Source organism: Teredinibacter turnerae T7901 (genome assembly GCF_000023025.1).
Classification (GTDB): domain Bacteria; phylum Pseudomonadota; class Gammaproteobacteria; order Pseudomonadales; family Cellvibrionaceae; genus Teredinibacter; species Teredinibacter turnerae_B.
In genome coordinates this window covers 3,690,229-3,747,899 of sequence record NC_012997.1, presented here as the reverse complement: position 1 = coordinate 3,747,899, position 57,671 = coordinate 3,690,229, and the positions used below count along the sequence as shown (strand labels likewise).

General features: G+C 50.9%; 33 protein-coding genes (2 of these 33 only partly in view). 24 read left to right on the top strand and 9 right to left on the bottom strand.

Going from position 1 to position 57,671, the window contains the following annotated elements; all coding sequences use genetic code 11:
* From TERTU_RS14965 to TERTU_RS14945, 5 genes are all read left to right on the top strand, one after another.
* Positions 1–168, top strand: the 3' end of a protein-coding gene (locus TERTU_RS14965; protein ID WP_015819426.1) for an ectoine synthase. It extends 231 nt beyond the left edge of the window; only the last 168 of its 399 coding nucleotides appear in the window; its start codon lies off the left edge, out of view; its stop codon occupies positions 166–168.
* A gap of 182 nt (positions 169–350) precedes the next feature.
* Positions 351–1,781 carry an aspartate kinase gene (locus TERTU_RS14960; RefSeq protein WP_015818832.1) on the top strand — a complete coding sequence of 477 codons (1,431 nt, stop codon included), beginning with the start codon at positions 351–353 and terminating at the stop codon, positions 1,779–1,781.
* Positions 1,766–2,641 carry a TPR end-of-group domain-containing protein gene (locus TERTU_RS14955; RefSeq protein ID WP_015817048.1) on the top strand — a complete coding sequence of 292 codons (876 nt, stop codon included), beginning with the start codon at positions 1,766–1,768 and terminating at the stop codon, positions 2,639–2,641. Before TERTU_RS14960 ends, TERTU_RS14955 begins: the two co-directional genes overlap by 16 nt.
* Before the next feature lie 50 nt (positions 2,642–2,691).
* On the top strand, positions 2,692–3,531 hold the full coding sequence (locus TERTU_RS14950; RefSeq protein ID WP_015817524.1) for a 23S rRNA (adenine(2030)-N(6))-methyltransferase RlmJ: 840 nt from the start codon (positions 2,692–2,694) through the stop codon (positions 3,529–3,531).
* A gap of 16 nt (positions 3,532–3,547) precedes the next feature.
* The gene (locus TERTU_RS14945; protein WP_015818457.1) at positions 3,548–4,747 is read left to right on the top strand and encodes a class I SAM-dependent rRNA methyltransferase; all 1,200 of its coding nucleotides are present in this window, start codon (positions 3,548–3,550) and stop codon (positions 4,745–4,747) included.
* Here the strand turns inward: TERTU_RS14945 and TERTU_RS14940 are convergent.
* Complete coding sequence (locus TERTU_RS14940; protein WP_015818010.1) at positions 4,744–5,253, bottom strand: cupin domain-containing protein; 510 nt, start codon at positions 5,251–5,253, stop codon at positions 4,744–4,746. The two genes, TERTU_RS14945 and TERTU_RS14940, sit on opposite strands and share 4 nt — an antisense overlap.
* 157 nt (positions 5,254–5,410) lie before the next feature.
* Between TERTU_RS14940 and TERTU_RS14935 the strand changes: the two genes are divergently transcribed.
* The 5 genes from TERTU_RS14935 to TERTU_RS14915 all read left to right on the top strand — a co-directional run bounded on the left by TERTU_RS14935 (position 5,411) and on the right by TERTU_RS14915 (position 12,562).
* Positions 5,411–5,818 (top strand): TM2 domain-containing protein, encoded by a 408-nt coding sequence (locus TERTU_RS14935; RefSeq protein WP_015819292.1) that lies wholly within the window; start codon positions 5,411–5,413, stop codon positions 5,816–5,818.
* 532 nt (positions 5,819–6,350) lie between these two features.
* Complete coding sequence (locus tag TERTU_RS14930; RefSeq protein ID WP_015819269.1) at positions 6,351–8,507, top strand: TonB-dependent receptor plug domain-containing protein; 2,157 nt, start codon at positions 6,351–6,353, stop codon at positions 8,505–8,507.
* Positions 8,508–9,121: 614 nt separating this feature from the next.
* Positions 9,122–10,954, top strand: coding sequence for a thiamine pyrophosphate-binding protein (locus tag TERTU_RS14925; RefSeq protein WP_015820176.1), 1,833 nt, complete (start codon positions 9,122–9,124; stop codon positions 10,952–10,954).
* Positions 10,951–11,751, top strand: a complete 801-nt coding sequence (locus TERTU_RS14920; protein ID WP_015820798.1) for a citrate synthase family protein — start codon at positions 10,951–10,953, stop codon at positions 11,749–11,751. The genes TERTU_RS14925 and TERTU_RS14920 overlap by 4 nt, the downstream gene beginning before the upstream one ends.
* Complete coding sequence (locus TERTU_RS14915) at positions 11,735–12,562, top strand: hypothetical protein (protein ID WP_015818053.1); 828 nt, start codon at positions 11,735–11,737, stop codon at positions 12,560–12,562. Before TERTU_RS14920 ends, TERTU_RS14915 begins: the two co-directional genes overlap by 17 nt.
* 10 nt (positions 12,563–12,572) lie before the next feature.
* Here TERTU_RS14915 and TERTU_RS14910 read toward each other — a convergent pair whose 3' ends face one another.
* The gene (locus TERTU_RS14910; RefSeq protein ID WP_015820875.1) at positions 12,573–14,216 is read right to left on the bottom strand and encodes a methyl-accepting chemotaxis protein; all 1,644 of its coding nucleotides are present in this window, start codon (positions 14,214–14,216) and stop codon (positions 12,573–12,575) included.
* Positions 14,217–15,471: 1,255 nt separating this feature from the next.
* On the opposite strand from TERTU_RS14910, the gene TERTU_RS14900 reads away from it, so the two are divergent.
* Both TERTU_RS14900 and TERTU_RS14895 read left to right on the top strand, forming a co-directional pair.
* On the top strand, positions 15,472–16,344 hold the full coding sequence (locus TERTU_RS14900; protein ID WP_015818552.1) for a hypothetical protein: 873 nt from the start codon (positions 15,472–15,474) through the stop codon (positions 16,342–16,344).
* 10 nt (positions 16,345–16,354) lie between these two features.
* Entirely contained in the window at positions 16,355–17,509 is a 1,155-nt protein-coding gene (locus TERTU_RS14895) for a DUF4785 domain-containing protein (RefSeq protein WP_015817887.1), read from the top strand.
* 140 nt (positions 17,510–17,649) lie between these two features.
* Here TERTU_RS14895 and TERTU_RS22255 read toward each other — a convergent pair whose 3' ends face one another.
* Positions 17,650–19,602 (bottom strand): cellulase family glycosylhydrolase, encoded by a 1,953-nt coding sequence (locus tag TERTU_RS22255; RefSeq protein WP_015818359.1) that lies wholly within the window; start codon positions 19,600–19,602, stop codon positions 17,650–17,652.
* Between the two features lie 418 nt (positions 19,603–20,020).
* Positions 20,021–21,178 carry a helix-turn-helix domain-containing protein gene (locus tag TERTU_RS14880; protein ID WP_015820921.1) on the bottom strand — a complete coding sequence of 386 codons (1,158 nt, stop codon included), beginning with the start codon at positions 21,176–21,178 and terminating at the stop codon, positions 20,021–20,023.
* Positions 21,179–21,607: 429 nt separating this feature from the next.
* On the opposite strand from TERTU_RS14880, the gene TERTU_RS14875 reads away from it, so the two are divergent.
* On the top strand, positions 21,608–23,446 hold the full coding sequence (locus tag TERTU_RS14875; protein ID WP_015819121.1) for a PhoX family protein: 1,839 nt from the start codon (positions 21,608–21,610) through the stop codon (positions 23,444–23,446).
* A gap of 102 nt (positions 23,447–23,548) precedes the next feature.
* On the top strand, positions 23,549–25,309 hold the full coding sequence (locus TERTU_RS14870) for a hypothetical protein (RefSeq protein ID WP_015817607.1): 1,761 nt from the start codon (positions 23,549–23,551) through the stop codon (positions 25,307–25,309).
* A gap of 114 nt (positions 25,310–25,423) precedes the next feature.
* On the opposite strand, the gene TERTU_RS14865 is transcribed toward TERTU_RS14870, so the two are convergent.
* The 3 genes from TERTU_RS14865 to TERTU_RS14855 all read right to left on the bottom strand — a co-directional run bounded on the left by TERTU_RS14865 (position 25,424) and on the right by TERTU_RS14855 (position 32,130).
* Positions 25,424–26,200 (bottom strand): LabA-like NYN domain-containing protein, encoded by a 777-nt coding sequence (locus TERTU_RS14865; protein WP_015818994.1) that lies wholly within the window; start codon positions 26,198–26,200, stop codon positions 25,424–25,426.
* Between the two features lie 242 nt (positions 26,201–26,442).
* Positions 26,443–29,154, bottom strand: coding sequence for a rhamnogalacturonan lyase family protein (locus TERTU_RS14860; RefSeq protein WP_015817285.1), 2,712 nt, complete (start codon positions 29,152–29,154; stop codon positions 26,443–26,445).
* Between the two features lie 585 nt (positions 29,155–29,739).
* On the bottom strand, positions 29,740–32,130 hold the full coding sequence (locus tag TERTU_RS14855; protein WP_015820249.1) for a CARDB domain-containing protein: 2,391 nt from the start codon (positions 32,128–32,130) through the stop codon (positions 29,740–29,742).
* Positions 32,131–32,955: 825 nt separating this feature from the next.
* Between TERTU_RS14855 and TERTU_RS14845 the strand changes: the two genes are divergently transcribed.
* Positions 32,956–35,502 carry a TonB-dependent receptor plug domain-containing protein gene (locus tag TERTU_RS14845; RefSeq protein WP_015819101.1) on the top strand — a complete coding sequence of 849 codons (2,547 nt, stop codon included), beginning with the start codon at positions 32,956–32,958 and terminating at the stop codon, positions 35,500–35,502.
* A 288-nt stretch (positions 35,503–35,790) separates the two neighbouring features.
* Here TERTU_RS14845 and TERTU_RS22395 read toward each other — a convergent pair whose 3' ends face one another.
* Positions 35,791–40,152, bottom strand: coding sequence for a PKD domain-containing protein (locus tag TERTU_RS22395; protein ID WP_041590266.1), 4,362 nt, complete (start codon positions 40,150–40,152; stop codon positions 35,791–35,793).
* 370 nt (positions 40,153–40,522) lie between these two features.
* Here TERTU_RS22395 and TERTU_RS14830 point away from each other — a divergent pair, with 370 nt between their 5' ends.
* Positions 40,523–41,758 carry an endo-1,4-beta-xylanase gene (locus TERTU_RS14830; protein WP_015819666.1) on the top strand — a complete coding sequence of 412 codons (1,236 nt, stop codon included), beginning with the start codon at positions 40,523–40,525 and terminating at the stop codon, positions 41,756–41,758.
* A 524-nt stretch (positions 41,759–42,282) separates the two neighbouring features.
* Positions 42,283–43,812, top strand: coding sequence for a carbon-nitrogen hydrolase family protein (locus tag TERTU_RS14825; RefSeq protein WP_015819872.1), 1,530 nt, complete (start codon positions 42,283–42,285; stop codon positions 43,810–43,812).
* 1,144 nt (positions 43,813–44,956) lie between these two features.
* Here the strand turns inward: TERTU_RS14825 and TERTU_RS14820 are convergent.
* Positions 44,957–48,088 (bottom strand): cellulose binding domain-containing protein, encoded by a 3,132-nt coding sequence (locus TERTU_RS14820; RefSeq protein ID WP_015820290.1) that lies wholly within the window; start codon positions 48,086–48,088, stop codon positions 44,957–44,959.
* Positions 48,089–48,770: 682 nt separating this feature from the next.
* On the opposite strand from TERTU_RS14820, the gene TERTU_RS14815 reads away from it, so the two are divergent.
* From TERTU_RS14815 to TERTU_RS14785, 7 genes are all read left to right on the top strand, one after another.
* On the top strand, positions 48,771–49,796 hold the full coding sequence (locus TERTU_RS14815; RefSeq protein WP_015817578.1) for a LacI family DNA-binding transcriptional regulator: 1,026 nt from the start codon (positions 48,771–48,773) through the stop codon (positions 49,794–49,796).
* Between the two features lie 218 nt (positions 49,797–50,014).
* A complete protein-coding gene (locus tag TERTU_RS14810) occupies positions 50,015–52,465 on the top strand; it encodes a TonB-dependent siderophore receptor (RefSeq protein WP_015818597.1) in 2,451 nt (816 codons plus the stop codon).
* Positions 52,466–52,516: 51 nt separating this feature from the next.
* Positions 52,517–53,407: an ROK family protein gene (locus TERTU_RS14805; RefSeq protein WP_015820092.1), complete on the top strand. Its 891-nt coding sequence runs from the start codon at positions 52,517–52,519 to the stop codon at positions 53,405–53,407.
* A 14-nt stretch (positions 53,408–53,421) separates the two neighbouring features.
* Positions 53,422–54,933 (top strand): sucrose phosphorylase, encoded by a 1,512-nt coding sequence (gene gtfA / locus TERTU_RS14800; RefSeq protein WP_015817509.1) that lies wholly within the window; start codon positions 53,422–53,424, stop codon positions 54,931–54,933.
* A 51-nt stretch (positions 54,934–54,984) separates the two neighbouring features.
* The gene (locus TERTU_RS14795; protein ID WP_015819358.1) at positions 54,985–56,202 is read left to right on the top strand and encodes an MFS transporter; all 1,218 of its coding nucleotides are present in this window, start codon (positions 54,985–54,987) and stop codon (positions 56,200–56,202) included.
* Positions 56,203–56,539: 337 nt separating this feature from the next.
* Positions 56,540–57,493 (top strand): tyrosine-type recombinase/integrase, encoded by a 954-nt coding sequence (locus tag TERTU_RS14790; RefSeq protein WP_015820511.1) that lies wholly within the window; start codon positions 56,540–56,542, stop codon positions 57,491–57,493.
* Between the two features lie 13 nt (positions 57,494–57,506).
* Positions 57,507–57,671, top strand: the 5' end (the start) of a protein-coding gene (locus tag TERTU_RS14785; RefSeq protein ID WP_041590265.1) for a methyltransferase domain-containing protein. Its footprint extends 561 nt past the window's final position; only the first 165 of its 726 coding nucleotides appear in the window; it begins with the start codon at positions 57,507–57,509; its stop codon lies off the right edge, out of view.

The window sequence follows — 57,671 nt, the reverse complement described above, 5'->3', positions numbered from 1 at the left end:
AAATACCCGATTGAGCCTGGCACGCTTTACATACTTGATAAGCACGACGAGCATATGCTGCGCGCGTTCGAGGAAATGGAAATGGCCTGTGTGTTTAACCCGCCCTTAAACGGCACCGAAGTGCATAACGCTGAGGGCGCGTACGAGTTGAATGCGGAGGCACTTTAAGTTGGCAAGGCCTGCAGAGCGCAAGTTCGCGCCGCGCTGGCCGAAGATACCGCTGGGTGCTTTCGTGTGAAGCGCTCAGCGCGTAGATTGATAATTGCACTGGGAGGCAATCCTGAGGTTTGGGTTGTCCGGCCTTCCCAATAAAAATATTCTGAGTCGATACTACTTCTTGGGGAAAGAATATGCATACGGTAGAAAAAATTGGTGGCACATCCATGAGTGACTACCAGGCGGTTAGGGACAACATTATCTTGAACAACGGCGGGTCACCCTACGGCCGTATGTTTGTTGTTTCAGCCTATGGCGGTGTAACCAACAGCTTGCTCGAGCACAAAAAGAGTGGCGAGCCCGGTATCTACACGCTATTTGCCAGTGCAATTGAAGACGACACATGGTTGAAGAAAACGGAAGAGTTGAAGTTAACACTACACGGCATTAACGCGCAGCTTTTCACCGAGGAGCATTCCCTCGCGCAAGCGAACGCATTCATTGATGAGCGTTTGACCAGTGCCAGAGCCTGCCTTCGCAATTTACAGCGGTTGTGCCAGCACGGCCATTTCTCTCTGGCTTCGCACCTGGATACGGTCCGTGAAATGCTCGCCAGCATCGGTGAAGCACACAGTGCATACAACATGACGCAACTGTTGCAGCGCGACGGTATTAACGCGCGTTTCGTCGATTTGACCGGTTGGCAGTCCGACGCACACATTTCGCTTGATGAGCGTATCAAGCTCGCCTTACAAGACATCGATGTAGAAAAGGAACTGCCTATCGTCACCGGATACGCACATTGCGACAGTGGTTTGATGTCGTCCTTTGATCGCGGCTACAGTGAAATGACTTTCAGTCGTCTCGCCGTACTAAGTGGCGCCAGCGAGGCGATTATCCACAAAGAGTTCCATCTGAGCAGTGCAGACCCGCGCCTGGTGGGAGAATCGAATGCTGTGCCGATTGGTCGGACCAACTACGACGTGGCCGACCAACTCGCGAACCTGGGTATGGAAGCGATTCACCCAAAAGCAGGGCGGGGATTGCGGGAACAGAAAATTCCTCTGCGGGTTAAAAATACGTTCGAGCCCGAGCATGCGGGTACGCTCATTACTACCGATTACGTGAGCGATCGCCCCTGTGTTGAAATCATTGCCGGTGCGAAGGGCGTGCACGCTGTTGAGGTGTTTGATCAGGATATGACCGGTAGTGTGCACAAGTACGATACCGAGATCCTAAGCGTGATTAAGCGCTTTAAAGCGCATATCGTATCCAAGGATATTAACGCCAATACTGTAACCCATTACCTGTCGACAAATTTGAAGACGGTTAAGCGAATTTGTGCTGTACTTGCAGAAAAGTTTCCGGAAGCGGAAATCAACCAGCAAAAGGTGGCTGTAGTGTCTGCAATTGGCAGCGATTTGAAAATTCCGGGCATGTTAGCTGAAACTGTGCGCGCCATTGCGGCCGAGAGTATCAGTGTGCTGGCGATCCATCAGACCATGCGTCAAGTGGATATGCAATTCGTCGTGGCCGAGGATGACTACGAAACAACGGTTAAAAGTTTGCACCAGGCGCTGGTGGAAGTTCATCAGCATGGTCGCGCAATATGTCTCGCCTCTTAACGTGTTTTATCTGTTTGATGGTAGCCCTGCCGGTGTGCCGGGCTGCCGATGTCCCCTCCGAAGAAAAGCGTGCAGAAGCGGTTGTTAGCGAACTGAACGCACCTCTCTATACACCATTTATTGAGCGTTACGTACTTGATGAATTGAAAAGCCTGCGCACGGAGCAGGCTGCAAATAAGCAGGAACTGTTGCAGAAGATCTTGGACCGGGAGCACAGTTCCGTTGATCGCGCAGTCAGGTACGCTACCGATACGGTCACTTACTTTTTTTATCTGATTGCCGGGGTGAGTTCTGTGCTGGTCTTGGCGGGGTGGACCTCGATTCGGGATATTAAAGACCGAGTTCACTCCCTCGCTGATGAAGAAATTTCGAAAGTGGTGGCGGAATACGAAAATCGGCTTGCGGCCATCGAAGCGCAGTTGCAGCAGAAAACACTGCACATCGAGGAAAACCGCGAGGAGATTGAGCTTACACAGCAGGTGCAGTCGCTTTGGTTGCGCGCGCAGCAGGATTCGTCTCCCGCAGGCAAAATTGCGGTGTACAACCAGATCCTCAAGATTAAGCCTGCCGACTGTGAAGCGCTGACCTACAAGGCGGACGCCGTATTGGAATTGGGCGAGCCACAGTGGGCGATAGATCTCTGCCATCGAGCGCTTGAGATTACACCTGACAACGGCTTTGCTCATTATCAGCTCGCCTGCTCCTATGCTCAGTTGGCAATGCCAGACGAAGCACTGGTGTCGTTGGCTCGGGCGATATCGATTCGGGGTATTTACGCCAAAGAAGCACGCGAAGACCCGGCTCTGCAGCCACTTAAAGATCTCGAGGAATTTATCGCGCTGGTGCAAGGGGCTGTTTAGGTTTGCCGTAATCCCCAGTACACTGCGCGTTTTACTTGGGTTAGATGTAAATGCTCAGTTACCGCCATGCCTTTCACGCCGGCAACCACGCCGATGTACTCAAGCACCTTTGCCTGTCGATGGTGCTTGAAAAGCTCATCGAAAAAGACAAACCGCTCACCTATCTTGAAACCCATGCGGCCGCCGGTGCCTACGACTTGAATACGGCGATGCCCCAGAAAAATCGTGAGTATATGAGCGGTATATCGCCGCTACTGGCGAGCGAGGTTAGTAGCGAAGCGATGAGTCGCTATAAAGCGTTGGTCGCACGTTACTTCGCCGACTATAAGTACCCTGGCTCGCCGGCAGTCGCGGCATCCGTGTTGCGCGAGCAGGATAAGCTTGTTCTGATGGAGTTGCACAATACCGAATTTGAGATTCTGCGAAACAATATGCGGCGCGACAAGCGGGTAACCTTGCATCACCGCGACGGCATAGAAGGCGTGCTGGCGCTGAGTCCACCGACGCCCAGGCGCGGCATTGTACTGATCGACCCGCCATACGAGCAGCCCCTGGAGTACGAGCGAATTGCAACGCTGATAGCGCAGCTTCATCGCAAGTGGCCCGTTGGTGTAATCGCACTTTGGTACCCGTTACTTGCGCAAGAACGCAATCGCGCACCGGCAATGCTCGACGTTATAGCGCGATCCCAGCCTGCAAGCCTTTTTACTGCGGAACTCTGGGTGGAGGCGCAGGCGTCAGACTATGGTATGTATGGCAGTGGCATGGCCTTTATTAATCTACCCTGGACTGTCGACGAAAAGATTGCCTTGGTATTGCCTGAAATACAGCAAATTCTCGCCCCCGATCAAGGTGGGTTTAGTCATCGTTGGGTGCTAAGCCCGAATTAAGTGAAAAAGGTTTTTCGTGAACGAACAAATTGCCGGCGTTATTCGCCTAAAAAAAAATGAGGATCGCCGCCTGAAGGCCGGTCATTTATGGATCTACAGCAACGAAGTGGATGTTGCCCAAACACCGCTAAAACATATTCTTCCCGGGTCCCAGCTTCGGGTGGAAAGTGCCAATGGGCAACTGCTTGGCACCGCCTATGTAAATCCGCATTCTCTCATTTGTGCGCGCCTGGTAACCCGTACTGATCAGCCTCTCGATCGTTCGTTACTGGTGCACCGCATAAAAATCGCGCTGAGCTTGCGCGAACGATTTTTTCCTGAGCCTTTTTATCGGCTGATTTATGGCGAGAGCGACCTGTTACCTGGGTTGGTCGTGGACCGCTTTGGCGAACATCTATGCGTGCAAATAACGACTGCCGGTATGGAGTTGATGACCGACGAGATTATTGCTGCATTGGACAAAGTCCTTCGTCCGAGTTCGATTTTGCTGCGTAACGACAGCAGTGCACGCGAATTCGAAAACCTGCCTGAGCAAGTGGTTGCTGCGCTGGGTGAGCCGCCGGCTGAAGTCGAGCTGATAGAAAACGGCGTTCGTTTTATTGCGCCGTTACACGATGGCCAGAAAACCGGCTGGTTCTACGATCAACGCCCGAATCGGGCCTGGTTAAAGGGGCTTGTTGAAGGTAAGCGTGTATTGGATGTATTTAGTTACGTGGGCGCCTTTGGCGTGCAGGCGCTGGCCTGGGGCGCGAAGGACGTATGGTGTGCGGACGCTTCCGCGAGAGCCTTGGATATTGCACAGAAAAACGCGCAACTGCAGGGTGGGGGAGATCGTTTTACTGCGCTGGAAGGGGATGCGTTTGCGTCCTTAAAAGCACTGAAAGAAAATGATGAGCGCTTTGATGTGGTGATCGTGGACCCGCCGGCATTTATCAAGCGCAAAAAAGATCTGGCCGCGGGTACTCAGGCCTACCGGCGCATTAATGAATTGGCGATGCGATTGCTCGATCGCGATGGATTATTATTGGCTGGTTCCTGCTCAATGCATTTACCTCGTGAGAGTCTGCACGATATTTTACGGGCCAGCGGTCGCCACTTGGATCGCCATGTTCAGGTATTGGCAGAGGGAATGCAGGGTGCGGATCATCCCGTCCACCCAAGCATTCAAGAGACCCGCTACCTGAAGGCGTTCCTCGCCCGCTCAGTCAGGGTTTAATCGACTGCGTTTTCGTATGTCAGCGCTCTGATAAGTGCTGCATGCTGCGGGAAGGCGGCGGTCAGAATCTCTCGCTTGCCCAGTTCAGAGTCCTGGTAATCGAAACCAGGACTCACCGCCTCCGATATCAGGCCAAAACCATTGACACCATCTGCCTGGAGTTGGCTGGCCTTCCACCATCCACCGGGAACGACCAATTGCAGCTTTTCTCCGCGGGCAAGGTTACTTCCCATCACCACTCGTTCGAGTTTGCCCTGTGGGTCGATGAGAAAATATTCGACCGGGTCGCCCAAGTGAAAATAGTGAATGATATCGGAGCGGTTGCGATGGAAGTGCCCGCGCGGGCGCTCAGAACTCAGCAGATAATAGATCGACGTAAGTGAAAGGCGTTCTCCGTGCGGTGTGAGCACCCGTGGTTGGTCGCCTGCCTCGTAAGTGCGGCGAAAAAAGCCACCCTCTCTGTGCGGCTCAAGTGATAGCCTGTCTATTAGTTCGGCGGCGTCCATGAACTCTCCTTGCTGGTGGCCATATAGACCTGTTATTAGCTGTTTTGACCACGCCCTATTTGGTCTGTGTTTATAAAATCATTATAAATCAACAGGTTACAAATTGGCATGTATTCTGTAATAGCGATTGCACTGTTCATTTACGACTGAGGATACAATGGAAAAGAACGACTCGCATTCGATACTTATGGGGTACCTGGCTTGGATATTTGGTTTTATTGGCGCCCACCGCTTTTACTATGGTAAGCCTGTTACCGGCACCATTTGGTTTTTTACATGCGGTCTGTTTTTCATTGGCTGGATCATCGATTTGTTTTTGATTCCTGCGATGGATCGCGAGGCAGATAACACGTTTATCATGGGTGATACCAACTACAGTGTTACCTGGGTTCTGCTGTTTTTCTTAGGCGTGTTTGGTGTACACCGCATGTACATGGGTAAATGGCTTACCGGGTTACTCTATCTGTGCACGTTTGGCCTGTTTGGGCTCGGTCTGCTGTTCGATTATCTGACCCTGAATAACCAAATCGACGAAATTAACGGTCGCCACTCCGCGTGGGCTTAAGACCGCGCTTTTTACCCTTACCTCGGGAAGGGGTTATAGGAACCTCTGATCAATCTAGTGATTCCTCTGGCTTACAGGAATTTAACATGAGTAGGCGCGTGAGCGAGGCGTGCTGGTTGCCTACATGGACGTAGGTAAGTAGCGTGAGCAGGAGCGGAAGCTTTGCACGGCGAACGAGCGCAACACCCTCAGGTTAAATTCCTGTAAGCCCCGTAGGGCACGGCCTGCGGCAATCATTTGTGGCGTTGCCTTTCTTATTAAGGACTAAGGCCATTAATTGCGAAAGGCGCCTAACAACTAATCGCCGCAGGTCGCGCAGAGAAATTACTAGATTGATCAGAGGTTCCTATACCTTTTTGTTAGCTTTATTTGCTCAGTTATGTAGAAATACGCGATAAACCTGCTATAACACTACATGGCGTAGTGCGGATATACCAAATGGTAGATTTGCGTGCGCTGGCACGTCGTAAAGCCTCCTGTGCTGCACAGGGGGTAGAAGTCGCTATCTCACAGGTTTTATCGGGGCGTTAACATGGTAACTGGCAGTACACGAGTGGCATTGATGCGCTCGTTATTTCTTGGCGTTCTTTCAGCATTTACCAACAACGTCGTTGCGGCTGCTGAGCAAGAGCCAAGCGACGCCATCTTCAATCTCTCACTCAAGGAATTGGGCGAACTCAAGGTTTCCATCGCGACCGGTACCCCTAACTCGGTGGCGAATGCTCCGGCGGTAACATCGGTAATCACCGCCAACGATATCGCTAACCTGGGCGCGCGCACTCTGGATGAGGTGCTGCAAACGGTTCCCGGGTTGTACGTTAGCTTGTCTCACGCCAACCGTCTGGATACGGTGTACTCCATGCGCGGGCTGCACTCCAGCAACAGCCCCCACGTATTGCTATTGCTCGACGGCAACCCTGTGCAGTGGGCGTTGACCGGCGGGCGACCATTTTTGTATCGCCTGCCGGCAAATATTGTTGAGCGCATTGAAGTCATCCGCGGGCCAGGCTCCGCACTTTACGGTTCAGATGCATTCTCCGGTGTGATTAATGTCATCACTAAAACAGCGACCAACGAGGACGCTGCTGAAATGGGCGTGCGGGCTGGATCATTCAATAGTCGTGACGTTATGCTGAACTATTCCGGTCAGCTTGGGGCCTGGCGGGTGTCGACCCTTTTTTCTTCGCTGGCAACAGATGGCGATGATCGCCGTGTTATTCAGGCAGACACGCAAACCTTTTTGGATTACGCCTACGGCACAAATGTGTCACAAGCGCCGGGTCCCCTACAAACTGGCTACCATGTGTACGACTTTCATTTGAAGGCCAGTAGCGAAACTGTGAGTGCCAAATTTTGGTATTGGACTTCCCGCGATACCGGCAATGGCAGCGGTGGAGCCCAGGCGCTCGACCCTTATACGAAAGAGCAGTTCAGTTCCTATTTTGTCGATCTCCAGCATGCGCCGGTGCAGCCTGTGTGGGGTTGGCAAAATCGTATCAAGGCAAGTTACTTCAACCATGAAGCAGATAGCAATTTCACACTGCTGCCCGCAGGGGCTCGAGTGCCTATAGGCGCGGACGGCAATATTGATTTCGCCAATCCCGCCGGGGTTACCCTGTTTAGTGAGGGGGTTATCGGTAAACCGAGTGGTGTTAGCGAAGATGTTTTTCTGGATTGGATAACAGAAAAATCCTTTTCCTCTGGGCACGCGCTGCGTTTATCTGGCGGTTATCGCAAGCAGTCGCTGGACAGTCGTGAATGGAAGAATTTTGGCCCTGGTATTTTGGATGGCACGCAAGAAAGCGTGGACGGAAGTCTGGTTGATGTATCAAATACCGAATACGTTTTTTTGCCCGATAGCGAACGTGAAATTTACCATCTTACATTTCAGGATGAGTGGCAACTCAGTCAAAATTTAACGTTTACCGGCGGGGTACGCTATGACAACTACTCGGATTTTGGCGGTACCACCAATCCCAGGCTCGCTCTAGTCTGGGATGCTAAGCAGGCGTTAACAGCGAAGTTACTCTACGGCAGCGCGTTTCGCGCACCTTCGTTCGGTGAACTGTTTTTTCAAAACAACCCGTCGAATATTGGTAATCCGGATCTAAAGCCAGAAAAAATAGATACGCTGGAATTGGCAATGAGCTATCAGGTAACGGAGCAACTGCAAACATCGCTAAACATTTATCGCTACACAGCGGAAAATTTGATCGAATATATAACGACCTTGCGTGGTGCGCAAGCAAGCAACGCACGTGATCAAGAGGGTGAAGGTATCGAATTTGAAGTGAGCTGGCACCCGGGCAGCCGCTTCAATGTAAGTTTAAATGGCGCGTGGCAAAAATCCTACGATACTGATACTGGCTACAAAATTGCCGATGCGCCAGCTCGGCAAGCGACATTGCTCGTAAACTGGGCCATCGCCAAGCAATGGTTACTGAATGTGAATACCCGTTGGATAGCGGGCCGCGGGCGCATAGCGACTGATACGCGCCCGGAAATAGACGACTATTCCCTGACAGACCTGCATTTGGTGCGTACTGACGTTGTCCATGGGCTCGACCTGGGGCTGCGAGTCACTAATGTCTTTGATAGTGATGCGCGAGATCCCAGCGTTGATCTTATGGCAGAAGACTTTCCGCTCGAGGGTGACGCTATTTGGCTCGAAGCATCCTACAGTTTGTAATTGAGGGTAAATTATAAATAAATTAATTTTTCCACCCTCAAAAAATATTGCGCACAATAAATACGCGAAAATAAATTTATGTTCGAGTGTGGTGCGCAGTGTGCGCTATTGCTTATTTTTATGGCTGAATTGTTGTACTTTTTATATCTGCGGGTGGGGCGCGCACTTTTTTTGATATTTTGTTCATAGGCTTTTCACATGCCCCGTGAAATCTTTCCCTCTCTTTTTTTCGATATATTCGCAGTTTTTTGCGAATAGAAGAAATTCCTTGATTGCCCAATCAGATAAAACCACAATGCTTAACTTGTGACGCTTGAATCTACGTGATTCGAGTAAATATAATTTGTTAACCCGCTAATAAATTAGCGGGAGGTAAAAATTATGCAGGGACGCGTCGCGAACTCTATCCGAGTCTGCGAAACCTGTGAAATTTGTGGCATGTAAACGGTTACAAGGTTTGGCGGGCGACCTTTTTATGATTCTTGAACATTTCATTATTCGGTCGGATGAACAGTTCACATCAATTATAAGGAGAACGTACACGAGGAAGTGGTAACAGCAGCCCGATGTTGAACTCACGGTTATTCCTGTTTTTTTAAGTGGAGCTTTTTTCTGTGAGCACTGAGTTACCCGCGGTATCCAACACTAAAACCCTGTCGCCGCCCGAATTTGAAGCGGCCGATCTCATTATTCATTATTTGGAAGCCATTGGTGTAGACCATGTTTTTGGTGTGCCTGGTGGTGCGATTGAACCAATCTACAATGCGCTCGCCCGGAGCGCCCGGCGAGGTTCTGTGGCAGCCGTAGGGGCATGTCACGAAGCGGCGGCCGCCTACATGGCCGATGGTTATTTTCGTGAATCCGGTAAACTAGGTGTCTGTATGGCGACATCCGGGCCGGGTGCAACCAACCTTATTACCGGCGTTGCCTGCGCCTACGATAATAATATCCCCATGCTGGTCATAAGTGGCCAGCCGACCATTACATCGTTTGGAAAAGGCGCGTTGCAGGAATCATCCTGTACTGGTGTAAATGTGATGGGCATGTTTCGACATTGCACTAAATACGATTCACTGGTTTCTCATATCAATCAATTAGAAACAAAATTGGTAACGGCAATTTTGCAGGCGCTACAGTCACCGCAAGGCCCCGTTCACCTTTCTGTCCCTGTCGATATTTTGCGCGCGCCAGTCGCTAAACCCATACGCGCACTTCAGTTGAAAAATCAAATCGAATATCAAAACCGAAGCTTTGATGAAAGCGCTGTAGACGCGTTGTTTGACGAGTTGATGGACGATCCAGAACCGCTGTTTTTTGTGGGTAATGGTGCAGCGGGCGCGGTTGACAAAATTATGGAATTGGTTGATATCTGTGGTGCGCGTTTTATTTCTGCACCCGATGCAAAAGGATTGGTAAATATACGGCATGCATCTTATCGCGGGGTATTTGGTCTTGGTGGCCATGCCAGTGCGGTACAGGCGATTCACGAGCATGCCAGCAGCATAGTCGCATTTGGTACCGGATTTGGTGAATTTACCAGTGGAGGCTGGGACGACGCATTGCTCAGCGACCGCTTGATACACGTGGACCAGAGCACCGCAAATTTGGTGCAGTCGCCAATGGCGAAGCTTCATGTTCAGGGGCATATTCCAACGCTGTGCCGCAAATTACTGGAAAGACTCGCCGCTGCGGGCAGGGTCGCTGATCCTAACCCGCGTTATTACGAAAAAACGAACCCAAATGTCACGGTACAGGACGCCAGCAAATATCACTCAGACGAGGTTCCGATTAAACCTCAGCGGTTGATGAAATGCCTGTCTGAGAGTTTTCCTGGTCATACCCGGTTTGTTGCCGATGCGGGTAACAGCATGATGTGGGCTCCCCATTACCTGCAACTTATTGATCCGCGTCAACGACTAAATCCCGCAGCAGCGAATCTGGCGAATTCCGGAAACGAGAGGCGCCGAAAACAAAGTAACTGGCTGCAACTGACACTGAATTTTGCACCCATGGGGTGGGCGATAGGTGCAGCGGTGGGCATGTCGCGTGCGAACCCCAGAGCGCCGGTGGTATGTATTACCGGAGATGGCTCCTATTTAATGAGCGGACAGGAAATCACCGTTGCAGCAAAGGAAAAATTACCGGTCACCTTTGTCATTCTCAATGACAGTGTCTATGGCATGGTTATGCACGGGCAGCGACTTGCTGGCGCTGAACCGATCGGATTTGAGTTGCCGACAATCGATTTCGCAAAACTTGCAGCATCGATGGGTATTCGCAACTACGTCATCCACTCCGCGCAAGATTTCGAAAAAATTGCCGGAGGTTTTAGAGCACTCGATCAGGGTCCGTTACTACTGGATGTGAGGATCGATAAAGAGGAGGTTCCGCCCATGATTAATCGCTTAAAAGTCTTAGGTACCGCAAAGGAGTCCAACGAAGTATGAGTAATTCTGCCGCGCGCGAAGTAAAGCGCAGAGACGATGTATTTGTCGAAAAAACACAAACGAAAATCTGGTTGGAAAAGCCAAGCGAAAGCAATCCCTACATCGCCGAGACATCCTATTGCCACGGCTATGAAATTTTCGACTTGATGAAAAACTGCAGCCTGGTAGAGGTTATTTATCTGCTGTTTAAGGGTGAGTTGCCGACAGATGATCAGAAAACACTGCTTGAGCAATTAATGATTGGCCTTATTAACCCGGGGCCCCGACACGCAGCAACACGGGCGGCGATGAACACGGGCGTTGGTAAAACCAATCCTGTGCACATTTTACCTATTGCAGCGATAGTGATGGGGGGCGAGCGCGACTGCGGAGGCGCCATCGAAGATACCATGCGATTTTTTCGTAAAAACTTTCGTCAGCCTCCTGAGGAGGTTGCCGAGCAAATGATGTCCGCTGAGAACGTGGAAGACTGGCCCGGTTTTGGCCAGACTTATGGCGGTCGTGATATTCAAACTACGCGTCTCGCCGAAACGTTACTGGCGCTGGAAGGAGCAGGGGAGATTTTGCAGTGGGCGGCGAATTATGTCGTGGCGTTGGCAAAGGCCAATGCGGGATGGTTGCCAGTTGGGTTGGCCGCCGCTGTTTTTGCTGACCTCGGGTTTCATCCAAAACTTGGCGGACCCGTGTATCAATTGATAACCGCACCGGGTTTGATCGCTCATGGATTCGAGCTCTACACGAAACCTCTAACGTCCATGCCTTACGTAAAAGATGAAGACTATGAAATCAAAAACTGAAGCTGAAATTATTGCGGAACTTGATGGCCGTCGAAATAAAATTGTTTCCCATAACGGTGGTTGGTTGCCCGGCAAAGGTGTATTTATTCATGGTCATCGCTTGCTGGAAGATCTGGTGGTCAATGAATCTTACATGCAAATAGTGGTGCTCAATGCCACTGGTAAAAAAGTGAGTACGGAATTGGGTCAGTGGATGGAAGCCATTTTTGGCTGCATGAGTTGGCCAGACCCACGAATTTGGTGCAATCAAATTGGCGCACTTGCTGGCGAAACCAAAGCGTCCGTATCGGCTGCAACGGTCGCGGGCACCCTTGCCGGGGACTCGCGCGCATACGCCCAGGGCGCATTGATAAAAGGCATGGATTTTATTCGAGGCGCGATGGCAAAAGTTGAGTCGGGTATGACTCCGCAGGAGGTCACTGATGCCGAGGTGAAAGCCAACCGAGGCAAGCCGAATATTATGGGGTTTGCACGGCCCTTGGCCCAGGGCGACGAGCGCGTGAGCGCACTGGAAAAACTCACAGTAAAGTTAGGCTTTGCAGTGGGCCCACACCTGCAGCTCGCTTACGACATTGAAGAGGCGCTGTTTGCTCGCTTCGGAGAAAGTATGAATATTGTAGGTTATATGTCGGGTTTCCTTGCTGATCATGGATTTACGGCGGAAGAAGTATACCGGGTATATGCGGTGTCGGTGATGAGCGGTGTAACCGGATGCTATGTGGAATATGCCGATCAGCCAGCGAATCAGTTTTTACCGCTGCGGTGTGACGACATTGATTACGTCGGCGTAGGTATACGCTCAGTGCGCTAGCTGGTTGTGTTCAGCGGATCGCTTTGTAACCGATTCTAAATCCGCCCCAGTGTTTTCCATTCACATAGATAGGGGCGGAGAGATCGTGAATAACTTCGCCGGTATCGCGCTTGTAGGTTTGTAGTAAAAAAGGTTTAGTATTACTTCCGCAGCGCGCACCGGTGCGATCGTTAAAAATTCGCTTGGTGCGGTTGTTAACAAGATCAGTCTCGAAATTACCGGTCAGGGGCTGTGCGTAGCGTTTGTTGTGGGTGGGGAAATAGCCATTGTTGTCCACTGCCCCGGCGAATAATACAAATTCCATCGCGGATAAGATCGGTTCTTGCACAGCAGGCAGTACTTTATCTGTGAACGCGTCAAAGCGGGTGTTGAATTTTTTAGGGTTGGTATTTTCGATAGGTTTGTAGTCGCGATCAAACAGATCTGACTGGGAAATTTTTCCCGCGCGAACCGCCTCTTCAAACATTGCGCCAATTTTTTTCGCGGTTTCAATTGCCGTTGTGCGTATCTGGTCGTGGCGTTTTCCCAGAGTAAATTGTCCCAAACTGCCGAGAATATCTTCCGCGAGCTCTGCGAGCTTGACGCCGTCGTCCGCCGCTCGAGTGACGTTTTTACGTGAGCTGTTAAGTTCGTGGCTAATGGAGTCGATTGCAGAAAAAACAGCATTGCTGGCATTGACCTGCTCGTGCACCGCATCAATGATGGCGGTAACCTGAGTTTTAGAGCTTTGCGCCCGCTGTGATATTTGCTGCAGTGTAGTGCCAGTACTCTGTACTTTTTCAACGATGCTTGCGGTCGAGCTATTGAGCGCTGTCATTATGCCCACCACCCGTTCTGCCTGACCCCGGTTTTTACCGAGCATATCTTCAATTTCGCTGGTCGCTTTGGTGGTTTGATTAGCTAAACCACGTACTTCATCGGCAACCACAGTAAAGCCGCGGCCATAGTCGCCGGCACGCGCAGCCTCAATTGCAGCATTTAGGGCCAGCAGGTTGGTTTGCTCGGCGATATTGTTAATGACCTGGGTGATACCCTGAATACTTTGCGATTGTTGTTGCAGTGATACGATTGCCTGGCTGACTTCGTCCACGGTACGGCCGATTGCGTTGATATCGTTCACCAATGCAGTTGCCGCATTCGCGCCGAGGTTACTTTGTTCCCAGGTTTCTTTCGCGGCATCACCCGCTTGTTCTGCGTTTTCTGCCACGGCTTTAACGCTGTCGGCCATTTGTCGGGCCACAGAGCTTATCTCCTCCGCGCGTTGGTATTGGGCGTCGATTGAGTTGCGCAAGGTATCAATGAAGCAGGAGATATCGGCGGTGCGAACTGCTTGCCGGTCGACCTTGCTGGCCAGTTCCTCAAAAATGCCCTTGCGGGAGATCTGGCACTCAACCAGGGACTTTACCAGTTGGTTGTCGGTGTGGGCGTGGGAATCCAGTTGGCTTATCTCGCTATGTGCAACTTGCTCAAACGCAAGGTAGGTCCGCTTGATGAAGGCCTGGTGAATCAGCCACAGGCCCATGGCGCCAGTGGCGAGACCAATGGTTCCTGTTGCGATGGCGGTGAGCTGCCAATCTGCCAGGAGCAGGATAGCGAGCCCCCCAATCAGAAATGTGGCTATCGAACCGACATGGCCGAGAATTCGGTTATTCATGGTTGTGCCCGAAAAATATTAGATATAACAAGTGTATCTTTCTATTAGCATTGGAAATAAATGTCTCAGCGTCGATTAAACACGAGCTTTCGGACGACATTGTTAGCGTATTGATCAGCGGTGTTGCCAGCACAATCATGACTAAAGGATAGACGACGGATACCTGATGTGTGCAACTCATCCAGAGGTGTACGCCGTATTTAATGCACGGGTGCAACCTGGCCTGGTAGCGTCGCGGGGTTTCCCGGCCAACCACATATGGTTGGATGCTCTCAGGCGCTTGCGCAAGAGTTGCCTGCTGTTGGCTAATGAATTCGGCCACCCTTACAAGCCTTGTGGGTAAGTCTGTCGGCGAACTAATTAATCCGTATTGGAATACATTTTCGTCCTGCATTTTTATGTATTTAAAAACGCATAATCTGTTAACTAAAAAATAATGTTTCTGCGTTTTCGATACTTGTCGCGTATTAGATGTTTGTTGGCGGTTGTAAAACTTGTTATTTTTTCTTTGTGAAATTAGTCAAAAAAAACTGCCATGAATATTTCGTATATTTTTAACGAGTGCTTAACGAAGTTATGGCAGGATCTAATTTATTGTTAGCCAATAGACTGTAGCTCTAGATCAGATTGTCGGGCTCTTCCTGTATCTCTTGTTAACGTTTGCGAAATAGCCCGATGCGAGACGTCGTTGGACTCTGCTGCCTAGAACGGGCGTTTCTGATTGGCTTAATGTAGAAAATTTTTATCGACAAGGAAATCGTAGTCGATAGTCATTTCCCCCGCATTATTCTCAGTAGCGGTATCGCGAGAATGAATTATTTACTCATCAATTGGACGACTACGCCGTAAATCAGCCCACTTCATAAAGGGGCAGGTGGCAAATGCGATAGTTGTCTGACGCGGAATTCCCTTTTTGAAATCAAATCAAGGCTGGAGATTGGAGAGAAGCCCTGTGAGGGGAGGGCGGATAAATTTTTTAACGGGTCGGTAATTTGCCATAGGCGCCGATCCCGCTTGGCACAGGGGAAGGTTGTAAATTAGTGTTTGAAGGCGCTAAAACCTGTCGCATGGATTTTTGGAATGGACGCCTTGCCGTATGCGTTATAAACGGCGAAACCCCGAGCGCTTGAATGAGTTTAAAAGTGCAGACGGTGGTAGAGCCCTGCCAGGGAAGAAGGGGGCGTCTGCTGAAAAAGAGAAGCAAGGTAAAACTCGCAACTAGTGGTATCAAAAATTAACCTTTGGAGACCGTACGATGAAAAATCGATTGGTAAGAGCATTTGGAGCCTTTGTGCTCACTATGCTTTTTGGTGGCGCCAGCAGTGCATTTGCTGCGACAGGCGTGGCGCTGGTACATGGCACGGGTAATCAAACTGACGCATACAACGATTATTGGCAATCTGGCATGGTGGAGTCTATCCGCCAGGGCCTGCCCAATAGTAACAATTTGTTGGTTGTGAACTGTCAGTTTGAGGAATACATGTGGACTTCAGGTGCCTCTGGCTGCCTGGCGACTCAGCTCTACAATTTTATTACCAGCAAAAATATCGATGACTTGGTGGTAATAACGCACTCTAACGGCGGCAATGTCATGCGTTGGATTTTGTCCAACCCAACTCAGGACAGCCGCTATCCAACGATCATTAACGCCATTCGTTGGGTGAATGTGATTGCGGCCAGCAGTGCGGGTACGCCACTGGCCGATGCTGTTATTTCTGGCAACCAGTTCGAGGCCGCCGTTGGCTGGCTGCTCGGTTATGAAAACGACGCAGTACGCATGCAGCAGACCAGCTGGATGGCCAGTTATAACCAGACCTCGCTGCTGGGTACTGCAGATCGCCCGGCCTTGCCTGTGCCGTTTTACAGCATTGTCGGCACTGACGTAGAAACTGCAATCTGGGATTCGGACAGCTATTGTGGTGGTTATACACAGAACCTTGGTTTGGAGGTAACCCAAGCCTGGCTGGACAGCTGCTCTGACGGTTTTATTAATTGCAGCTCCCAATCTGCAGCTGGAAGCGTTTGGTTCTACGATACCAGTCGCACCAAAGGTAAGGAGCCTCTGAGTCACAATCAGAGCCGACGCAAGTGTTTTAACCTCGACGTTATTTTGCGAAACGACATATAAGGTGGGTGAAATGATGAATATAAAAAATATGGTGGTCGTCGCCTCACTGTTGGTGGCGTCTATAGCAAACGCGCAATCGGAATCTCGCGAAACAGTTACTTTTGCTCAGGTGTTGGAGCCGGAGAATGCTATTTCCCTTTATGAGCAGGGGCAGAAACAAAGCAGCAAAGCATTTTTTCGCACTGTTTCTGGCGCGGATTTAAAAAAGGGCGTGTCGTTTATCACCGACGGCGAAAGCGCTGTTATTCAGTTGTCGCCGTTAGACTCCGTTATTAATGGCAAACGTCAGCAAAAGCTTTCAGTGCCACGTAACATGATGCTCTCGCACGCGGGAAAATCATTCGATGTGGAAAGCGATGAAATTGCATTACACCGCCGCTCGCAGGCGTTAAAAGAAACTTACCCGGAGTTGTACGGCCGCGCGCACGTGATGCAGATTCCAGCGAGTCTGGGTGCGGGTGAATTTGCGCTCACGGCGGATGCTAGTGCGAATGACAGTGATCGTTTTGTCCTCTACGTGCTCGACAGAAACAGTGATATCAGTCTGGAGGTGGCAACGGCTGCATCTGGTATTGCCACAGGCGAGGTTTTCCAGTTTGACGCTGCTATCGCGTCTGAGCAACGTGCCTCTCTGCAGGGCGCCCGCGCAGAGCTGGTTGCCCCGGATGGTTCAATTTATCCGCTGAAAGGCCAGCGCAATAAGGGCCGCTTCTCCAGCCAGTCGGCGTTGAACGTAAAAGCTGCCGGTCGTCCTGGTGAGTTGTGGACGTTGCGCGTAAACGCAAAAGTCCGCAATGCAGCCGGTGAGTTGGTGGAACGTGTTACTCGGGTCGCCGTTAACGTGCACGAGACAACCGCTTCTCTGGCGGCGGTTGATGCTGATGCTGCTGGGCTGTCGTTAGGTTTGAGCGTTGCACGGGAAGGGCGCTATGAAATCCGCGCGCTGGTATTCGGTCGCGACTACGACGGCGAACAAAAACCGGCAGTTTTGGCGTTTCAAGCGCAATGGCTGAAATCCGGTGATCAAACCCTGAAAATGGCTATCGATCAAGATAAGCTGAAAGCGTCGGGCCTCAATGCGCCTTATACAGTGAAACGTGTGAAGTTGATGGATCAAGGCCGTATGGCGGTGTTGGAAAGTCTCGTAGGCGAGTGGGCGATGTAAGCTTCAACCTGCATGCATCCATGCACCACCTATTAACGTCGCAATTTTCATTGCCAGTTTAATAGGTGAAAAAAGGGCAGCGTTGAGCTGCCCTTTTCTTTTGGCGTGTAATAACGAGTATTGAGAGGTTGCCGCAAATACTACTGCGCGGCGTCTACACCATCATTTAACGCGTTCATCGTTTGCGTGTCGAATACCGTGTTGCTATTGCGGTCGAATATGCCTGATGAGTGATTATTCAAGCCGCCGGCATCCCAGTAAAAAGGCATCAAGCCGTGCTCAATCGCCGACTGGGTGACGTATTTGTGCCAGTAAGCGCGAGATTGCAAATGCAATTGTAAGTTGTCGCCAGACAATTGGTCGGTGCGTCGCATTGCAGAAAACTCCCCGAGTACCACGGGAATCCCGTTATCCACGAACTGACTTTGCATCATTGCGAACAGATCATCGACAAACGACTCTTCGCCCCAGGTTGGGTTGTGCGCTGTGTCGGTCGCTGAATGATTGCCTGCCCCCCAGTAAAAGAACTGATTTCCCCAGCCCGCATCTTCACCCATGAGCGTGAACTGGTAGGGTGTATAGAAATGGACTTCTGCCATGAGGCGTCCGGCAACAGTGTCGGAAGGCATGCTCGACATCAACTCGTAAGTGCGTTCGATATCTGTGTTGGGGCCCTGGATAACCAGAACACGATAGGCGTTGCGGCCACCGGTCTCACGCACGGCGTCTACGAAAGTCTGGTGATAGCTCATGAGCACCGCCATCTGCTCGGCACTGTCCACATTGGGTTCATTCGCACTGGCGAACATCAGGCGGCCGTCAAAATCGCGCATTTCGGTGGCGATCTGCTGCCAGAAGGCGCGTTGCTTAGCGTTATTCGCCGCCTGCATTTCTGGCGTGATGTTATTTTCCAACCAACCGCCGTCCCAATGAATATTTAACACCACTGGCATGTCATTATCGATACACAGTTGCACAACGTCTTTAACGCGCGCCAGCCAGGCGTCGTCAATTTCCGCGGTGGTCTGATTTGCGTATTGATCCCAGGAGGCTGGAATGCGGATCGCGTCGAAGCCGCTTTGCTTAACGAGTTCAATAAGCTGGTTAGTAATCATCGGATTACCCCAGGCGGTTTCCCCGCCGATGGCTTCGAGCGTATTGCCAATATTCCAGCCCAGTGATATTCGGCTTGCCAGAGTTACGGCGTCAGCTTCCATCCCTGTCATGTCTGGCGCAATCGCGCTGGTGTTGTAGTCGGGATACAAGCCACCGGAACTGCTGGAGCTAGATGAACTCGAGCTGGATGAACTTGAGCTCGAACTTGAACTGGATGAACTTGACGAGGACGAACTGCCTGCACCACTCGAGCTGGAGGAACTACTGGAGCTTGAACTTGAGCTGGAACTGCTCGATGTTGTGCTGCCATTGCCACACTCGACACCGCCATCGCCCCATTGTGCATTGCAGGTTTCGGCACCGATACAGCTGGCGTTATTTTCCCATCCCCATCCGCTGTCTTGATTCGCGCAGACCGCGTAGGTCGTGCCGTACCAATTACAAACGCACGCTTGCGGGCTGCCTGACGAGGAGCTTGACGAGCTCGAGCTGCTGGATGAGCTGGAACTGGATGAACTGGAGTTCGAAGAGCTACTGGAGCTTGAGGAACTTGAAGAACTGCTCGAGCTTGAAGAGCTGCTCGAGCTCGATGAAGAGCCGGTCTGGCCGTCAGCCGTGCACGCGGTAATGGTTGCACTGGAGTCGTCGCCGTTACCTTGTAAACCAAAACTTACTGAGCCGCCTGCAGGAATCTGGCTATTCCAGCTCAATGGTGTTGCGGTGTACGGGTTGCTGCCGGATACCGTCGCTGACCAGCTGCTGCTAACGCTGGTACCGTTATTGTGTTCCCAGCTTACCGCCCAGCTGCTTACGGTAGACGGGCTGTCGTTGGTGACAGTTATACTTGCGGTAAAACCACCGCCCCAATCGTTACTGATATCGTATTCACAGGTAAGCGCCAAAGCGTGTTGCGCGCACAGCCAAGCTGCCACACAAGCGCCCAGGCGCAAAAGTGGGTTTCGCAGTCGAGTCAACATAGAGGTGTCCTCGTTGAAGAGTTAAGAGTCGTTATTCGTTGTTGTTAAGCCCGGCTGTGATTCGCACATTCAGGCTGTGCGCAAGGTACTGAATCGGAAGAAAAGGCTCGTAGCGGTTTTTCAAATTTCTCTGCTAAAGCGCGAAAAGTGAAAAAATTTTTGCCAAAAATGACAGTCAGTTTCTATACGTGCTATCTGAAACCAAAGCTGGATAGAACTCGCAGAAATATAATGTATACCCTGAAGTTGTTAATACTCATTCAGCAGAATGAATTGAATGAGTATTAGCAGGGCCCAGGTTTCTCGTGAAGCAATCTTTTTATATTAGGGGTGTGGCAGCTTACTTAAGAGAGAGCCGCTGGGCATAGCTCTCGGGCCAGCGTGGCCAGGGCCAATAGCAAGTGCGTGCGGCTTGGGCTCAACCGTCGTCGCTGTAGGATTGCTTAAACACCTTGGGTGTACAACCGTACTCGCTTTTAAAGAGTTTATTGAAATAGGGTACGTTTCTATACCCCACCGAGTAGGCTATTTCCGCCACGCTGATGTGTTTTTTCTCGGCTAACAGGCGCGCTGCTTCGGTAAGGCGAAGTTTGTTCAGGTAAGCGCTAAACGTATAACCCAGCTCAGCCTTCAGCACGTCGTTAATTTTGGTGCGACTCACCGCGAGCGAGGATATAGCCACGTCAAGATTTAGCTCCGGGTTTGCGTACTGGGTTGCCATGTAGCGCAGAATATTCTCTTTTTCCCTGTCTTTTTGCGGTTCGAGGGAGAGCTGTTTATAGGCGATCAACGGGCGGTCTTTTTGCATTTTCTCCTTGAGCGACTGTATCAAGGTTTTGGTATGCAGCCGCGCAACCCACACTCCGAACAAGATCCAACACAGAGCCAGCAACCCTATGTAGGTATAGAGATACCCCCAGTTGCGACCATGCAGGGTTAATTCCGCAATACGAACCTCACTGTTTACATCGAATGGGCTCTGGAACGAGTTACCGATGGTGAAGCGAGGTACTTGGGTTAAATCGTAGCCCTGCTGTGAAAGCTCCAGACTGTTGAGGCTAAACCACCACTGCGGTGTCTCGAGCCGGGTGAGATCAATACTGACAGTGGTCCATTGCTCATAACAGGAAAAAAACGTGGTGGGAAGGCGGTAGGTGGAAATATCGTTGGGGTCGGATACCTGCGGGTCAACCGTAAATAGCGCAAAGGTCAAGACGTTTTCCCGGGAGCACTGCACACTGAATGTCAGGTGGCTATAGGGGCTCAGGTTTAAATAGCGATCCAGTTCACCCGTAGGTGCAAACACCAGCGCGAATGCCGTGTAAGGAAACTCAGCCCCCTCTTTCAGGAGAAAATCAAACACCAGACTAAAGTGGGTTTCCTGGATGGCGATGTGGGAGTTGCCCCCTTGAAGCTCGTCAGAAACGGCTTCCACGCTCCAGGGAGTGAAACTGCGATTGTGGGGAAGCAGGGGAGCGTGCCTAAACGTGTAGCGCGCGCATAGTAGGCCGGTTAGTGCGCTGAACACCAACATTCCAACCAGTGCAATGGCAACTTTCTTATAAAAATTCAGCATTTTTTATTATGTTTTAAGTGAATTTGGCATGGGTAAGTTTCAGCTGCGGGGCACATGCAGCTCAGAGTGTTAACTTGCAGGTAATTCACACGTATAGCGTATGTATATAGTATCGCACACGTCTTGCGCCTGCCATCGTGCAAATATATCGACATCCTACCGCGCCTCCTGGTCGCCGAAACTCAATCCCAATAAGTAGCGGCGTGTACTTCCCCTAACATCCACCACGGTTCTCCACGTTTTGGCGCCACTTTAGCGCCTGCTGTCGTCAAACCTTAATGTTTTTGTCACAAATTTAGCATTTTTGAGAAATATTCCCCCTGCAAGATATGCGGTCACGAAAAACCCTAAAGCGTTGCTCAAACTGTGAACAAATGCATGGGTTTTTTATGAAACCTCCACAGACTCGTGACCTAACAGGTGAAATCGATGAAAAGAAAAGCACTATATCTGGCTATGATGGCCATTTGTTCAGCCACCCTGATCGCATGTAGCGGCGACGACGGTAAAGACGGCGTTAACGGTACCGACGGCACCAACGGTCAGCCTGGCCAGGACGGTAATGACGCATACACCAACGACATCACCTTCTATGAAGTTGCGCCTGCAGTTACAGACACCGAAAAGAACACCATTCGCACCTCCACTAAAGTCTCAGTGGGTGGCGAAATGCAAAATATCGATTACACCACATTGCTGTACACCGGTGATGAAGATAACGGTGAAGTCTATGGCCGTGTAAAAGACTACCAAGATAACGTCATCAAAAATGAAGATGAGTCAGACTATATGTGTAACGGGACCGAAGGCGGTCAAGGCTCCGGTTTGGATCACTTCAGTATTCTGCAGAAGAACGACAAACTCTACATGGTTTCTCAGTTTGAATGTTCTGTTGGTGCGATGTACATCAACGAACTAGAACAAGACGCGAATGGCGAACTGAGCGCGAAAGAAGGCACCCTGCAATTTGTAAGTCAGGCCGCTGAGTTTGGCGGTTTCACCCATTGTGCCGGTATGACTACACCTTGGGAATCGCACCTGGGTTCCGAAGAATACGAACCAGATGCACGTAACCCTGGCGGCAAGTACTACGATGAAGTCAGCAACTACTTTTGGGCGGGCGATGCCAGTAAAAACAGCCCTTACTACTACGGTTGGACGCCAGAAGTACAGGTTAACGACGCCGGTGAAGCGGTTTATATGAAGCACTACGCGATGGGGCGTTTTGCCCATGAGCTTGCTTACGTCATGCCGGACGAGAAAACAGTCTATTTGTCTGATGACGGCACCAACGTTGGTTTGTTTATGTTCGTTGCTGACACAGCGAAAGACCTTAGTGCCGGTACTTTATATGCTGCGAAATGGCACCAGACTTCCGAAAAGGGGCTTGGTGAAGCAGTGATCAGCTGGATTGATCTTGGTCACGCCTCGAACGAACAAGTTCGTGAAGTGGTTGCGGCTAAACCTTTATTCTCGGACGTGTTCGACACGGAAGCAGCCGTTGATGGTGGCTGTCCTACTGCGGGCTTCACCGCCGTTACCGTTAACGGTGACAAAGTCACTGAATGTTTGAAACTGAAAGACATTGATGGTTCTGGTTCTGTTGATGCGGCAGACGGCGTTTTAGCTTCGCGTCTGGAAACTCGCCGATACGCCGCAATGATGGGCGGAACTTCGGAATTCCGTAAGGAAGAAGGCATCACTTTTAACGCGCGCGATAGCAAACTCTATGTTGCAATGTCTGAAGTAGCAAAAGGTATGTCTGATGAAAAAGGCGATATTCAGGTAGAAGAAATTTCTTGCGGCGGTGTTTACTCGCTGAGTGTGGCGTTGGATGAGACCATCGGTTCAGCGTATGTGGCTTATAACATGAAGGGCCTGTTAGCTGGCCAATCTGCTGACTACACCGGCACCGCGTTAGAAGGTAATAGTTGTGATGTCGATGGACTTGCGAGCCCTGACAATGTCGCATTCCTAGAAGGTACCGACATTCTGGTTATCGGCGAAGACACTAGCTCCCACCCGAACGATATGGTTTGGGCTTACGACATCACTAAGAAGTCTTTGGCTCGCATCGCGACCACGCCTTATGGTTCAGAAACCACGTCTCCATACTGGTACAAAGATATTAATGGCTTCGGCTACCTGACTCTGACCACTCAGCACCCATTTGGCGAAGTTGATGATGATTACCAGCGTCCAGAAACCGTTGATATCCGTTCAACCGCAGGTTATGTAGGTCCTTTCGACTTTTCCAAACTCAAATAAGTTGTTTGGTTAGTTATCTCCACTTATTCGTGGAGCAGAAGCGGCGGGGTTTTCCTGCCGCTTTTTGTCTTTTTATTTCGACTTAGATTTTTAGGTAGCACCATGCACAAATTTCTTGTGATTAGCATATTCAGTGCGAGCTTGTTATTGCAGGCCTGTGGTAACGATGATGGCGATGCGGATAAAACGCAATCCAATCCTACGCCTGTCGCGCAAGCGACACCCAGCCCTGAGCCAAATGGAAGTGATGATCACAGTAAAGTGGTTACCGATACCTTGTTGCTAAACACATTGGTGAAGCATAACGAAGGCGCCTTTATTCCAGCGCAATGTTACACCAAAACCCGCGCGTCTAATGGGGAGGTTCACAACCCTTGTTATGCCTGTCACCAGCCCGAGCGAGAACCCAATTATCTCGACGACGGTGATTTGCAACTTGAGTACGGCTTTAGACCGGTAACGCAGGAAAACAAGTGGACAAACTTATTTAAAGATCGCAGTGCAGATGTTGCTGCAATCAGCGACGAAGAAATTACTCATTGGGTGCGAACATCCAATTACTTTGACAGTAACGGCAAGATTATTCTGGCCGAAAAAATGGCAGACGTGCCTGCCAATTGGGATTTTACTCGTGATAACACATGGAATGGTTTTACGCCAGACTGCTATTACAATTTTGACGATGAGGGTTTCGACCGCGCGCCCTCTGGCGAGCGAACCGGATGGAGGGCATTCGCGTACACTCCGTTTCTGGGAACCTTCTGGCCCACTAACGGTAGCACCGACGATGTTTTAATTCGACTCGCGCCTGCGCTTCGCCAAAATGGCGAGGGCATTGCAGATGACAATATTTACAAGCTCAATTTTGCGGTTGTCGAGGCGATGATCAAGCGGGCAAATATTGCCATTCCCGCCACGGAAGAAGCACTTTACGGCGTGGACTTAAACCGCAACGGTACCTTGGATGTTGCTGAGGAAGTGGTTTACGACTGGAAACCGCTTGAAGGGCGACGCATGGAATACGTGGGCAAAGCCCGTGATCTGTTGCAGGCAGGCGATCTGCACATCGCTGCGGGCTTATACCCCGAAGGGACAGAGTTTCTGCACACGGTGCGCTATATCGATGTAGACGATTCCGGCGAGATTAAACTTGCGCCGCGTATGAAAGAACTGCGTTACACCATAAAAGCGAGTTGGAATAATTATTCACAATTGCGCAACGCGGCGCTGTCAGAAGTAAAAGAAGCCGATACCTTTCCAGAGCGTTTGCGCAGCGTAAAAGGCAACCCGGAAATTGGGCTTGGCAATGGCGTGGGCTGGGTGTATCAGGGGTTTATTGAAGATAAGCATGGCGATTTACGCCCGCAGAGTTACGAAGAAACCGTCGCTTGTGTGGGCTGCCACTCAGGTATTGGCGCTACTGATGATAGCAGCTTTGCATTTCCCCGCCGTGTCGCCAGCAGCTATCCACAAGCGGGCTGGTCGCACTGGAGTCAGCGTGGTTTGGCGGGCATTATGGAGCCTCAGTGGGCGGATGGAACCTGGGAGTACACTGAGTATTTGAAGCAAAATAAATCTGCCAACGAATTCCGCACCAACAATGAAGTTATCGCGAAGTTTTTTGACGCTGAAGGCGAGTTAATTCCCGCTAAAATCACAGCGCTGCACGGCAATATAGGCGAGCTATTGCTGCCATCGCCAGAGCGGGCTTTGGAGCTCAATAAGGCGTATAAGGTGATTGTGGACGAGCAGAGTTTTATTTACGGTCGCGACGCGCACATCGCGCCTTTAGATAACGTCTGGCAAAATGTACCTGAAGGCGAACTTACCGGCGTAGAATCACTGGTGGTTAAGAAGTATTAGAACGTGGTGCAGAGCGTATAAATAAGCTACCCAGGCAAACAGGTGCAATAGTGCACCTGTTTCCTCGTTGATTAATTTGCGCGCTAATTGTTTTATTCACTTACACTCGCTCATTCACTTGTAGACAAGTGCATTTTCTGCCTGGAACCCGCCGCGTTCCGATTTTATCTTGTCAAATTCAATAACCGCATTGTTCGAGGCCAACGCAGAAAAACGGTCGTTGCTCACGCCCATTCCGTCTTCTGTTAGTTGAGAAATATGGCAAAAAATGCCGGACTCGATATCGGTCAACTGGTAGCCGGTTCTTATCGATAAGAAACCAAAACCTTTTTCTTCATTGACATAGTCCAGCACACCGCGATGGCGGATTTTTTTCGGATCATTTTTTATCGGCAGTAATCCGGGAATGGTCGCGCCATGAAAATAATAGTCGACCTCTCGCCGCAGTTCACCGCTGACATTGTGTATTGCAACGGCATCCACACGCTTACCTTTGCTTTGTAACGCGCGGACTAAGCGGAGGAAATCGCCGTCGCCCGTTCCTAACAGGATGTAGTCCAGGTTTTCAGCCTGGAGCATGGCATCAACGGCGAGGTCGAGATCAGCATTGGCTTTGATGTTCTGAGTCCCGTCGGCGTTGGTAAAGCGACGAATTTCTTTTTCAACAATATGGAATCCCGCGAGCCGCATTTTGTCCCGTCGAGCCTGCGCCTTTTCCCGGTACTCGAAATCGTATTTTTCCCGCGCATTATCTACCGCGATATAGACGTTGGCGCGGAGAACAGTTGTTCCCTGGGCTTCCACAAGCTTGCGAATCACGTCGAATCGCATCCCCCAGCCTCCATTCATATTGAGATTTTCCATATCCAGAAATATCCCTGCTTTCAGCATGCGATGAGTCTCCAAAAAGTCCTGGTTGCCTCGGCCTGTGGGTTATCGTCACATTGAAGGAGGCAAACGAAGTTGCTAGAAATGAAAAGCCCGGCTGCTGCGCCGGGCTATTGAAATTGAGAGGATGTTGTCGCTGGGCTCGTGTCAATCAGAGTTTAACAATTGAACCTTACCCGTTCGCACATGGCCATGTTTTAACCCGACAACATTGCACCTCCTGACTACTGCATTATAGTGCTTGCTCAGCGGTTCGCACAAAAACCAACGGACTCAATGCTCTGGCCGGGCTGGAGGACACTATTCCAACTAACGCCGGACAACAGAAGTTGAGTGCCCACCTGCTCCCATTCGGCGTTCCAGGCCGAGCTCACCGTTCCCTCAACATCAACGCCGACTTCCCAGGTCACAGGGCTGGACGCTGTATTTTCGAGGAGTACAGAGGCGCAGTAGCCGCCGCCCCAGTCGTTATTAATATTAACTGTTGCGGTGATATCGCTGCCAGTACCGCCTGAGCTGGAACTGCTGCTGGAACTCGACGAGCTGCTGGATGAACTGCTCGAGCTGGAAGACGATGAGCTGTTCGAGCTGGAAGAACTGCTGGTGGAGCTCGATGAACTACTGGAGCTAGAACTAGAACTGCTGGAAGACGAACTGCTGGTGCCTTGATTACAGTCTGCAGCTATGGCGGCTTCGCTGTCGATCGCAAAGTAATCAATATTTCCCAGGCCACTGGATGTAGTGGCTTCCAGACGGGCGCGATAGGTGCCCGCGCTCAGCCATACGCTGGTGCCGTCGGACGACCAACTGGTCCAGGAAGATGTCGGTGAGAATGCGATTTCTTCAATACTTGCGTTGTTAAGTAGTAGGCGCCCGCCTCGGGCAGTATCCCCACCGTTAGCGTAGCGCCAGCGCAATGGATAGTTGTCGGCGCTGGTCACGGTAAACTGCCATTCGATTGCACTGCCGAGAACATTATCGGTATTTGTGAAGCCAGCGCCACTGAATCCCCCGTTATTGGCATCGACGGTGCCATCGTATGCGCAGAACCCGGTACCAAACTCCTGAATAACGGTACCGGTAGGCTCGACCGGCGGCTCACCGCCAACAATTTCAATATTTGGCTGAGGCGGGAATGACATACCGTCGCCGAGGAAAAAGCCTGGGTGTGGAGGTTGGTTGTAACCGACATTCTGCCAGGCGATTGCGACACGGTATTGCGGATCGTGCATGAGCGTGCGCAGGCGGTAGTTGCTCTCGTAGGGTGTCGTAAATACCAGAAGTTCGGAATTGTTGCTGTTGCGCCAGATCACCTCTTCGCGCCAGTCTCCGAGAATATCTGCAGAAAGCCCAGGGGTCGATTTAGTGCCGTTATTCGAGCTGGCGCTATAGTTGCCGCCGCTCAATAAGCGGGTCGTGTTGTAACTGGTGTAGTTCCACTTGTTGATGTAATTGCTATCGAGAATTTCACGCAGCAAATCGCCATCCCACCAGATACCGAAGTTGATTTGCGAAGGGCGGCTGGAGGAAATAGTCTGGCCAGTTGCACTGAACAGGCCGCCGCGTGAGGCCCATGCCTCGTAACCTGGGTAACGCGGGTCGATATCCATCGCCAGGCCGCGCCCCACATCGTCGCCGTCGCCACTGTAGCTCCACAAAATCTGGCTGCTATCGGCGGAGTGCATTTCTACACCGCGATTGTTATAACACGAGGGGGATTCGTGCACCATGAACACTTCCAGCCCTGGATTATTGGGGTTCATATCGGACAGGTGGAGCGCGTCCCCATGACATAATCCGGTGTTGCTTAACACGGTACCGTTGTCGTCGATGGTCATAGCACCGAATACAATTTCTTGTCGGCCGTCGCTGTCCACGTCACCAATCGTCAAACTGTGAGCACCTTGCCCTCGTGTTGCGCTGCCTGCATTGTTGGAATCGAAAACCCAGCGCTGATGAAATTGGTTGTTGTACCAGTCCCAGGCGGCCACTACTGTACGCGTATAGTAGCCGCGCGACATGATCAGGCTTGGATTTTGGCCGTCCAGGTAAGCGACGCCACCGAGGAAGCGGTCGACGCGATTGCCGTAATTGTCTCCCCAGCTGGAAACGCTGCCGCGAGCGGGAACATAATCGATGGTTTGCATGGCGGCCCCGGTTTCACCATTGAACATGGTAAGGTATTCAGGGCCAGAGAGAATGTAGCCGCCGCTGTTGCGGTAGTCCGCATTGGGGTCGCCGATAGTATTGCCGAGCCCATCGCGAGTGCCGTCCGCGGTTTTCACGGCGAGTTCTGCGCGGCCGTCGCTATCAAAGTCGTACACCATAAATTGGGTGTAATGCGCACCTGCACGAATATTTCTGCCGAGGTCGATCCGCCATAAGAACGACCCATCGAGCTCGTAAGCATCTATATAAACGTTGCCAGTGTAGCCGCTTTGCGAGTTGTCTTTTGCGTTTGATGGATCCCATTTTACCAGGACCTCATACTGCCCATCCCCATCCAGGTCGCCCACGCTCAAATCGTTCGGGCTATAGCTGTAGCTGCCACTTTGGTTGCTGCCTCCCGCCGGACGTTGCAGTGGAATACGCTTCAACGTACTGTTCCATACGGTTACGGGCGACTTGTTTTGCGCTGCGCCGTTGATCACCGGCTCAAGCTCGTAGGTACTATTTGCAGAGCCATTGGCATCGACCCAATTGGTTTGACCTGTAATTGGGTTCACATTTAATTTCGTACCGTTGCGATACAAATTAAAGGCGGTATCGTCCGGGTCCTGCCCGAGCCAGCGCCAACTCACCAGTACACTGCCATCGTCCCTGACGGCGGCCAAAGCGCCGCGGTCGAGATTTTCCATTTTAAATTGGGCGTGTACCGGGGGCGCGATGGCCGTAACAACGGGTAGTGTCGCTGCGCAACAGAGTGCGCGCAGGAGCTGTTTGGTAGATAAAGGCATGGTGAGTGTCCTCGTTCTTATGCTCTAGTTAGAGGCGTTTTAAGGGGGTGATAGATTTGATTCGTCGAAACTTGGTCTGCAAACGATTGAGCGGCCTACGCTGTGAATTAGAGTGTGCTTGCTATTAAAGACAGCTTGTACAGACAGCTTCGACATGTGCATTTTACAAACTTTAGTATTAATAAAATGACAGCGAATACTGCGGGCCGCGCTATACGACCGCATCATAGTCGGAGTTTTTTAAGGTTTCTATTAACAGAGCGCCAAAATAGGTGTTAACAAGTGCCAGTAATCAAAATAATGTTATGGTTATTCGTTGCGGCAGAAATTTGATATGTAATATTTGATTTCTAGTTCAAATTGGAAATAAATATGCTGGTATAAATTTCGAAACGTGATGCATGTCATTTTTCGTGTTTTTATAACCGCAGCATCCAGCAAACTCTTGCGACGTATTTCTCAATGGAAATTAATGCTCTCCCGAGGAGTGAAAAAGATAAGTCCGTTTGACAAGCTCTATGTTTAACCTGTTAATCTCATGCGGGTTAGGCAGGCCCTTTTGCAAGAGCCTGCTCGGACGACATATTATTCTGCGATTGTGACTACAACCTCTGCCACATTGTCATCTTCCCCGAGTTCGTCCACCTCGTTTTCAGAGTCCACCTCAAAACTGATCGTGTGTTCGCCCGGTTGTGCTGTCCAGATAAACGTGTTTGGCCCTCCATAAATTGTTTCTCCAGGCCCAACGCCTGGGTGCGGGCCACCGGCACCAATATCTGTTCCATCAACCAGCCAACGCACATGGAAAGGTGGCGACCTGAAATTTTGCAAATTCTTAACGCCCGCGTTAAATGTTATCTGTTCGCCAGATACCGCAACTTGTGGAGAAAATTCAATATCGGTTGGGCGCAGTGCTGCGCGGCCGGAACCTACTGTTATCAGGCGAGTGAAGCTGTTATTACTGCGGTCAAAATCCAAGTCGGGTACAGTGTTTTCGATTGAAAAGGTAATATCGTAACTGCCGACTTGTGCCGGTGCGGTCCAAACGTATTCGGTTTTTGCATTGCGAATTGTCGCACCTCCAGGAATTGAAGCAAAGTTTGCTTCTGCTTGGGTGACGCCGCCGATTCTCCAGACGACGGTAGCGCCATTTGATTCGGTGGTGCCGTTATTCATAACCGAGGACCTAAGCCGTATTTGATCGCCCGGCATATGTGTCCTGTCTGGGGCTTGAATAGGGCTTACCGCCAAATCAATAGAGGCCTCCTGAACAGCAATGTTGAGCTCGCGGGTATTGTTCGTTTCATCAATTTCGTTCACTCGATCATCGGTGTCGACTGAGAAGCTGATTGTGTGAATACCACTCGTCGCCGTCCAGGTGAAATCGCTTTCGCCATCTGTGACTTCCGCACCGGGTGGTACGTCTGCGTGTATCGCGGAGGATACTTCGATGCCGTCTATCCTCCAGATTACACGGAAGTTATTGGATCGACCTGCGCCCGCATTTTTTACTCCAGAGTTAAACTGCACCTGATCGCCAGCAGTAACCAGCGCTTGACCGGAGATGATTTCAGTGGGTATCAGTTCGGCGCGGGCTGCAGTTGGTGCGCAATCGTAATCCTCGGGAATATAGCTGGAATACAGGCGGTTATTTCGCGCATTGCGCCAGAGCGGTATCCAATATTCTTCTTGGATCTGGTTGGCGGCGGCAATGCTGTCAATTAAGTAGCCATGTTCATATTCGCCGCTTGCTGTAGTGCCGCTACTCCAAAAGCTGGTTGGGGCGAGATCCTGAGAGCCCACGTAAAAGGTTCCTTCGTCCACCATGAAAAACTTGGCGTTGTTAGGCTCTGGGTTGTTATCGCCGTCGTGCCTTACGGTGAAATAGAGGCGGCAGTGGGCGCGGAGTTTTTCTGAGTCGTCCAGTTCCCAGCGGACTGCCTCTTCTTCGATGAAGCGGCCGAGTAACTCAAGTTGTTGTGCCGGGGAATTTTCTTCAATGTCGCTTGCTCCGATTACCGATTCAACCTCTACACCGCGCACAACTGCGCTGGCAATGGATTCGAATAGGTAGTCCGAGAGGCTGTTGCCCGCCAAGTAGCTCACCTGTGATAGAAAAATCGTGCTTTGGGCTTGGTCCAGTGCGGTTGTGAGTGCGATATCCGCCTGCAGGTCAAATCCGCCACGGGAGGCGAAATATCCGCGTGTCAGGGAAAATACCGGCATCGCGGATTCGGTAGCAACGGGCGCGAGGGCGGGTATCGGAGGCGTGGATTGACAGTTGGTGTCGGCGGTACGCCAGCTACAGGTGATTGCACTCGCCGCACTCGTGGTCATATCGAATTGTGTGTCGGCGAGTAGCCCAATCTCTCCGCTGAGTGCGATGCTCAGGTTATTGGTAGATTCTCGCCCCAGTTCAGGTGAACCACTGTAAGTGACTTGTTTATCGCGAACCAGCAGTCGCATGTCATTTGCGTTATTTTCCGGAAGTAATTGGTATACCGCGATGTTGATTGCCAGTGGACCGTCAATTTGACTGATTAAATCCTGATAGAGTCGAGTCGGATAAAGGACGGTAATAAACTTAAACAGTGGCTTTTCCCCGCCTTCACTCACTGCTCGAGCATTTCGCTCGGCGAGTGCCGGAGCCAGGAACTGAGTGACAAATGACTTGCTATAAGTGGGGGATGAGAGTGCGAAGGACGACTGAGTGTTTTCGATCTCACGACGAATCGACTCCGAAAATCTGCCATCGTTTTGGTCGTACAAATCGATAATGTCGTTGCAATAGGACAGTGGAATCTCATATTCATCGGTCAGCGCCGCGGCAACTTGTTGGCCAACTCTTGATAGGCTGCCGTTGCAGTGTAAATCGGCATAAACAGCAGTATTCGACAGTATAAGAATAACGACAACAATTGGCAGCGATGTTAGGCGAAACCAGTTTTCGAGCCGCTTTTTTAACAGAGTATTCATGGATTGCTCCTAATGTTTGAATCAAAAAATTCGGAGTCGGTAGAATCTTACCGAGTGCGTGGATGCTGTGTTTCCTCGTTTTACTGATCGCTTGCTGTTAATTATTGTGTTCAGCAACGGAGCTGATTATAAGGAGTGTGTAGATGTGGCGTAGGAATGCAGCGCCAATATTTTTTGCACTGCTTCAGACTGTTGTCGTGTGGACAATCTTTTTTGTCGTGTTGAGCGAAGAAAATGTCTAACAAAAAAACTGCTTATCATTTTTTGTAGTTAGTTTTGCGTTTAACACTTTGAACTGCCTAAACTGGTCGCGCGGTAATTCAACAAAAGGCGAAAACGCGCTGATGACTGTGGCCTGGACAAAGGTTATTTCGGGCATGCCGTTAAATTTGTTGGACTGTCCGTTGGTGCTTTCCAAGAGCGGGTAAACGGACTTGTCTAAGTTCGCAACTGGAGAGGTGCAAATCCAATTTCTGATCAGGAGTCCGTTTTCTCATGCGGAAATCTACTGGAGTGCATCCGATATTTATACAGCGATGTACTGATCTAAGTGCGGTTTAGTGGCGGCACGCCCCTAGCGGCGATGGTGTTAATTTCCCCTCTGGCGCGCGTTGGCATCTGTAACTCGGCCTGGGAATTGCTATTTAGCATTCGACGACAATGGTGCGATCCCAGCGTTCAATATGCTGCATATTTATACGCTTTTTTGCGTTTTACTCCTTGTTGGCATAATTGGGCGGTGCAATTCGAGTTACTGCGCACCATAAAAAAGCAAATAGTTCGTGGTCGTAAAATTTCAATCTGAATTCATACCGGGAGGTATAAGTGTACAAACTCAATAAATGGGTTCCCTATGTTGGTGCGCGAGTTTTGGTAGCGCTACCCTGTTTGATGATCGCGCAGGCAGTCAGCGCGCAAGAAGAAGTGGCGTACGACGAAGAGATGATCACCATTGGTACGCGATCAAGTGCAGGCCGCACAGCAATGGATTCTCCTGTGCCGGTGGACTTGATTAACGCTGACGATATGGCCGCAACAGGGGCAACGGAAGTTGGGCGAATGCTGCAATCACTGGCACCCTCCTTTAATTTCTCGAGTTCCAGTATCAGCGATGGTACGGATGCATTGCGACCCGCCACCTTGCGGGGCTTGGGGCCAGACCAGACGCTGGTGCTTGTGAATGGGCAGCGCCGACATAACAGCGCGTTGATTCACGTGAATACGTCGGTTGGGCGCGGTACTGCCGGCACAGATATGAACGCGATACCTGTCTCTGCCATTAAACGCATCGAAATTTTGCGCGACGGCGCGGCCGCACAATACGGTTCTGATGCCATTGCCGGGGTGATTAACATTGTTCTCAAAGATGATCCTGCTGCAGGGAGTGCGCACGCCTCCTATGGCGAATACAGTGAAGGTGATGGTGAGACCACAGTGTTAAGCACCAACAAAGGTTTTGCTGTGGGCAGCGATGGTTACGTTAATCTCTCGCTGGAATACCGTGACAGAGGTAATACTAATCGTGCGGGTTTAACCGGTGTCTGCCAATACAAGGATACCTGCGTTGAATTATCCGACGGCTCATACCAGACAAGCGATGAGCGCGAAATTAATTTTGATCGCAAAAATTTTCGTATTGGCGATGCAGATTCCGAACAAACATCGGCGGTGCTTACCTTTGGTAAACCCCTTGCTGAGGCACTCACGTTGGATGGCTCGTTAACCTATTCAACCCGTGACAATACTTCAGCCGGATTTTATCGACGGGCAAATCAATCTGCCAATAACCCCAGCGAGATGTATGATGGAACGCCGGTCAATGGCGGCGAAGCGTTTTATCCCGACGGGTTTCTGCCATTAATTAATACAACTATCGACGATTATTCAGCGGCTGCAGGTTTATCGGGTGACATCGGTTCCGCTTGGCAGTGGCACAGTGCTGTTGGTTTTGGTCAAAACGATTTCGCGTACAACATCAGCAATTCTGTTAATGCTTCGCTGGTTTCACTTACCGGCGATAGCCCGACCAGTGCATTTGCGGGCGAACTGAGTTTGAGCCTGTTCACCTTCGACAACGATTTTGTTAACGATACCGACTGGGGTTTACTGGCGCTGGGAGCAGGGTATCGACAGGACACCTACCAGATTAAACAGGGTGATGAAGTGTCCTATCGTGACTATGACACGACCGATGGGGTATCGCTCGGCGAGAATGATGCGGCAGGGGGGATTCAGGTATTTCCGGGGTTCCAGCCAGAAAATGCGGTAGATGAGTCACGTGATGCGTTTTACGCCTATGTGGATACCGAATTTGATATTACCGAAAGCTTTATGGTGAGTGCCGCAGCGCGTTTTGAAAACTTCAGCGACTTTGGCGATACCATAAATTTCAAAACCAGTTTCAGTTATGACGCGGCCGCGTTTTTGACGTTCCGCGGCGCGGTAAGTACCGGTTTTCGTGCGCCTTCAATGCACCAGCTCTACACCAGTAATGTGAGCACCCAATTTAACTCACAAGGTGTGGCAGAACAGGTAGGTACTTTCCGCAATGATAGTGCTATTGGCCGCGAACTGGGCCTGCCGGAACTAAAAGAAGAAACATCGCTTAACTCCAGCGTGGGCTTTATTCTTCACCCGGCAGATGGGTGGAGTTTAACCACCGATTTCTATCGAATTGAAATTGAAGATCGCATCGTTATTAGTGGGCGTATTTCTGAAACCGGCGGCGCAGTGCCGTCTGTCGATCAGGCATTTGCTGATGCTGGCGTAGGCACCGCGCAATTCTTCCTTAATGCTGCAGATACCACAACTCAGGGCGTGGATATTGTGCTGACCTACGATCACGATTTTAGCAATGGGGGCATGCTTGGTGTTTCACTCGCGGGCAACTATACCGAAACCGAAGTGGACAGTGTGCGTTCGCCGGACAGCCTTTCTGATGTGCCAGGCATCCAGGATCTGATTTTTACCGAGCAGGACCGATCAATTCTGGAAGAGTGGCAACCGGAAGACCGCGTAAATCTATCCTTTAATTATCGCTTGGGGCCTTTTGCGTCTAATCTGGCCTTTAACCGATATGGCTCCTACACGGTGCTTGATGGCGATAGCCAAACGTTCAGTGCGAAAACCCTGGTGGACTTAAAGCTGAGTTACGACTTTATGGATAACCTGACTTTCGCGTTGGGTGGTAACAACATCTTTGATGTAACGCCAGATGAGAACCATGTTGGTCAAAGCCGGGCTGGGCGCATAGTCGATGCATCCGGCAATGTGGTGGTAGACACAGAAGGTGTGTTCTTTTATTCGCGACGCTCCGCGCCCTTCGGTTTTAATGGAGCGTTTTTCTACACTAACTTGACGTATCACTTCTAGCCAAAGGTTGGCGAGCAAACGCGCTGCTATTTCTGCACTCGACTTTTGAGTTGCTTAAACGCGATTTGTTCGAACAGCCGATATCGTCACTACGGTACATCATTTTCTGCCGTAGTGACGTTTTTACTTTTACTTCATCTATCTACTACACGTTTAACCCGAAGTGACGAGTAATTCTGTGGTTAAATATTCTGTGGTTAAATATCCTGAGATTAAAGAGTCGATTTTGGCTATCTAATCGTGCTTTTCAATTGCCAAGCCATTACCACTAGAATTCTCACCTATACCTTAATATCGACGCTTGTCTTTCCTGGTTCGACTGAGCATTGTTATTGCCAGCAGAAACAAAAATCCGCCACCAAGACTTCCGCCACCACTTTTCGATTTTGGCGGTTGCGGTGGCAGCGGTACGACAACGCTGCGCGACGTTTGCTTGCCTTCGGGATAATCGGCATTGGTTACCGTCAGGGTTACGGTGTAGGTGCCTGCCGTGCGGTATTCGTGTGTGCCGGTGGGGTTTGCGGATTTTTTATTATCGCCGAAATCAATCTCCACTGTAGAGCCTGCTGGGTAACGACTACCGGTGATATTGTAAGTCATCAGGTTGTCTTGCATCGCAACATTTAATACCAGCTCCGTTGGCACGGGCTCGGGTTCGCTCGATATCGTCAGGCTGGTTTGCCATTCACCTAGCGGCGTGGTGTCGCTACCCTGGATTTTGAGATTTACGAGGTAGGTTCCGTCGGCACTGTAATTGTGAGTCGGGTTGCGTAGCGCGCTGGTTTCCCCGTCGCCGAAATCCCATAACCACAGGACGTCGTTGCGTGCTGTCGTGGTGTTGGTAAATACCACACGTTTCTTGTTGAGTGTGTGCGTAACAACCGGCGTAGCGGGCACGACCCATTTAACGCGGTAATCTTCAATTTCTCCCGTGTTGTAACCGTCCTCTGGGTAGTTTGCACAGGGCGATACGCTGGAACTATAAAAAGACTCATATTGCTGGAGAATACGCAGCTGCGAAAAGTAGGTGCCAGCGGCGGTCGCCAACTCTGGCAGATCGAAAAAGCCGCTAATAAACCCGCGACCTGAGGAACGATCGAGGTAGTCGAGTCGGTTTAAAACATATTCGTTTGACTCGGTATCTTGGGATTCTCCGCCAAACCAAAAATCCTGATTTATATCGAGCCACATATGGTAACGCGCCGGAGAGATTTCCCCTTCGTAACCTGCTTGAATGTAATAAGTATTGTTTTCAGGGTGCAACAAAATGGGTTCGTCCGGGTTGATCAAGCCTCCACGAGGATTTGTTGCGTAGTCAACGCCATTAATTGAGACATTTTCGATATGTTCGAAAGTTACATCGCCGGTCGCATTACAATAGGCATTGGGTTGATTTTCCAACAGGGACACGGGCAACTCAAAGTCCTTTTCATACCATTGCCAGTCGTTTTCGCCAGACCCGATGCGCTGTTTGTAACGGAAGGTCAGTTTCGCGGTAAAGGTTCCTGCCTGAGTGTAGTTGTGAATAATTGATGTACTTGTGTAGCTGGAGGAGTTGTTGCCTTCACTGCCATCGCCGAACTGCCAGACGTATTCCCAGTCTTCTGAATGTTTGTCTTGCGGGGTGTGATTCAATTTGAATTGAAATTTAACCGCGTGCATACCGTCGTAAATACGCATTGTTGTGGCGGTAAAACTGGTGTTTCCTGGTTGGTCACTACCGACGACCACGCTACCAGTGTCTGTTATACCCTGCGGCACGTCGGTGTTGGTAATTGTCAGTTTTATTGCATAGTTACCCGCTGCGGCGTAGGTATGTTCAGGCGATTCCTCGCTACTGGTGCTGCCGTCGCCAAAGTCCCACAGGAATGTTGAGCCCGCCGGGAAGCTGCTGTGATTGGAGAATCGTACCGTGAGGCCCTCCAGCATTTGGTAGAAAAAATAGGGGGTTGTCACCGTGCGGAATTCGACCTGCCGCTGCTGGTGGTAAAGGGCATTTCCCTGACCATTTTTAGCCATGAGTTCAACGCTGTAGCTTCCAGTTTGTGCAAAGGCGTGTGTCGGATTTTTTTCAGTGCTGGTGGTGCCATCACCGAAGTTCCATAAATAGGAGGTCACACGTTCGTCATTGGTGCTTACCGTAAACCGAGTCTCGTTCAGCGTTGTTTGATCCAGCCACACCAAAGACTTTGGTGGTGCTTCCGCCCATGTGACGGCGAGATCGACGGTGGCGCCGCCCTGGCTTGCGCCACATGAAGGGGTTTTTCGTGCGTCATCGCTTGCGGTCAGTCTTACCCGGTAGGTTTTACCTGTTTCACCAACAAAGTCAGAGACTTTGCTAATCGACCAATCGACGCTGTCGATACTTAGTCGTTCACTTAATGCAAATTGGCCATCGTTATTTTTGTCCAGCCAAACACCCAATACGCGCGACTGTTCTTCAGACTGAAACTCAGCACCGAGTTGTACGCTGTAACGTAGTGGCTTGCCGGCGGCTAAGCTTAGGGGCGTAGCAGTAGCGTCGGTGTAGCCAGCTAACGGAAGGTTGCGTACTTCCCCCGCGATGGCGACCTGTCGAATCCAATAGTCTTCTGTTGCTGGTTCGGTCGGCTGGCAATAGTCTTCTTCGATGGTCACGACGCGAGTTATTTCATCCTCTGCGCCGCTTGGTGAGGTGATGAGCAAAGCCACGGTGTAGGTGTTCGCAGCGATGTAAGTGTGGCTGGCGTTAAATCCGGAGACCAACGGCGTGCCATCCCCAAAATCCCAATGGTATTGCCAGCCGTTTTGGCTTTGTGCCTCGCTGAGTGGTTGCCCGTCATACTGAGACGTGTTGAGTGTGCTCAGTTGCAGAAAGGCACTGTGCGAATTGAAATTAGCTGCAATTCCACTGCTGGTTTGTAGTTCGATACCCACGGTCGTAAACGCTTTGCGAATCTGGTTGGCGAGCGTTTGTTCTGTCCATGCACTGCCGTCTGCGGCGGTAACGTTCTTCTTTTGTAGCGCCTGTGCGACAGCAGATGCTTGACGCATGACACAGTCGGCCGCATCAGTAAACTCGCTGTCGGCAACCCAGCAACTTTTATTCGCCAGCGCAAACGCGTAGAACGCCAGTTCAGTATCCCACGGCCCGTTTGGATCACGGGCATTGGTGGCCAGTGCGAAGAAGGCTTTATTGAATATTCCAGAACCAAAGTGACCGTCCATGCCATTGGTGTACTGGTCAATGTGATCGACGGATTTGTCATCCAGCGTCGGGTTATTCATATAGCGGACCGGATGCTCCTGCGGCCAGGTGTCTTCGCCCACCAGCCAATCGTTCGCTCCGGTCAGGTAGAATTCGGCAGCCTCGCCGGCGATATCCGAAAATGCCTCGTTGATTGATTGCGCCTGCCCCCGACGCATAAGTTTTTCTGCCCCATCCGACCCATATCCGGCGGTATAGCCATGGGCTATTTCGTGAGCGACCGTATTGAGTGATACCAGTGGGTAATACAGGTAACCACCGTCACCAAAGTAAACCGCGCCATCTTCGTAAAACGCGTTGTCGTAGGATTTCCCATAGTGCACATATTGCACAATATTCTGGTCAAAATACGGCTTGTGGCCCAGATAGTCTTCAAACATGCGCGATGTAACTTGCCCGCGATAGTGGGCATCGTTTAGCGGGGAAAGGGCGGTGTTGATGTTTTTATACGCATTGCGAGTAGATTGTGCGCAATCGTACTTATAGGGTTCGTCGCTCAGGCCGCCGGTATCGGACTCGTGTTCGGCACTTCGGGTTTCCACATTATCCGCTTTGAAATAGCACAGGGTGTGGATTCCTTCCTGTTGCCGTTCAACCATAAAGGTCTCGGGCGGCGTAAGGGTGCCGTCTTCGGCGCGATACTCGGGGGCAGATACTTTACCGTTGCCCGATGGACCTGCTCCACCCACTCTTTCGTGTTGTAACAGATTCTGTTCTTCCAATAGCTGCCCAGTCGCCGCATCCACCAGCCAGCGCAGCGATTGCGGGTCTTGACCGTCGCTATCAGAGAACACGCGCATAACTATCACATGGTGGGCTTTGTTGTCCGCGTCTATATAAATAGCCTGGGTAACCTCGCTATTGATAATGCGTCGCGGCTGCGGGGCTTTGGATTGGTATTCGCCAACTTGCTTCAGTAGGGCGTTTTGCAGCGCTTCCTTTGTTAATGGGGTTAGATCACCAAGGTCGGCATGCAAATCCGAAGGAATTGCGCCGTAGCCCTGCACGATATCGCCGTTACTGTCGGTGACCAGCACGGCGGATAAATCCAGCAGTTGTATACCCTGATAGCTCACAACAAATCGCTCAGAGGTGTAGTGACCACTCACTACACTCGCACTTCTCTCAATAGAAACTTCGTCGTCTACCCCGAGTAACGTTTTCAGTCGCGCTGCTGGAGCCGCGGTGGCGGGCTTCGATAGCATTACACCGCCGGGCTCACTCAGGTGAGAGTTATTAAATAGAGGGACGAGTTCTGCGGCTTGGAGGTGACCAGAAACAACTGTCGCAGCGCCGAGAGTTACTAGAGCGAGTAATTGGCGGGTAAAAGGCATATCGGATTCGGAATTGTAATTAGAGGATAACTGGGAAGTCGTGCAGATTAGCTCAAACAAGGGGGCCATTCTGTAAGCAGATGTTATGAGTTGAACTCTGTTTATGCCAGTAAATAATACCCTCCGCGGAGGGTGATGCTTGTGTACATGTATGGATGCAGTACGCAGAGAAAAAGGTGGTTTTGTGTTAGGAAAATTGAAATAAAACCGTGATGAAGTTATTTCTTTTAAGAATAGTTACACTTTTTTAAATAATGTATTCGTTGAACTATCCGCAGAACTTATAGTACTTTTTACAATATCCTGTATGTGCTGTCTAAATTTTACACGCATTGGCGCCCGGTTTTCTGTAATCTTCGCCACGTGTGAATGTTGGGCTAACACCAGGATGTGTTTTCCCTATTGTTGAATTGAGATTTATCTAAACAAAGGTACTAAAGTGATTTCGACCCGTAACTTGCTAGCATTAGTCGCTGTTGTCTCCCTCGCTGCATGCGGTGGTGGCGGCTCCAGCAGTGGTGGTTCTACCGGAACATCTTCCAGCAGTAGTTCAAGCTCCTCCAGCAGCTCTTCAAGTAGTTCGAGCTCCTCCAGTTCGAGCTCTTCAAGCAGCTCAAGTTCTTCTACCAGCAGCTCTGGCGGGAATGGCTTGTACACATACGCAGACTTCCCAATCGGCGCCGCTGTCAGCCGAATTTTCACTACTCCGGAAATGGAGAAAACCGTAAAAGCGGAATTCAGCCAGATCACGGCTGAGAACATCATGAAGATGACCTACATGCATCCGGCTGAAGATACTTACTCGTTTGGTCAAGCGGATCAGTTGGTCAACTGGGCGAAAGCGAATGGTATTGGCGTGCACGGCCACACTCTGGTTTGGCACTCCGAATACCAGGTACCCAATTGGATGAAAAATTACTCTGGTGATGCAACTGCATTCCAAACCATGCTCAACACCCATGTGAAAACTGTGGCTGAGCATTTTGCTGGCGAACTGGACAGCTGGGACGTTGTGAATGAAGTGCTGGAGCCGGGCTCCAATGGTTGCTGGCGTGAAAACTCTCTGTTCTACCAGAAGCTTGGCAAAGACTTTGTCGCGAACGCATTCCGTGCAGCTCGCGAGGGCGATCCCAATGCAGACTTGTATTACAACGATTACTCGACTGAAAATGGTGTAACTTCCGATGCGAAGTTCAGTTGTTTGTTGGAACTAGTCGATGAGCTTCTGGAAGCGGACGTGCCGATTACAGGTGTTGGTTTCCAAATGCACGTGCAGGCGACGTGGCCTAGCAATGCCAACATCGGCAAGGCATTCAAAGCCATCGCGGATCGCGGTCTGAAAGTTAAAATTTCTGAGCTCGATGTTCCTGTTAACAACCCTTACGGAACCACTAATTTCCCGCAATACAGCAGTTTTACCGCGGAAGCCGCCGAGCTGCAGAAGCAGCGCTACAAGGGCATTATGCAAGCGTACCTTGATAACGTACCGGCCAACCTGCGTGGTGGTTTCACCGTGTGGGGCGTTTGGGATGGCGATAGCTGGATCATGACGTTCAGCCAGTACACCAACGCTAACGCCAACGACTGGCCACTGTTGTTCACCGGCCCGCAGAATGGTCCATACGAAGCGAAGCCTGCGTACTACGGCGTATTGGAAGCCCTGATGGGTCAGTAATTGCCAATAGCCTGAGCACACTCCAAAAGCCGGAAGACGATGTCTTCCGGCTTTTTTTGTGCGCGCTTGTTATGTTTTAAAACGCTGAGTACCGCTCGTTTCGTAATGGCCCCGAGCCGAGCGCCTTTCGGCGTAAGTGGCACCTTTCCCAGATTTTCTTGGGCGCTTAGCCCGACCCAAAACCTTCGTTCGCAGGTCTAACCGTGTATTTAATGCGTAGAAAGTATGGTTTGAAAGCACGTTAAGCGAGACTCTTTGGCATTCTGCCGGCATGCGTTGTCCCTACTTCTATCCCGTTGGCGCAGACGATTCCCCGTTGGGCGATCCAAATAGCGAGGCAATGGGCGTTAAACTTGCTTAAAAGGGCTGTAGGGTTTCGCATTTGCGCGGATCTTCTTACAAAGAGAGATTGTATTCTTCCGTCCGAGTGCCCACTTCTACAATATATTTTGCAAATCCAATAACTACAATCCACTAGCCACAGTCCACTAACTACAATCCACAAACTACAGGAAACAGGTCGTATGCCGCAGGAGAAGCTCAACATCCAGCTATGTAATCTAACCGAAAAATACTATGGGCAAATTGAAGCTCTGATGGATGAAGCCTACCCCGACCTCGGCGGCGCCTGGCCGCTACACACCATTACGCGTTTGATTGAAGAATTTCCAGAAGGGCAGATTGGTGTTATTGACAGTGATGAACTGGTCGGTATTGCCCTTACTGTGCAAGTGGATTACCAACGGTTTTCTAACCCGCATGTATACGAAGATATTGTCGACAGTAACGACGATGTTAAAAACAACCCGGAAGGGGATGCACTCTACGGCTTGGACGTGGTTATTAAGAGCAGTCATCGCGGTTTGCGGCTTGGTCGCCGGCTATACGATGCGCGCAAGGAGCTGTGTCGGCAATATAATTTACGCGCGATCCTCGCAGGCGGTCGTATTCCGAATTACCACCAGCACGCGGAAACATTAACGCCTGCCCAGTACATCGAACAAGTATCGCGCCGCGCAATTTACGACCCCATTCTCACGTTTCAGCTCGCTAATGAATTCCAGGTTAAGCGGTTAATGCGCAAGTACCTGCCGGAAGATGAAAAATCTGTGGGCTACGCCACCCTGCTCGAGTGGAACAACATTCTGTTCGAACCTATAGATACAGTGCTTCACACCCCTAAACACATTGTTCGTGTGGGCGCTGTGCAATGGCAGATGCGCGCGATTTCTTCTTATGAAGAATTGGTGGCACAGGTGGAATTCTTTGTGGATACGGTATCGGATTACCAAAGCGATTTTATTGTATTCCCCGAGTTTTTTAACGCGCCTTTGATGGGCTTGTCCAACATGTATCAACAGAAGGACGCTGTATTATTCCTGGCGGGCTACACCGAAAAACTGCGCGATCACATGTCCAAACTCGCTATCGAGTACAACGCCAACATTATCACTGGCTCTATGCCTCTTAATGAGAATGGGCACCTTTACAATGTGTCATACCTTTGCCACCGCAGTGGCCAGATAGATGAACAGCGAAAAATCCACGTTACGCCTCACGAAAAACGCGACTTGATTATTCAAGGTGGTTCCGATCTGCGCGTGTTCGAAACCGACGCGGGGCGCGTAGGCATCTTAATTTGCTACGATGTGGAATTCCCTGAATTGGGCCGGATTCTGGCAGAGCAGGAGGTGGATATTCTGTTCGTACCTTTTTGGACCGATACCAAAAACTCCTATTTACGCGTGCGCCACTGCGCCCAGGCTCGCGCCATCGAAAACGAATGCTATGTGGTTATTGCCGGAAGTGTTGGCAACCTGCCGCAAGTGGAAGCGCTGGATGTGCAATACAGCCAATCCGCCGTGCTTTCCCCCTCCGATTTTCCCTTCCCGCACGATTCAGTCCTGGCGGAAGCCACACCCAACACTGAGATGCTACTGTTTGCCGACCTCGATATGAGCAAGCTCAAAATTCTCCACAGCGAAGGCACCGTAAGAAATCTCCGCGACCGCCGTTTAGATGTTTATCAGGTTAAGTATTTGGGTGGAGAGTAGCCAAGAGATTATTCATATCTAGGTAAAGCCCAGTGGCTTTTCACTACTAAATAAAATCTGGTTTCAACTGGAATGTCCCTGGCCGGTTGCTCAAAGGCAACCGGCCAGGGACATTTTTTTGCCGTTAGTTTACGGACTGTTTTTCTACGGCTTTGTGGCCAATGGCTCTAATTGTGGTACAACATACATCTCTCTTGGCCGTTCGGTGTTTCGAATAAGATCCATATTATCGATTTTAGTTGATTAGTTTATTAGTTGTAGTTTAGTACCGGTTTAGCATTGTCTGTAATTTTAAATATTTATGTTTGGAAGGGGTAGTGTGAGGCGCATGGTGGCACCAGAGGGATATTGCTTACTATGTGAATTTGTCACATCTCTGAGGGCAATCGTCCCATGTGGTGGAACCGTGGCTTTGTTAAAGTGTCTCCGTGGTCGCGAAGGGAAGCAGCGAGTGGAATGGACGCTCGGGAATTCGCACTAGGGAGAAGTCGATGGCTGCGACGGAGTGCAGCACACAGGGACGGTTCTTAATTGAATCTTTGTCTGACGGCGGGGGATGGATCCCCTGTTTGACAGGTTGTTTGTAGCGATTGTTCTGCGTCGGCCCGCTCTAGACGGATTTTCGAGCACCGCGGCAAGTCTGAAGTCTGCCAGCTAGTCTGTTTCATCAAACTCATAGTCTACTCTTTGCATTTGCCATTTTAGCCCTCGCTTACTTTCGGCCAGGCCCCTTCTGGGTGCTTGGCTGCATTTTCTTTTGCGCTTGTCTGCGCACATGCCCTTTGAATCCGGGCAAATCCAATTATGTTTTTTTACTGTGGCGCACTGTTGCATTTATGTGCGCTGTTGCAAGCTTGGCAATAAAACTTACGCAGTTAATAGACGGTAGAAGTAAGCACAGTCATTGCCCTTTGGGCGTGCAATTAAGTTGACAGGGCCATCTATTTAATTGCCGGGTTAATAGCTTCGCATGGCTCTGCGCAAAAAAACGGTGCTAAAAAGCACCGCAATCGAGGGGAAAGTCTGAAGTTGCTGTTGGAGAAACAACTCCTGGAGCAACAATTCCCGGAGCAACAACTTCCGGAAACAACTCCCCGAGACAGCTCTGCAAAAGAACTGCTCGAGGAGCGAGTATTGTGGCTTATCAGTTATTGCACAGGTCGCCTTGCAATGTTGGAATTTCGGCGTTGCCGCTTCCCTGAAAGCCAAAGCTTGTTGATTGGCCAGGGGCGAGGTTACCATTCCATCCCATATCGCTGGCGGTATAGGGGTTAGTACCCGCGAGGCTCGCATTCCAGATGTTGGTGACCTGGGTGTTACCTGCGTAGCTCCAACTCACCGCCCAGTTTTGTACCGGCGTACTACCGGTATTGGTGATTGTAATTTCAGCGGTAAAGCCGTTACCCCAGCTGTTAACAATGTCGTACTCGCAGCTACTGCTGGCGCCGCCAGAGCTGGACGAGCTTGAGCTGCTTGATGAGGAGCTGCTACTCGACGAAGAACTGCTGCTGGATGACGATCCATTGGAGGAGCTGCTGGACGAAGAACTACTGGACGAGGAAGAGCTACTGGACGAGGAAGAGCTCGAGCTGCTACCCGAACCGGTACACTCGTCAACTACGCCGCCTTCACCCCATTGGCTGTTACAGGTGTTGGCGCCAATACAGCTGCTGTTATCTTCCCAGCCCCAGCCGGAATCCTGTCCGCTACATACCGGGTAAAGCGTGCCGTACCAGTTGCAGACGGTTTCGCAAGCGCCGCCAGAGCTGCTTGAGGATGAACTGCTTGAGCTGGACGACGAACTGGAGCTGCTCGAACTACTCGAATTGCTCGAAGAAGAGCTTGTTGCGCCCGAAGATGAACTGGAACTACTGGACGATGAGCTGGAGCTGCTGCTTGATGAGCTAGAGGAGGAAGAGCTGGACGAACTGGAAGACGAGCTGCTGGATACGCCTCCACTGGGTTCAGCCATGAGGATACCGCGACCATTGGTACCGAGATAAACACGGCCATACACTCGCGGGTCGCCTGCCAAAGCCTCACCCATGTTGCCAAACTGATGTGCAGCATCGTTAATACGCACCCAACTGGCTGCCTGATCGTCTGAGCGGAATACGCCACGCTCACCTTCTACCTGTGCGACCAGATAAATTGCGGGGTAGGTGCTGCCGTCCGGGGCTTTACCGAACGCCACGTTATCGCCTTCTTCTACTAGTGGTAGTTGAGTAAAGGTTTCACCGCCGTCGGTGCTGCGCCAAAGGCCGTGGTTAAGCGCTGCGTTGGTATCGTCGATTTCGCCGCCGGCAAGCCAAATATGGCCCTCGTAGCCAGGTACTGCTTTGAATTGCAGATGGCCATTTAACGGTAAACCTGTAGCTGCGGACGCAGTAAAACTCGCCCCGCCATCGCGTGAATAGTAAAAGGCGCCGCCGCTGTAGGCGTAAAACCAGTCTGGGTTAACCCGGTCTGCTTCCACTTTCGCCTCTGCCGGTACACCGAGGGATGCAGTCCAGGAAGAGCCGAATGTGGTGGAGTAGTGAACGGTTGATCCGCCTGGGCTCCACACAATACTGCCGCCGTTTGCAGACAGCGCAACTGTGCCACCCGTGGTGGGAGAGCCGGCGTTAGCGCCCGCCCACCAGGCATCGCCTGCTGAGGTCGAGATACCGATGTAGGAGAAGTTAGCGGGCACGTCGCCTACGGGGTGGCCCACCCGCACCATAATGCCGGGGTCCAGTTCCGCGAAATCAATGCTGGTGCTGGTGCCGAATTCAGGCGACTGATACATCAGTTCCGGGGTTACCGAAAAATCCTCGTGCTTGAATCCGCCAATATCGCCGAGCGCAGAAAACAAATGCGCTCCGCTGGGGGGAGACGCCAGGTCTAACACGGCGGTTTCTTCAAGACCTTTTACCATTGTGCGCAGGCTGACGGTGCCGCCGGTGTCCCAGTTGGTCAGGTCGGTTGCGCCGAAGATTGTCGCACCGGTTCCGTACATAAAGCGGTCTGAATTAAATGGGTCGATTTCGACAGACTCGTTCATCCACCCGAGTTTGGGTGATTCCTCTGGCGGTTGGGGGATATCGCCCATGCCCAGCCAGGGGGTTTCAGAAATATCCAGCGTATAGCGTTTATCGCGCGCCGGGTAGCCGGCCCAATCCCAAATGCGTGACCAGGTCTCACCGCTGTCGGTGGAACGGAACAAAATCATATCCGGCCACCAGGAGTTGACCGAGGCCACCATGATAGTGGATGGGTTCTGACGGTCGATGGTGAGGCCGCTGTAACCAAAATAGAGGTCGCCACTGGCGATGGTCATCGGGCTGATATCTGTCCATTCGCCGGTCGCAATGGTGTAGCGCCACACTTCGCCTTCTTCGCCGTCGTAAGGGCCACCGGTATCACTGGTCGCGATATAGAGATAACCGTTGTCGTAATCGACTACGCCTTTTTTGGGGATGTAGCCGGTGGGGGCGCCAGGCACTGGCTGCCAGGTTGCTCCACCATCGAGGCTTTCGTACAGGCAGTCCTGCTTGTCTGCTACACCAACGAAAATATGCTGTGATCCAGAGCCGGGGCTGCCCGAGGTTTTATCGAAAGCGACCCAAACCACACCTTGGTTGCGATTGAGATAGTCATTGGTATCGGTTGGGTCTTGAACATAGGTGCCGGGGTTTGGGAAGTTCGCCACTTCGCTCCAGCTAACGCCGAAGTCGTTGCTGCGCCACAGGCCCATGCCCAACTCCGCGCCGAAGTACACGGTACTGTTGTCGTTAGGGTCAATTCGCAGGCGTTCGCCCATGCCCCGGCCTGGCATATTGCCGCCGATTTTAAACGGCAGCGGGGTGACCTGCCAGGTTTCTCCGCGGTCGGTTGAGCGTGCTATTGCCCCGTTGTTTGGGTCCCAGCTGTTGGTGTACATACCCACCGCAGCATAAACGCGATCGGTATCAACTGGGTCGGTGGCAATACTCAAAATGCCGTTCCAGCCCCAGTTGTCCCAGCCTACCCAATCCATCATGGGTACCCATTTTTGCTCGGGTTCGTTCCAACGGTATGCGCCGCCGATATCGGTACGGGCATAAATTAAATCGGGTTCGCTCTGGTTAAAGATAATTCCCGGTACAAATCCGCCGCCGTCGATACGAATATTTTCCCAAGTGTGGGATTGTTGGGTTAATGCGTAGGTTTGAGCCGAAAAAGCAGTTGCTATAACTAAAGGTGCGCCCAGTGTTATGGCTGCAATATGTTTGCGCAACAGTGTTGATATTTTCATGTGTACTCCGGTAAAAAAATGAGAAAGGTTGCCTTGTTTATTATTGTGTTTATGGCTTCCGACCGGTGGTGAATACCGCTACCGGAAAAAATGGCCGGATTGTGCCGCGCACCATGCGCGAAGAAAAAGACGTGTTTTTTCGCGTTCTTTTTGTTATCCCTAACGTTGAATGTAAGGCGGTTGGATAGTAGAAAAACCCTATTTTCTATTCAATTGCGTGGGTCACAGATCGTTTTTTAGCGCGCCAGTAATTCTTAAATAATTCGCGCGATTTTTAACAATGTAATTAAAATTGCAAAAAGTGTTACTCTGTGAAGATCTGCTTTCGCGGTTTAATATGCTGGACAGCGATTGTGTGGCGGTAGCATCAGGTAATAAGCGGGAGCGCAGCAAGAGCTAAATCCGTTGTATGCTTTACGCTAGCGTTGTGTCAGTCGTTAGTCTGATGGATCGGCCGTCGCATCAAAAGGCGAAGTCGCCGACGCACTCCAACAAAATAACCACTGTGAATGTGTGAGTTGAAATAAGAGTGGTTCCCCGATGGGGCATCGTGAATCTTTGCCGAGAAGCTTCGTATCGAGAGGCTCTGTATGGTTATGAATGTTAGCGCTTTACTTGCTATACATATCACCATAACCTGTTGTGCTGGTTATCAAGCCCCTATTGTTGAGCTGCAGTTGTTATGAGCAAAAAAGCATCGGGTGTGTCCCGCAAGAAAATGTCCGATATTGCCCGCCTGGCCGGCGTTTCTGAATCGACGGTTTCCCGTGCGCTCAACGACAGCCCTTTAATCAATATAGAAACCCGCAAGCGCATTCAAGCACTGGCGCGGCAGCATAATTACAGCATCAACAAACAGGCGCGCAATCTCCGCCTCCAGTCCTCTCGTACCATTGCGGTGATGATTCCAATGCATCACGCGCCTGGGCAGCATGTATCAGACCCGTTTTTTATGGAGCTGCTCGGCGCAATCGCCGATGCCCTCACCGAAGCGGATTTCGACATGCTGCTTTCTCGTGTACACCGAGACGATTGGCGCAGCAAGGTAGAAAGCTATAACCATGTCGATGGCGTAATCATTATTGGCCAAAGCGACCTTCACGCGGACATCAACGATTTTGCGATGAAATCCCAATTACCCCTGGTTGTCTGGGGAGCCCATTTGGAGGGTCAAGCCTATGTGACAATTGGCAGTGACAATCACCTCGGTGGGCATTTGGCGGCTGAGCACTTGTTGGCGCAGGGCCGTCGACGGCTGGTGTTTATTGGTGATGTGAATCTGCCAGAGGTCGGCATGCGCTGCCAGGGTTTTACCTCGGTGCTGCGCGAGGCTGGCATTGCTGAAGATGAAACCCAGTTTGTGCCTTGTGGGTTTAGCCTTGAAAAGGCCCATCAGGCAATGGATCAATTGTTGGAAGACACCGCTAACTTGCGTTTTGACGGTATTTTCGCCGCCAGTGATGTTCTGGCAAGCGTTGCTATCAGGCGCCTCGGTGCGGCAGGTATCGCAGTTCCCGGTACTGTGTCTGTGGTAGGTTTTGACGACGTTCCCGTGGCCGAATTGATGATGCCCCCGCTTACCACTATCAGCCAGTTGATCCACACCAGTGGCTACCGGCTGGTTGCAAACCTCTTTTCCCAGATTCAGGGCGATATAACCGAAAGTGAAGTTATTGCCCCTGAACTTATCATCCGCGGATCTACTTAACGCTTTTTAGCGACTTTTCGCGACTAACCTTTCCCGCTTTATTAAAAATTAATCGAAAACAACGTATTTTGCGATTTGCAAACGATTGCATTCGTGATCTATAGTTCTGCAATCGATTGCAATATTTCGTGCCAACGCAGCTTACGCGAGGCACCCGCAAGCGAAAAAGCCTCTGGGCACAACTCGAATAAGTTAGCGTAGAAAAAAGGTGCTTCGCCATGAATACACGTCGTAACCCCAAGCTCCTCAGCCTGGCCATCAGTGCAATTGTCGCCGGAATCCCGTTGGGAGCTACTGCACAAAACTCAAACCAGCGGCAGGTGGAAGAAGTGATCGTGACCGGTCAGTTGGAATCCCGCTCAAACCTGGAAACCAGCCTTACTGTCTCCAGTCTGTCACAGGATGAGTTATTGCAAACTGCGCCGCGCAGCGTGGGCGAGGTATTTCGCACCATTCCGGGGGTGCGCACTGAATCGTCTTCTGGCGAAGGAAACTTAAACCTTTCTATTCGCGGTGTGCCGGTGGCTTCCGGTGGCGCAAAGTATGTGCAGTTGCTGGAAGACGGCATGCCTGTGCTACAGTTCGGCGACATCATTGTGGGCAACGCCGATATTTTTCTTAAAGCGGACAGCACCCTCAATCGCGTTGAGGTGCTGAAAGGTGGCTCGGCAGCCGCGTTGGCCAGTAACTCTCCTGCGGGTGTAATTAACTTCATCAGCAAAACCGGTGAAGAAGAAGGTGGCAGCATTGCCCAAACCATCGGCCTGGATTACGACATCAGTCGTACAGACTTCGAGTTCGGCAGCCCCATCAGCGATACCTTGCGTTTTCACGTGGGTGGCTTTTATCGCACTGGTAAAGGCGAGCGAGAAACTCAATTCACCTCTGCCGAAGGCGGCCAGATTAAATTTAATATCACCAAAGATTTTGAAAATGGTTATGCGCGCTTGTATTTCAAACACCTGGATGACCGCACACCCGCGTACTTGCCAATGCCGGTGGCGGTGTCTGGTTCTAACGGGTCTGCAACCGTCGATGATATTCCCGGCTTTGATATCACTTCCGCGTCAAATATTTCGAAAGACCTGCTGACCATTCAAACCGTTAATGGCCGCCGCTCATCTATTGCCGATGGGTATCACGCTAAATCCGACGCTGTGGGTGTGGATTTCAGTTTTGAACTGGAAGACGACTGGACGCTCAACTTGAAAGCGCGCTCCGCCAAAAACAGTGGCTCTTTTACCGGTGCGTTTTCAGCCAGTATTTTTGATATGAGTGGGGGTGGCTTTGATCCATCGAGTATCTCATCGGCACCTGCACTTATGGGGGCGACGCAGTTGGGCTCGCTGGATGGCCATATATACTCCGATGCTGAATTGCGCAATTTGAATGGCAATGGCCTGGTACAAAATATTCGCACCTTCGACAACGATTTGTCCGATCTAAGCAACTCCACATTGGACATGAACCTCACAAAAAATTTCGACAATTTCCGCATTACCGGCGGTGTTTACCGCGCGACCCAACATATTGATGTGGAGTGGTATTGGCAAACCTATATTCAGGATGTCAGCGACGATGCGAGCTTGCTCGATGCCTATGATGCCGATGGCAATAAGCTCACCGAAGGCGGGCTGGTATCGCACGGTGCGCCGGACTGGGGTTATTGCTGCACACGCGACACGGACTTGGATTACACCATTGATGCCTATTATGTTGCTGGCGACTGGGATGTGAACGAAAAAGTACGCATCGATTTAGTGGTGCGCAGCGACTCCGGTGAAGGCACCGGCTATTACAGTTTCGCTCCCAGTACCGCGGTGAACGGTGGCACCGATGTGGATGGCGATGGTGCTATCCAAAATGTCGAGCAGGATGCGGCAGTTTTCGACCCGCGTAGTAACCGCACCATCAGTTACGACTGGAATTACACCTCATTTTCGCTGGGTGCCAACTATTTACTTAACGAGACTCTCTCACTGTACACCCGCCTGAGTAAAGGGGGTCGCGCTAATGCTGACCGCCTCGGCGACGGCGGTTTTTTTCAAAACGGTACTGCGGTGAGTGGCTCGGTTGTTAACGAAATTCGTTCGCTGGAATTCGGCTCCAAATTTGAAACCGCAGACCTGGGTGGTTCGGCGGCAATATTCTACGTGGAAACCGACGATGTGAACTCCGAGGGTACTAACGGCTCCGGTGATGCAGCGGTTGTGCGGGATTACGAATCGCTGGGTCTCGAGCTGGAAGGCTACTACACCCGCGGCATCTTTAATTTGCGTGGTAACCTCACTTGGACCGATGCGGAAATTGTCGATTCGAACAACCCGGATCTGGTGGGCAACACGCCGCGCCGCCAGGCCGATTTTACCTACGCACTGGTGCCTAGTGTAGAGCTGGATAAAGCGAGTGTTGGCCTGACGATAATCGGCACAACCGATGCACCCGCGCAGGATTCGAATGAATTTATGATGCCCGGTTACACCTATGTCAATTTATTTGCTGATTATCAATTGGCAGACAATCTGAGTGTGGAGCTGGCAGTCAACAATCTATTCGACGAAGTCGGTATTACCGAATCGGAAGAGGGCAATATTGAAGGGGCAAATTACATTCGCGCCCGCTCAATTGCCGGTACATCCAGTACTGTAACGCTGCGTTACAAATTCTAAGAGGCGTCGGCCTGCGTCATCTTGGCGTGGGCCGCATTCGGAAATAGCGCTATGAATGAGCCTTTGTATGCGGGTATCGAACTGGGTGGAACAAAAACCATCTGCCTTATTGGCACCGGTGTCGATTCTATTCGCGATCAACTTCAAATACCTACCACTAATCCGGCAGACACGCTCGGCCAAATCCACACATTTCTCGCCTCACAGGGCGAACTTGCGGGTATCGGCATAGGCGCGTTTGGCCCGGTGAATATAGACCCCGGATCCGCGAACTACGGCTGCATTGAATCTACGCCAAAACCCGGCTGGTCGCACACGTCGGTGGTGCCGTTTTTTCGCGAGCGATTTTCCTGCCCGATAAATCTGGATACCGATGTGAATGCGGCAGCCATTGCCGAGCACCAGCACGGTAATGGCAAGGGACTGCGCAACTTCATTTACATCACTGTAGGCACAGGTATCGGCGGCGGTGCATTAATTGAAGGTGCGCCGGTGAGAGGTAACTCGCATCCGGAAATGGGCCATATCGCACTACCGCGTCATATGGCCGATGAAACCTTCCTTTCGGCGTGCCCCTACCACCAAAATTGTGCGGAAGGACTGGCCAGCGGTTCAGCGCTGCGCAAACGCTGGGGTATGCCACTGAACGAATTTCCCCCGGAGCACCCCGCCTGGGATATGCAGGCAAGCTATCTGGCTGAGTTTTTCCACTCGCTCACACTGCTGTTTTCGCCGCAACGCATCATTGTGGGGGGCGGTGTTTCCAGCGAGCAATTGCTGGCTCGCGTGCGCACTGCGCTGTATAAAAAATTAAATGGCTATGTGGATGCGCTGAAGTTGGAAGCGTCTCTGGAGAGCTATCTCTGCCTGCCGGAACTGGCAGGCAATGCGGGCCCCCTGGGTTCCCTCATGCTGGCCTACCCCGAATACCGACGACATTAACAAGAAGACTCACTATGAAAAACTTAGTGCAACTGTGCACCTACGCTGATCGGCTAGGTTGCGGCACCTTCGCGGACTTGACTCAACTTCTCACTGGAAAACTGCAGGGCGTATTCGGCGGAGTGCATATTTTGCCGTTTTACTACCCTATAGATGGCGCAGATGCAGGCTTTGACCCTATTGATCACACCAAAGTCGATGAACGACTGGGCGATTGGACGGACGTTGCCGCGCTGGCACAAAGTCATGAGTTGATGGTGGACGTTATTGTTAATCATATGTCCAGCCGGTCGGCAGAATTCATCGACTACAAAGCCCATGGTGATGCATCCAGTTACGCTTCACTGTTCCTGACCTTCGACAAGGTTTTTTCGCGTGGTGCCACCGAATCAGATCTGGTGAATTTGTATCGCCCGCGCCCCGGGCTGCCGTTCAGTAAAATCAGGTTTGACGATGGCAAGGAACGTTTATGCTGGACAACATTTACGTCGGACCAAATCGATATTGACGTTTTTAGTGATGCTGGGCAGGACTATCTTGGGCGAATACTGGATCGGCTCGCAGCGGCTAACGTAAAAATGATCAGGCTGGACGCCGCCGGTTATGCAGTAAAAAAAGCGGGTTCACGCTGCTTTATGACCGAAGAGACTTTCGCGTTTATTGAAGCGTTTGCGCAAAAGGCTGGCGCACGCGGAATGGAAGTGCTGGTAGAAATTCACGCGCATTTTCTTACCCAAGTGGCCATCGCCAAAAAAGCGGATTGGGTGTACGACTTTGCCCTTCCGCCGCTGGTACTTCATACCTTGATTGCCGGTGATAGTCAGCCGCTGCAAAACTGGCTGGAAATATCTCCTCGCAATGCGATTACTGTGCTGGATACTCACGACGGCATCGGCATTATTGATATTGCGGCAGATAAGCAAGTGGGCGCGGGTTTGTTGAGCGACGAACAAGTCGACGCGCTGGTCGAAGATATTCACGCGAACAGTGAACATCGCAGTCGCAAGGCCACGGGCGCGGCTGCATCCAATGTAGACCTCTATCAGATCAACTGTACTTTCTTTGAAGCATTGGGTTCCAACGAAAATAAATACCTGCTTGCGCGGCTGATTCAGTTTTTTGCACCGGGCATTCCACAGGTGTATTACGTGGGCTTGTTTGCGGGCGAAAACGATATGGCGCTGTTGGAGCGCACTGCCGTCGGCCGCGATATTAACCGGCATTATTACTCTGAAGCAGATATTTCCGCCGGGCTGGAAACCACGGTAGTTAAACATTTACTGGCGCTAATACGCTTTCGCAATTTACACCCGGCATTTCAAACAGGTCGTTTCGAATGTATAGGAACCAATGCTCAGTTGTTAAGCCTCGCGTGGCGGGCCTCGTCCAGTCACCTCATTTTGGAAATTAATTTGCAGTCGTACAGTTTTCATTTACTGGCCGAAAGCGAAGGCGAAATACAAACCCTGGACCAATGGCGGGATTTCGATAGCTGGGTGTTTGCACACACAGAAATTCAGCCGTGATGCGTTGCAAGAAAACGGCTTTCATCAAGTTAAGTACAGTGGAAAGACATAATGACAAATAATAATTTACGCACCCTGCGCTGGCTCACTTACATGATGTTTTTAATGTTCGCCATGACAACCGATGCGGTGGGCGTAATTATTCCTGAGCTAATGGCCAAGTTCGATTTAAGTATGACGCAAGCGGGGATGATTCATTACGGCCCGATGCTGGCCATTGCGCTAGCAGGCTTGGGTTTGGGTTTTCTGGCCGACCGCTTTGGGCGCAAGCTTACCGTTATGCTCGGGCTCGGTCTGTTTGCACTGGTGTCTTACGCCTTTATCTGGGGTGACGACTTCTACTATTTCCTCTCGTTAATGATGGTTTCTGGTGTGGCTATTGGTGTATTTAAAACTGCTGCACTGGCGCTGATTGGCGATATCTCCCGCTCCACTAAAGAGCACACCACCACGGTAAACGGTGTGGAGGCGTTTTTTGGCGTAGGGGCTATTATTGGGCCGCTAATCGTCACGACCTTGCTGGCTGCGGGCATCGACTGGAAGTGGCTGTATTTTATTGCGGGCAACCTGTGTATCTGTTTAATTCTTCTCGCTTCCCGGGTTCAGTATCCGCACGCAAAATTAAGTGAAACCAAAGAGCAGGGCAGCTTCATCCAAACCCTGGCGCTGGCGCGCAACCCCTATGCATTCAGCTTTTCGGTGGGCGCCTTTCTATATGTCGCCACTGAAAGTGCAATCTATGTATGGATGCCCACCTACCTGCTCGGGTACGACGGTTCGTTTCTGTTGCTCGCCACCTACGCACTCACGTTGTTTTTTGTCCTGCGCGCGCTGGGGCGTTTTTTAGGTATGTGGTTGCTGGAGCGGGTGAGCTGGTCCATGGTGATGATGCTCTGCAGCGGCCTTATTGCCCTGTGCTTTGTTACCTCAATTGTGGTTGGTAAAAGTATCGCCTTGGTGCTGTTGCCGCTTACGGGTTTGTTTATGTCAGTGATTTACCCCACCTTAAACTCCAAAGGCATTAGCTGCTTCCGCAAAAATCAGCACGGCAGTGTGGCGGGCGTCATCCTCTTTTTCACCGCCGCAGGTGCCGCCGCCGGACCGCTGACAATGGGTGTTGTCAGCGACGCCTTTGGCGGCGATGCAGTGTACGGGTTTATGGTCGCCACGGTTTTTGCAGTACTGCTATTTCTGGGCCTGCTCTATAACTGGCTAAAGGCGCCGGTGGACGAGCACCTGCGGGCGATGGATAGCGAGTTGGATGTGTAGCGTTGAAACCCCCGTTCACACACTTATTCGCAGCTAAATGCCTTGTCACTCAAGCCCGCTATATTGGTTAACGGATACATTAACAGCTTCGCCTAGAGCCATTGTGCAGTCTGTTGGATAGCTTTACTCCTTTACCGACAGAGCCGTTCCCACCCGGTGGATTTCCAGCGTTTTTTGCCTGAAGCCCAACATTGCCGGTCGTTTTGTAGGGCGGGACACCAAAATTCCGCCTGTAATTAACATATTAGCTATTTTTTGCGGTATCTCTATACTAGCCACCTGACGCGACAATCAACAAGGGGTTTGAGGCCCTGTTACTAAACGCAAGGTGGTTGGTATGCTGGTAAAGGAAGCCTGCGGAAGATTCCTCGATTACTGTCAGTACACAAAGAAGTTGTCTCACCATTCAATACGGGCGTACGAGCGCGACTTGCAGACCTTTCTGGTGGTGGTAGGTCGGCGAGCCCGGTTGGAAAAGATCGATCGAAAAATCATTACCAAGTTTGTCGATGCCTGTTTTGCCGACGGCTTATCTCACGCTACTGTCAAGCGGCGCTTGGCCTGCCTAAAAGCACTTTTCAAGTGGCTGGAGAATGAAGAAATTCTCGATGACTCGCCGTTCCGCAAGTTTGAGCTGAAGGTGCGCTTGCCGCACCGGCTGCCTAGGAATCTCAGCGTACAAGAGCTCAATAAACTACTTCGCATCTGTCGCAGCAGGCTGGGCCTGCCGAAGAACAGTGATTATCGAGTGGGTGAATTTGCTTCTGTGTCACGAAGCAACTTAAACCATCTGACCACTCTGGTGTGTGTTGAGCTGCTCTTTACCACCGGGGTTAGGGTAGGTGAGCTGACCGGTATACGGCTACAGGATATTTATCTGCAAGAAAAGTTTATCCATATTCGGGGTAAAGGCCAGCGCGAACGCCGGGTATTTGTTACGGATAAGTCGATCAGAAACTTGATTGAGTCTTACATTCAACTGAGAAAAATCACCACACCAATCGATCAAAATTTGCTCGTTAACAGCCGCGGCCGCCCAGCCACCAGCCAAATGGTGCGCATATGGCTAAAAAACTGCAGCAAAGCCGCCAACCTCACCCGCGTAGCAACCCCCCACATGTACCGCCACTCTACAGCCACCGAACTGCTAAACAACGGTGTCGACATCATCTACGTCCAAAAGCTGCTCGGCCACCAAAGCATAAGCACAACCCAAATATACGCCCACGTAAGCCACAGCGATGTAATGAGAAACGTTGCGCTGGCAAATATACGTAAGGAGGTTTTATAGATAACTATTAATTATGATTAATGAGTCTGAAGTTCGAAGAAAATATAGTGAAATCAAAGAAATATGGAGCAATGATGACAGGTGGCACGTACATACAAGGCGTAAAATTGACGGATATGTTCGCGAATTTTTGATGTACGACACAGTTTTAGATGAAACCGACAAAATACTGCTGGTG

Bases quoted from the DNA above. Each gene is read 5' to 3' on its own strand.
- TERTU_RS22255 (WP_015818359.1), bottom strand. From the start codon at position 19,602: ATGTTGACTCGACTGCGAAACCCACTTTTGCGCCTGGGCGCTTGTGTG.
- TERTU_RS14875 (WP_015819121.1), top strand. From the start codon at position 21,608: ATGAAAAGAAAAGCACTATATCTGGCTATGATGGCCATTTGTTCAGCC.
- TERTU_RS14825 (WP_015819872.1), top strand. From the start codon at position 42,283: ATGCCGCAGGAGAAGCTCAACATCCAGCTATGTAATCTAACCGAAAAA.
- gtfA (WP_015817509.1), top strand. From the start codon at position 53,422: ATGAAAAACTTAGTGCAACTGTGCACCTACGCTGATCGGCTAGGTTGC.
- TERTU_RS14915 (WP_015818053.1), top strand. From the start codon at position 11,735: ATGAAATCAAAAACTGAAGCTGAAATTATTGCGGAACTTGATGGCCGT.
- TERTU_RS22395 (WP_041590266.1), bottom strand. From the start codon at position 40,152: ATGGCCCCCTTGTTTGAGCTAATCTGCACGACTTCCCAGTTATCCTCT.
- TERTU_RS14790 (WP_015820511.1), top strand. From the start codon at position 56,540: ATGCTGGTAAAGGAAGCCTGCGGAAGATTCCTCGATTACTGTCAGTAC.
- TERTU_RS14960 (WP_015818832.1), top strand. From the start codon at position 351: ATGCATACGGTAGAAAAAATTGGTGGCACATCCATGAGTGACTACCAG.
- TERTU_RS14810 (WP_015818597.1), top strand. From the start codon at position 50,015: ATGAATACACGTCGTAACCCCAAGCTCCTCAGCCTGGCCATCAGTGCA.
- TERTU_RS14855 (WP_015820249.1), bottom strand. From the start codon at position 32,130: ATGAATACTCTGTTAAAAAAGCGGCTCGAAAACTGGTTTCGCCTAACA.
- TERTU_RS14860 (WP_015817285.1), bottom strand. From the start codon at position 29,154: ATGCCTTTATCTACCAAACAGCTCCTGCGCGCACTCTGTTGCGCAGCG.
- TERTU_RS14940 (WP_015818010.1), bottom strand. From the start codon at position 5,253: ATGGACGCCGCCGAACTAATAGACAGGCTATCACTTGAGCCGCACAGA.
- TERTU_RS14820 (WP_015820290.1), bottom strand. From the start codon at position 48,088: ATGAAAATATCAACACTGTTGCGCAAACATATTGCAGCCATAACACTG.
- TERTU_RS14815 (WP_015817578.1), top strand. From the start codon at position 48,771: ATGAGCAAAAAAGCATCGGGTGTGTCCCGCAAGAAAATGTCCGATATT.
- TERTU_RS14880 (WP_015820921.1), bottom strand. From the start codon at position 21,178: ATGCTGAATTTTTATAAGAAAGTTGCCATTGCACTGGTTGGAATGTTG.
- TERTU_RS14795 (WP_015819358.1), top strand. From the start codon at position 54,985: ATGACAAATAATAATTTACGCACCCTGCGCTGGCTCACTTACATGATG.
- TERTU_RS14865 (WP_015818994.1), bottom strand. From the start codon at position 26,200: ATGCTGAAAGCAGGGATATTTCTGGATATGGAAAATCTCAATATGAAT.
- TERTU_RS14895 (WP_015817887.1), top strand. From the start codon at position 16,355: ATGATGAATATAAAAAATATGGTGGTCGTCGCCTCACTGTTGGTGGCG.
- TERTU_RS14950 (WP_015817524.1), top strand. From the start codon at position 2,692: ATGCTCAGTTACCGCCATGCCTTTCACGCCGGCAACCACGCCGATGTA.
- TERTU_RS14910 (WP_015820875.1), bottom strand. From the start codon at position 14,216: ATGAATAACCGAATTCTCGGCCATGTCGGTTCGATAGCCACATTTCTG.
- TERTU_RS14930 (WP_015819269.1), top strand. From the start codon at position 6,351: ATGGTAACTGGCAGTACACGAGTGGCATTGATGCGCTCGTTATTTCTT.
- TERTU_RS14900 (WP_015818552.1), top strand. From the start codon at position 15,472: ATGAAAAATCGATTGGTAAGAGCATTTGGAGCCTTTGTGCTCACTATG.
- TERTU_RS14805 (WP_015820092.1), top strand. From the start codon at position 52,517: ATGAATGAGCCTTTGTATGCGGGTATCGAACTGGGTGGAACAAAAACC.
- TERTU_RS14870 (WP_015817607.1), top strand. From the start codon at position 23,549: ATGCACAAATTTCTTGTGATTAGCATATTCAGTGCGAGCTTGTTATTG.
- TERTU_RS14955 (WP_015817048.1), top strand. From the start codon at position 1,766: ATGTCTCGCCTCTTAACGTGTTTTATCTGTTTGATGGTAGCCCTGCCG.
- TERTU_RS14935 (WP_015819292.1), top strand. From the start codon at position 5,411: ATGGAAAAGAACGACTCGCATTCGATACTTATGGGGTACCTGGCTTGG.
- TERTU_RS14920 (WP_015820798.1), top strand. From the start codon at position 10,951: ATGAGTAATTCTGCCGCGCGCGAAGTAAAGCGCAGAGACGATGTATTT.